The sequence below is a fragment of the Myxococcus eversor genome (assembly GCF_010894455.1).
Taxonomy (GTDB): domain Bacteria; phylum Myxococcota; class Myxococcia; order Myxococcales; family Myxococcaceae; genus Myxococcus; species Myxococcus eversor.
In genome coordinates this window covers 115343-171850 of the sequence record NZ_JAAIXY010000012.1, presented here as the reverse complement: position 1 = coordinate 171850, position 56508 = coordinate 115343, and the positions used below count along the sequence as shown (strand labels likewise).

Below are 56508 nucleotides of genomic sequence, written 5' to 3'. Positions count from 1 at the left end.
CAGAGGATGGGGTGTCGCAAGAGGACAACAGGGCGTCGACGCGTGAACGTCTGGAAGCCTCGCTGACGTGGGACCCGTATGCGGACGCGGTGGCGCCGGGCACCACGGCGACGGTGCTCAACGCGAGCGCGGCGCTGGGCGCTCCGGACGGGCACGCCGCGACACTGCTGGGCTTGCTCAACTCCGCGCTGGTGCTGGACCTGGGCCAGGGAGAGGAAGGCAACGGCGACCTGCGCGTCTACTACCAGGGCCTGTCATTGGCGCTGGTGGCCCAGGTGGACTTCCTGAAGGCGGATGGGACGCTCATTGCCTCCAGCCCGTTGCACCTGGTGGAGCTGGGCCTGGGGACACATGTGGCGGTGGCGACGTACCCGGGGAACAAGCCCTATCGCTACGTGCGCCTGAGGGGCGCGGTGCTCGCGCTCTACCTGGTGGACGCGGTGGAGACGTCGCTGCGGCCCATCTGTGGTGACGGGGTGCTGGGCGGATTCGAAATCTGTGACGATGGCAATCAGCTCTCTGGAGACGGCTGCAACAGCGTCTGCGAAGTGGAGCCGGGCTACACCTGCACGGGACAGCCGAGCGTCTGCGACAACAATTCAGCGCCCACGGTCGAGGACGTCCACGCGACCACCCCCGAGGACACCTCGGTGGGCATCACCATCCCCGTGACGGACCCGGATGGCGACGCGCTTGTCTTCTCCTACACCACGCCGAGCCACGGCACGCTCACGGGCACGGGGGCCTCGGTGACGTACACCCCGGATGCGAACTTCGCCGGAGCGGACTCCTTCCAAGTCACTGTCTCCGACGGAGAGAAGCAGGCAACGGCCACCATCTCCGTCACGGTGACACCCGTCAATGACGCGCCCGTCGCTGCCTCCGCCTCGGTGACGGTGAGCTACAACACGTCGACGCCGGTCACATTGACGGCCACCGACGTCGACGGGGACGCGCTCACGTACACCGTGACAGCGCCTCCCGCTCACGGAACCCTGTCCGGGACGGGCGCGCAGTTGCTCTACACGCCGGACGTGGACTTCCAGGGGGCGGACTCGTTCACCTTCACGGCCAGCGACGGCTCGCTGACCTCCAATACCGCCACCATCACCCTCACCGTCAGGGGGCCGCCTGTCTGTGGCGACGGCTCCGTCGACTCGGGTGAGGTGTGTGACGACGGCAACCGCGTCGCGGGGGACGGCTGCCGAGCGGACTGCCAGGGCGTGGAGGTGTGCGGCGACGGCCTGGTTGACAGCCTCACGGGAGAGCAGTGCGACGATGGCAACACGACGCCCGGAGATGGCTGCGATGCCACGTGCCAACTGGATGCCTTCTCGAATGTGCCCCCCACGCTCATCAGCGGGACGCTGAACTGCACCACGGCCAACACGAACACGGGGCGCAAGGCGGCGGTGGATGCACTGGGGCGCTTCTACGTCGTGATGAGGTGCGGTGGCGCGGTCCATGTCAGCGTGAGCGTGGACCGTGGCCTCACCTGGGTGGGGCCCACTCCCCTGGGCATCACCAACGCGGCGGAGGTCGCGATTGAAGGCGGCCCCACGGGGGTCGCCTACGTCGCGGCGACGGCGAGCCCGGGCGTGGTGCTGTTCACCCGGACCGTCGACGCGGGAGCGAGCTGGGAGGCGCCGCGAACCCTCGGCGCGGCGGCCAACGCCACCGTCAGTCTGGACTCCAGGGGCGACGCCCTCTACATCTCCGTCTCGCGAGGCAGCGTAGGGGTGCGCGTGCTCCGGAACTTCGCGCGAGGCGCGAACGACTTCATCGCGACAGACGTGGACCAGGCCAATGCCTTCTTCGACGTCCTCGTGGACAAGATCAGCGGAGATGTCTTCTCGGTGAGTGACTCCCCCGCCTTCCGCATCCGCCGCAGCAGCGACCAGGGGACCAGCTTCGGCCCGCTGAGCTCCCCACCGGGGCAGGCTTTCTTCTCGGACTGGACGGGCTCCAACGGCTTCATCTACGCCACGGGCACCAACGGGGACAACAACGTGGACGTCATCCCCATGTCCGCGCCGGGGACGAGCACCCAGGTGCCGGGCCTCCCCACGGACATCGGTGCCGGTTCCTTCCGGACGATTGACGCGGACGCGCTCGGCAACGGCTACATCGCCTCCCAGCGGGCGACGGGCGACATCCAGTTGGACCGGATGCTCGTGGGAGCCACCCTGATTCTGGCCACGGATGCCAGGACGGTGGGGGCGGGTGCCGCGCCAGCGGTCGCGGCGCTCCCGTCGAACGGCGGTGCCCTGGTGGCTCTCACGAACGGCACCAGTGTCTACGCCTCGGTGGTGGTGTACTGAATCCACGGAGTCCCTGATGCGCGCCTTCCAAGCCACACGGGAGGCGCGCATCCCCGTCGCCATGAGCGGTGCCCCCGTTCATTCTCGCCGTTCCCTTCCCTGTCCTCGCCTCACTTCAGCCCGTGTTGCTCAGCAACAGCAGCGCGAGGCCCGTGAGTGCGAGGGAATACAGCGCGCTGTCGAAGAGGTGTCTCAGGAGGCTCATCCAGCAGGACTTTCGCGAGAGGGACTCCCTACCCACTGCAAGGGGGGCACCACGCGGCCTCCCGTCAGATGATGCACAGGCGCGCCTCACGGCCGCGTGCGAGTGGGACGCGGCACGTGAGCGGGGGCGTTCCACCAGGACGCACAACCCCCGAGGTGGGGCCCTCACGCGAGATGAGGTCATTGCCCTGACTGCAGAAACTGGATGGCGCGAAGCAGCTCCGGGTCCCTCCCCGTGGCGAAGTCAGAGGCCTCCGGCGCCACTTCGATATCCGGGACGATGCCGACGCCATGGAATCGTCCGCGATCTTGAAAGAGCACCTCCATGCCGGTGAAGGTCAGATAGAGCATTCCGGGCACCCTCACTCGGGTGACGTTTCCATTGACGGCGGCGCTGCGCCGGCCGATGACCGTCACGCGGTCCGCTCCCGTCAACATCATGGAGAGGTGCTCCGCCGCCGAGGCCGTCTCCGGCCCCACCAGCAGCACCATGGGCCCCGAGAAAGAAGGCTCGAGCACCGGCTGCTCTTCATAGACGAGCTCCTCCCAGTCGAGGTGGTCGGGCCCCGACCATCGGGGGATGCGGAGGTACGGCGTGAGGTACGGATGTGGAATCAGGTGCTGCACCACGTCGTATGGGTTGACGCTGGGATACCCGCGCATGTCCAGGACGAGACCGCTGGCATGTCTGGCCTGATGAAGTGCCTCCACGTAGTCTCGGATGTCATACAACACCTCCTCCCCCAGGTTGATGTAGTGCAGCGACGGAGCTCCCAGGTCCACGAGGCTTCCCGCGGCACGGCGCGAGCGGGAGCCCAGGACCTCCGCGAGCGCCTCGTACGGCTGGGGTTGGACCTCCACCGAGCGGAGGTGCCCATCCACTCCTCGAAGGCCAAATACCGTGGGACCCTTCAAGTCCTGGAGCCGCCAGAAGGCGAAGTTGAGCTGACTCTCCGGAGTGGAGCCGGAGGTCCGCGGAAGCTCGTCCGCGAGCCAGTCCGTCATGGACCGCCCTCCCACGCTCACCAGCACGTCGCCCTTTTGAACCTCCGGGAGCGCCGAGCGATTGACCACGGGCTTGCCGTCCACCTGGTCCAGCATCACGGGGAAATACCCCGCGGGTGCCACGCCGACGAGTTGCACGAAGGCGTGACCGTCCCGAAGCACCTCGCTGAAGCGTTGCATCAGCCTCGACAACTCCATGCGTTGAGTCACGGGCCGCGCGTCCACCTGGGCCAGGGTCTCCATCAATCGCTCGTCGATGCCGTCTCCCACGACGGGGAAGTACGGGAAGAACCACCGGGTGGCTCCATGGGCGATGACGAGGGCCGCGCGTGCCACGCCGTTGGAGGCCACGCTGGGTGGCACCGGCTCCAGCGACGGCGTGCGGACCGTCAGTCCGGGCCGCGTCCCTGGCGTGTCCCGGCGCACGGGAGGCGGGACGCGCGTCGACACGAGCTGCTGGAGGACATGCTCCATGCCCGTGAGGCCCGATGTCCCCACGGGCCTCGGCAATGAGAGGGCCAGGTCAGCGGGAATGACGTCGGGCAGAATTCCCTCCGCATCCTCCAGCAACGCCGTGCGAACCACCACGCCCCGCGCGCCCACGGGCATCCACCGGCTCTCCGCCACCGCCGTGGTGAGCGGCGCTCCCACGAGCCATGCTCGCCGCGCCATCCGCAGCTCCACCGCGAAGCGTGCCGCGGCGGGCGCCAGTCGCGGCCCGGTGAGCAACACCACCGGCAGGTCCCTGTCTCCCAGTGGGCCATGGGGCGCCAGACTCCGCGGCTCGACGCTGTTCGTGTAGAGGCGGGAGGGGCGCGCCTCATCGGACAGCCCTTGATGGACACGCACGCGGTGCGACCCGCGCTCGACGGGAGCGCGGCTGGCCACCCCCAGGGCCCGCGCCAGGGCCTCTTCCAGGCCAGGAGCCGCGGGCAGCCCACGCAGGTCGATGACCACCGCCTGGGTACCCCTTGGAAGCGAGAGCCCACCGGTGCCCGGGCGGACATGGGCCAGGGGTCCGAAGGACAGCACATGCGCCCGGCCCAACCCATTCGCGGAGGCGTCCAGCGCGCATGCGGGTTCCTGCGCGGACGCATAGGTGACGATGGCTTCATCCCAATCCACCCGGGGACCTTCCAGCGCGACCACCAGCGCCTGGTCCGCTTCCGAGTAGCTGGGGCCCGTTCCAAAGAAGCGGACCTGGGCATGCGCCTCGGAGAAGGCCACGGGCGCAGGCTTCGTCCCGGCGGGGCCCGCGAGCACGTGCTCGCACCAGTCCTTGGCGGAAGGCGGTGACTGAGCCACGGCGCCGCTCGAAACGAGCGCCATGGCCAGCCCGGCCTTGCGGAGGAAAAAATCCAATCGAGGCATCGCGTGAGCTCTCCGGTCAGGGCCAGAAGGAGTTCCGGCGGGCCGCTCAACGTACGCGATTTTCTTGAATATCGGCTTTACGCCCTCGAGTCCTGTCGGGATGTCCTGAGCAAGACATTCGCGGCGCCGTGCCGGCCCTCGCGAGAACCAGTAACCCCGTTGACAGGTTACGAGACTTCGAGCATATGCTTCGCAAGTAACCATTCAGACAGGTTACTTGATTCCATCCGACGCGGAGGCGCACCCATGCAACTGGAAGGCAGGAAGGTGATTGTCGTTGGGGCAGGCTCGGGCATTGGCCGGGGTGTGGCCATCGCCGCGTCGGAGGCGGGCGCCCACGTGGTGCTGGCGGGGCGCAAGCAGGAGACGCTGGAGGCCACCTCGAAGCTGATGAAGGGCCACCGCGAGGTGCGCGTGCTGGACGCCTCGGTGGAAACGGAGGTGGCGGCCTTCTGTGAAGCAGTGGGCCCCTTCGACCACCTGGTGAGCACCGTGAGCCAGGGCGCCGTCGGGCCCCTCTCCGGGCTGGGCGCCGCGGCGATAGAGCGGGCCTTCGCCGCCAAGCTCTGGGCGCCCCTCTTCCTGGTGAAGCATGCCGCGCCGCGCATCTCCCCGGAGGGCTCCTTCACCTTCTTCTCCGGCTTCCGCGCCTGGAAGCCCGCCGTCGGCACCTCCATCACCAGCCTCGTCAACGGCGGGCTGGAGGCCTTCACCAAGGCCATGGCAGTGGAGCTGGCGCCGGTGCGGCTCAACGCCATCTCTCCGGGCGTGGTGGACTCCGGCTCCTTCTGGGACCGACTCGGCGCCGAGGCTCGCGAGCGACTCTTCGCGGACTACGCCAGCAAGGCCCCCGCCCGCCGCGTGGGGAGCACGGAGGACCTGGCCGCCGCCACCCTCTTCGCGATGACGAACCCCTTCCTCACCGGCACCGTCCTCTGCGTGGACGGCGGTGGGGTGCTGATGTGAGCGGGCGCCCTCCGATGAATCGACTCCCTCCGCGCGCGCTCGCGGCCGTGTCCCTGCTGCTCCTGGCCGTGCTCCTCCCCTCGCATGAGGCGAGCGCACGGGAGAAGTCACTCCAGCAACAACTCGTGGGGACGTGGTCGCTCGTCCTGGTGGACAACGTGCTCCCGGATGGAAGCCGGGTGCGGCTCTATGGTGCCGAGCCCCAGGGCCTGCTCATGTTCGATGGTCAGGGACACTACTCCCTCCAGATCCTCCGCGGGGGTCGCGCCCGGTTCACGTCCAGCGACAAGAACCTGGGAACGCCGGAGGAGAACCAGGCCACCGTGCGAGGAACCAACTCGCACTTCGGCCGGTACGCGGTGAGCGAGGCGGAGCGCACCCTCACCTTCCGCATCGACCATGCCTCGTTCCCGAACTGGGAGAGCACGGAGCAGCGGCGCGCCTTCGCGCTGACGGGCGACGAACTGACGTACAGCGTCCCCGCGCCGACGACGGGTGGGACGGGGGCCGTCGGCGAGGTGAAGTGGAGGCGCGTGAAATAGCGGCGACGGACGCGCCGACCCCGAGGCCAGCCCCCCCTGTCTCGACGTCGAGGTCAGCCGACCCGGAGGCGTGGCTGCTCGACGGTGAGCGCGGTGTTCGACTCGGTGGTGCCCCGCGCCCTGCTCGCGTTGGGGCGCCGGGCCACGACAGGGGCGCTCCCGCCGAGCCAGTCCCACTTCTCTCCGTCCCACAACTGCTCGCGCCAGCCGAGCTGCGTCGCCGCCTCGCGCGCCTTGTCGCCGTGCGCGATGAGCGACCAGCCCGCGCGGGACTGCTTGCACTCACCACTCTTGAACTTGAGGAGGCGGCGCGGCCCCTCGGCTTCCTCGCGGTCCGCGTCCCAGAGCGCCTGCTGCTTGCCGCCAGGCCCTTCGTAGTCCACGCCGTTCCACTCACACCAGGCGATGACGTCCTTGAGCCGAACCAACTTCGCGCTCCGCGACAGCGAGAGTTCCGTCACGGCCGCCACGAGGAGGCCCGGAGAGATGACACGCATGCAAGAAGCCCCGTTGCAGGTCAGCGAGTCCGGCCAACCTACTGCGGGGGTGTAGGCGAAAGGTCCATGACGACTCCATGCCTTTGTCATGGTTCTGTCATGCCGCACTGCCAGCTTGACTTATGGCGTCGTAAGCATCGCAAGGCGTCATCGCTCGCGACGCACAGCGCCAGGGCGAGCTCACCCCGGCGCTCTCGCCTCCCGGGTCGTCCTTCCAGGGCCCGCGCCTGGCGTCGAAGGCCCGCTGGCGGCTCGGACGAGCGGGGAATCGGGTGAACCGCGTGGCAACAGTGATGCGATGGCAAGAAACACCCGGACCGACGGACTTCTGGCGCGCCTGACAGCGAGACATCGGAACAGCCAAGGAACGACACGCCCGCGGGGTGGCTGAACGGCGCCCCTGACGTGAGAAGTCCAGGAAGGCGGGCTGTGACCTCGGACGTCACTCAGCCACCGGGTGCGTGACGCGGATGGCTACGGGCCTTCGCGTAGGCCTGAAGCTTTGCACATCCTCTCCTGCGCCATCTGGACTGGCACCTCCGCTGCATTCCCGAGGCACCTCCCCCGTAGTCACTCCTTGGAGTCGTGCTTGCGAAACCGTCTTTTGAGTGTGTTTGCCGTTGTTGCCACCGTGCTCTTCACGTCCGGGCCCGCCGCCTGGGCCGGAGCGCCTGAGTCCCAGCCGAGCGGAGATGAGCGCAAGGCGCTGATCGAGGCCGCGAACGCGGCCAAGGTGCCCATCAACGTCGAGGAGATTGTCTCGGCGACGTCCAAGAACGTCACCATCGTAGGCACCAGCATCGCGGGCTTCGAGCAGGTTCCCGCCACCGAGTTCCCCAACGGCACGGACGTGGCCTTCGCCTACGTGGACTTCCCGGCCGCTGGCATCCCCGCCGGCTACTACCGGCTGAAGACCCACGCCGCGAGCGACGATGTCACCGTCGGGACGTACCCGGGCACCACCGAGTTCATCTCGCTGGACGGAAAGGTCGTCGCCCGGCTGCCGTCGACCATCGACACCCACTCGCTGGAGGTCCCCAAGCCGCTGCCGTTCCCCCGGACGGTGGTCGAGACCTCCATCGACGAGGTGCAGGCGTGGAAGATCACCATCACCGTGACGGTCCGCGTTCGTTGCCCGAACGGGTCCACCATCACCGTCCGGGTGACCGTCACCATCGGCAACTGAAGTCCGTCTGAAGAGGTCAGCGGCGGGAGGCAGGCTCACACGTCCTCCCGCCGTGAAGCAGCAGCCCTCACTGGGCAGGTGCTGCGCCGAGGCGCGACGCACCCGGGCATCGCACGCGCGTGTTTCAGCGAGGCAAGTCCGACGCATGTGTCGCCAGCTTGCAAAGCGAACTGTCTCGCCCGCATGACTGACTTCACTGCGGGGTTGATGGGAATCACCCTCGAAGGCCATGTGGCGTTGAGTTCGTGATACATCCATGCCCTGACATAGCGGGTCCTGCACAGCATCCCTACAGTGCGAAGCGGGGGCGAAGTGGCCCTCTACGGTGTGATTCATCGGCACCGGACACTGGAGGATCATCATGCGAAACTTCGTGGCCCGCGTCCTTGTGTTGTGGAGCCTCGTGGTCATTTGCCTTCTGCCCACGCGATCTCATGCACAGCTTCTTGATCTTGAACTCTCACTCACGAATCTGACAGTCTTGAGCGCCCTGGGATTTCCTCAACTCAGCACTGTCGCTGAAATACATTGGAGTGGCCTCAATGCGCTCCCCAGCTTGCAACTGGAGACAACGTTTCCCACGGGCTGGGCTCCCGCGACCAGCACCCCAGGTTGCTCCGTGTCGGGAAACGCCGTGACCTGTGAAATGGGACCGATTGCAACGGGAGGAAGTGCAACCACCAGCATCACCACCAATATGCCCTTGCTCACGGTGGGCGTGAACCATCCCATCACGACGCGCTTGCTGAGCGGCAATAATCCTGCGAACACCGTGACGGTGACTCGCTACTGTACAGCCATCACCTCACTGATTATCATCTGCGATTGAGCCGCTGATTTGATTGCCGTGTGTTGCTCGTGGGCAGCGCACGGGCACTCAGCCACCACGCGGGAGCAGCTCGCGGAGGGCCGCGCCCACGAGCCCCGTCGCGCTTCGTGCCGCCGCCTCCAGTGTCTCCCGGATGCGACCGAGCGTGGCGGGCTCCACGCCCTCCAGCGCGCTGAGCGCGGCACCCACCTTCTCCGATTGCTCGGGCGCCGCCAGCTGAGCGGCCAGGAGCGAAGCGGCCTCCTGGGGCGGTGCCCCGACGCGCAGCAAGGCCACGGCGGCACAGGCGGCCACCGCGGGGCTCTCATCCTTGAGGCGCTGGCGCAGCGTGGCCACGGTGGACAGCGAGGACAGGCGCCCCAGCCCCAACAGGGACACCGCCTCCAGGCGAACAGGAGGCAGGGGGTCCTCGGCCGTCTTCAACAGAACGGGCTCCAGGGACGCCAGCTCCGGCGCGGGCTTTCCCTCGTGGCGCCCCTCTTCCAGCAGACTCCGGAGCGACATCAGCGCCAGGTACTGCCGCGTACCTTCCGCACGTCCCACCTGGTCGAACAACGCGGGCAGGGCCAGCTCCGGCGCGGCGGACGCCAATGAGCCCAGGGACTCCAGCGCCGCTCCCACCACGGGCTCCGCGTCGTCCAGCATCGTGAGCAGCCGGGGAAGCAGCGACACCGCCGCCTTGCCCACACGGCCCACGGCCCCGGCTGCGACTCGACGGACCGAGGCCTTCTCGTGGCCCAGGGCCTCCTCCAGCATGCCCAGCGGCAGCGGGTGCGCACGGTAGAGGTTCGAGACGAGCAGCGCCGCCTCGTCCACTTCGGGAGCCTCGGAGCTCATCCCCGCCACCGCCGTCAGCACCGCATCCAGCGCGGGCCGGGCGAGCCGCTCCTGCGGCGGCCACCAGGACGTCTGGAGCAGGCGGAGGATGGGGCCATGCCCGGCCGAATCCGCGCGCGCCAGCTCCTTCACCAGCAGCTCCGCCGCGTGCTCCCGGACCGCCACATCGTCCGCGCAGAGCGCGTCCCCCAGCACCTCGAGCGCGTGCGCCATGTCCTTCGGGGCAGCGGAGGAAAGACGGGACACCCACTCATCCAGGGCACGGACTCGGTTCACCAAGGCTCCTCGGGGAGAATCCTCGGAGTAGCAGACCCCAGCGCAACATTCCCAAAGTTTCGCGCCATGCCCTCCGAGTGGAGCAACGCGGATCCCCATCTGTCGCCGGACGGGCGAACCGTGTACTTCATCTCCAATCGTCCACTCCCCGATGAGTCCGGCGCCCGCGCGTCGTATGACATCTGGGCCGCCTCGCTGGGCGCGGACGGAGAATGGGGAGACGCGCGACGCCTCCCCTCTCCCGTCAATGACGCAAACCTCGACGAGTGGTCACCCGCGGTCGCCGCCAACGGCAACCTCTACTTCGGCGGCGAGCGCTCGGGCACCCTCGGCGGCAGTGACCTCTGGGTCTCCCGCTGGGTCGACGGCGCATACCAACCGCCGGAGAACCTGGGCGCGGCCATCAACACGACGGCCCATGAGCTGGAGCCCTGGATTGCCCCGGACGAGAGCTGCCTCCTCTTCAGCGCCCTGCGCCGCCCGGAAGGGCTGGGTGGCTACGACCTCTTCCTCAGTCGCAGGGTGAATGGCACCTGGGAGCCCGCTCGACGCCTCTGCGAAGGAGTGAACTCGCGTGCCAGCGACTACAACCACAGCGTGTCCCCCGACGGGAAGTGGCTCTACTTCAGCAGCACCCGCCCCTTCACTGGCGACGTCGGCGAGCGGTTCGACACGCCACGCGACCAGACGCTGGCCCTGGAGGGCTGGACGGTGAACGTCGACACCCGCCTGACGAGTGGAAACAGGGCCGCGACGGACAAGGCCATCACCCTGCTGACAGCGCAATTGAAAGACATCGTCCGGCTGGTGCCCGATCCTCGCCAGGTCGGCGCTCGTCTCAGGACAGCTCTGGAAGGCGACTCCCGTGGCCCCCTGTCCGTAGGGCCAGCCCTCCTCACCGCGCGAGGGGCGCGAGCGCGGCCCGGATGAGCACCAGGGCCCGCTCGCGAATCCGCGCCGACAGGAAGTCCTCCGCCGTGGCATCGAGCGAGCGACAGGCGAGCGGAAACGCCTGCTCCAGATCCACGCGCACGTCGAGGACCACTTCGTCGAGCAGGGTTTCGACCGGGTCTCGTCCGACCTTGGACATCGCGCTGGCGATTCGCGCGGGGTTGACCAGTCGCGCGGACCAGTCCGCGAGCGCCTCCACCGAGAGGGCCTGGTGGGGACTCCACGCCTCGCTCTCGTCGAAGCGGCCCTCGTTGAACTCGTCGATCTTCCGTTTGACGGAGGCACGCGAACTGGGAGGGGCGCGCAGCTCGCTCTTGATGACCAGCCCCTCCGCCACGTTGTCGGAGATGGGAGGCAACCCCAACAGGCCGGGGACCCGCGTCGGATACCTCGTGGGGACGCTGTCCATGTCTCCGCGAGTGCCTCGCCGAATCACGGGAGGCGTCATCAGCCCTGCCTCCCTTGCCACGGCCTCCAGCTCCGGGTGGGCCAGCAAGCTGCCCTCGTCTTCGTCATCACGCACGAGCAGGACGTCGAACGGAGACCAGCGCAGGTCCGGCGCATACCAGATACCCGTCTGCACCGCGGACAGGCCCGGCACGGGCGGCACCTCGGGATGCGGATAGTGCCCGCCGAAGAGCTCCCCATAGAAGTACACCGTGTGGGTTGTCGTCCCCAGCGCCTTGGCCATTCGCTCGGCCGCGTAGCCCAGTTGCGCTCGCACGAGCTGCCAGCCGAAGAAGGACTCCTCCTCGGTCAGCCACGCCTTGCGCTTGCCGAACCACGCCTGTCCCGCGCGCACGGCGATGACGAGCTGCGCGCCATGGACCTTCTCCAGTGCGATCCACGGGCCACCGGGACTCGGTACTGACTTCGGCTCGCCCGCCGCGGGCATCTTCGCGTACGTCCGAAATGGAGGAGGCTGTCCCATGCCCGGCAGAATGCCTGAAGTGGCCGTGCCGCGCTGCCCCGGGCCCCGCGACGTCACGCGGACGCGGCCAGGGAGGTGGGTGACTTCGCCTCGCCTCTTCGCACCGCTCCGGGTGACACGCCCATGAAGCGCTTGAACGCGCGACTGAAGGCCGCCTCGGATTGGTAGCCCATGCGCGCCGCCAGCTCGCCCAGCCCGGGACGCTCCTCCTTCAACGCGGTATGCGCGACGTACATCCTCCACCGCGCGAGGTAGTGCATCGGCGGCTCGCCCACCTGCCGGGTGAAGCGCGCGGAGAACGCGGAGCGGGACATCGCGACCCGCGCGGCGAGCGAGGCCACCGTCCACGGCTTCGTCGGCTCGCGGTGGATGAGTGCGAGCGCGCGCCCCAGCTCGGCGTCTTGAAGCGCTCCCAGCCAGCCCGTGTGCGCGCTGGAGTCCTGCGCCATCCACTCCCGGAGCGCCTGCACCACCAACACATCCGCCAGTCGGGTGATGACCGTTTCGCCTCCAGGCCGCAGCTCCTTCGCCTCGGCGGCCATGAAGCGCAGCGTGCTCTGGAGCCAGTCCATGCGCGGTGAGCCGGAGGGCTCCACGCGGATGAGGCTCGGCAACAGGGAGACCAGGTGCTGGGCCGCCGGATGGTCCAGCCGCACCGCGCCACAGATGAGCGTCGTGGGAGCCCCTCCGCCACCGTGACGGAGGACGGAGTAGCGCTCGCTCACGAGCTCCTCGGGAAGCTCCTCGAGCTTGCGCGTGGGGCCACCGCGCTCGCTCGACAAGCGATGCCCCTCACCATGCGGCACCAGCGCGAACGTGCCCGGTTGGAGCAACTGGTCCTCCGCGCCGTCGACCTCCAGCCAGCACTGCCCCGACGTCACCACATGGAACATCAGGCTGCCCTTCATCACCGGAAGCGCCAGCCCCCACGGCGCCGTCAGCTCCGAGCGGCAATAGAACGTGCCGCTCATCCGCAGGAAGTGCAGTGCCTCGCCGAGCGAGTCCACCGGAGGCATCAGGTCCGTCATGCCCCCAGTATCCGCGCCACCCTCCCCTTCGTCCAGCCACTCCTGGACGAACGAGCATGAACCAGCGACTCCTCATCATTGAGAGTCTCGCTCCAACTCTCGATATTGGATTTCAGGCAAGCCAATGCCGCCGGGGCCCAGGCCCCATGGAGAACACATGTTGACGGTGATGGGAGCGACGGGGAACACGGGCAAGAAGGTGGTGGAGCTGCTGCTGTCGGCCGGGCAGGAGGTCCGGGCGCTGGGCCGCTCCGAGGACAGACTCGCGGAGCTCCGCGCACGCGGCGCGGAGGTGTTCGTGGGAGACCCGAGCGACGCCGCGTTCCTGGCGAAGGCGTTTCGCGGCGCCGACGCCGTCTACACCCTGCTGCCCGCGGACCGCGAGTCGCCGGACTACCACGCGGACCAGCGGAGCAAGGGCGAGGCCATCATCCAGGCCCTCCAGGACAGCGGCGTGCGCCACGTCGTCGCGCTCAGCAGCCTGGGCGCGGAGCAACCGTCGGGCACGGGGCTGCTCGCCACGCTGCACGCCCAGGAGGAGCGGCTGAAGACGCTGAAGGACACGAATGTGCTGCTGCTGCGCCCGGTGTCCTTCTTCGAGAACTTCTTCGACGCGCTCCACGTCATCGCGCATCAAGGCGTCAACGCGGACGCCGTGGACGCGGACCTCGCGATTCCCATGATTGCGTCTCGCGACATCGCGGACGTCGCGGCGAAGGCGCTGCTGCGCCGGGACTGGAAGGGCCTCGCCATCCGCGAGCTGCTGGGCCCCAGGGACCTCAGCTATCGCGAGGCCACGCGCCTGCTCGGAGCCCGCCTGGGCAAGCCCGGACTCGAGTACGTCCAGCTCGCCCCGACGGAGATGACCCAGGCGATGATGCGGGCCGGAATGTCCGAGACCTTCGCCGGGCTCTATGTCGAGATGACGCGCGCCTTCAACGAAGGACGGGTCCTCCCTCGAGAGGGACGGACCGGGGCCAACACGACGCCGACGCGGTTCGAGGATTTCGTGGACGAACTCGCGCTCGCCGCCACGGAGCGGTGACTGGAAATGGGACGGACAATGGAGACGGTGCTGGGAGTCCTGACGTGGGGGGCCGTGCTGGGCTGCGGACTGATGGCGGGCGTGTTCTTCGCCTTCTCGACGTTCGTGATGAGCGGCCTGACGAAGCTGCCCGCCGCGCGAGGCATCGCCGCGATGCAGGCGATCAACGTCTCGGCGGTATCGGGCCTGTTCATCGCGGCGTTCATCGGCACCGCGCTGGCCTGCGCGGGGCTGGTGGTGCTGTCCGTCGGCACCTGGAGAGAGCCCGTCTCTTTCGCGCGAGTCCTGGGAGGGGCGGCCTTCCTCCTCGGGGGCTTCGCGGTGACGGCGGCGTTCAACGTGCCGCGCAATGACGCGCTGGCCACGCTGAACCCGGACAGCGCCGACGCCGCGGTCGCCTGGGCTCGCTACGCGTCAGGCTGGACGGCGTGGAATCACGTGCGGACGGTGGCGTGCCTCGCGGCGACGGTGCTCCTCACGCGCGCGCTCCGCTGAAGCCTCAGTCGACCTTCGCCACGCGGTTGCGGTCGCCGAGGAAGTCCTCGACACCCTGGGCAATCGCCTTCGCCACGTCCGTCTGGTAGGCGCTCGTGGCCAGGCGCTTCTCTTCATCCAGGTTCGACAGGAACGCGGTCTCCACGAGGATGGCCGGCATCTTCACGCCGAGCAGCACGTAGAACAGCGCCTCCTTGTGGCCCAGGCCCTTGATGTCCGAGTACTTGTTCGCCAGGGACGTCACCAGGCTGCGCTGCACCTGGTTGGCGAGCCGCGAGGACTCCTCGGTGTTCGCCTTCGTCGCCAGGTCCGCCAGGATGAACTGCAGGTCACTGATGCCCTTCTCGGACGACGCGTTCTCCCGCGCGGCCAGCCGGATGGAGTAGCGGTCCGCCGAGGTGTTGAGCGTGTACGTCTCGATGCCGCGCAGCTTCCGGCTCGCCGCGGCGTTGCAGTGGACGGAGATGAACAAGTCACCGCGCTCGGTGTTGGCGAACTTCGCGCGGTCCTCCAGGCGGATGAACCGGTCATCCTCACGCGTCAGGACGACCTCCAGCCCGCGCTCGCGCAGCTCGTCCGCCAGCTTGAGGGAGATGGAGAGCGCCACATCCTTCTCGCGCGTCCCCTCCTTGCCGATGGCGCCCGCGTCGTGCCCGCCATGTCCCGGGTCGATGACCACGCGCCGCACCTTGAGCCCCAGCTGCTCCGCCAGCGTCAGCTCCGCGCGGCGCGACTGCTTCGCCACCGCCTTGAGCCGCGCCTGCGCCACCTCGTCATCCACCGGACGCGTGATCGGCTTGGGCGGCTCCGACACCGTGGACATGGCGACTTCGACGCTCTTCGGCGCCTCCACGACCTTGGGCTTCTCGGTGACGACCTGCTGTGCGACGTGGACGGGCTCGGGCTCCGGGCGACGCTCCGGCGGGCGCGGCGTGGAGACCTTCGACGAGGCGACCTCGACCTTCGACATGGACGGGGCCTTCGCGTCGCGCTCCTTCGCGGCCAGCGCGGCGGCGAGCGCTTCGTCCAGCCCACTGCCCTCACCGGACGACTCACCGCTCACGGGCGCGCTGGGGTCCAGCCGGGGAATGATGGGAGACGGCTCACGAGCCAGCTTCTCGATGGCCCCCACCAGCGCGGAGGCAGGGCGCTCCGACGACGGCTCGACCTTGGCCACCACCGTGGTCTTCTCCTCCTGCATGGGCGCCTTGACGGGCGTGGTGGGCTTGGCGCGCGACGGAGCCGGCGCGGCGGGTGCCCCCTTGGGCGTCGGGAGCGTGGCCAGCAGCGCCTTCATCTCCTTCGCCTGGTCACCCTTGCTGTTGGAGGCGAGCATGTCCGTCAGGACGCGGCGAGCGTCCTCCGGCCGGTCCATCCGGTGGACGTGGATGCGAGCCAGGGCCAGCGCGGCGTCGTCCGCCAGCTTGTGCTTCGGGTAGTCGCGGCTCAGCTTGTCGTAGTCCGCGATGGCCGACTTCAGGTCCTCCTCGACGAAGGAGATGCGGCTCAGCTCCTGGAGCAGCTCTCCCGCGGTGAAGAGGGCGTCGGGCGCGCGCTCGGACTTGGGGTGGCTCTTGGCCACCGCCTCGAACTTGTGCACCACGTTGAGCCAGTGGTGGCGCAGCTTGCGTCGGGACGCGTCGTCCTTCAGCGCGTAGTAGGCGCGCCGGGCCCCCTGGTACGCCGCCTCGGCCTCATCCCGCTTCGCGGCCCCGACCGTGCCCGGGACGAGCAACAGCAGCATGGGCAGCACAAGCAACAGGCGTGGGCACATGAAGAACCTCCGGCGAACTGGGAGCTACAGGCGTGTGTCACACGGCCCCACGTCACCGGCAAATTTTCAGCCCCCGGCGCACCCGCTCAACGCAGCCAGCCCAGCACTCCCGCCAGGTCCTGGTCGATGACCCGGGCCCAGCCAGGCTCCCTGGGCACCACCGCCGCGAGCACCTTCGTCCCGTTGCGCACCGGCGCCCGGCCCGGACGCACCCGCGCGCGAACCTCCATCTTCACGTCCTGCCGGAAGTAGTGCGCGGGGAACACCACTTCCCCCCGAGCCTCCGGCAGCGGCGCATCCGGCGTCAGCCACACCAACGCACCCAGTCGCAGGGGCTCCACCTCCGAGCGCACCAGCCGCCGGGCCTCGCGGGTGAACATGGCCACCGCCCCGAGCGCGCCCAGCGCCAGTCCGAAGGGCAGCCACCCCATGCGTGACGCACGCGCCCGCGCGAAGGTCGCCTCACGGGGACGGCCCGGCGCGGCCGGGTCCACCAGCAGCTTCACCACCGCGCCGTGCCCCAGCCCCTCCGCGTACTCCGCGAAGGTGCGGACGTTCGACACGGAGTGCTCCACGTTCTCGAAGGTGTAGAGGACCTCGAGCGAGCCCTCGGCGCCGTCGCGCTGTTCCGTCGGCGGAAGCCGCGTGGCCACCAGCACCCCGTCCACTTCCTCGGCCCGCGCGTTGAAGCCGTGCTCCTCCACGAAGAAGCGACCCGCCCAGGTGGCCCCGGCGCCGAGCAATGCCATGAAGGCCAGCCCGAGCACGGCGTCTCTGGCGAGGCGCCCCATCGCGCCGGGGACCTGCGTCAGTCGAACCTTTCGAGGTGCATGCGGAATGGCGAGCTGCATCGGCCCGACAGCCTACACGCGATTGACGCGTCCGCCAGCCGGGCCACACGTCGGCCGCTACTCTCCACGGGCGCGCTTCTGGGCCTCCCCCAGCTTGTAGAAGATGCTGCTGTCACGGGCCTTGAAATCCTGGCCCGCCCTCGAGTTTCGCTTGAGCTGACGCAGCTCGTCCTCCTTGGCGGGCACCGTGGCGGGGGGATTCTTGTACTCCCCACACAGGCTGCCGAACACGCGCCGGAAGTTGCCGTCGGCGAGGAGGGTGATGCGCAGGCCCAGCGAGGCGCTTCCCTTCGACGGCCAGGTCACCTTGAAGACGTCCTTTTCGGGCGTCTGGATGGTGACCTCCGAGCCGTTCACCATCGCCTCGATTCCCACGTCCTCGCAGTCCAGCTTCGAGCCGTACTGGACCCCCTTGGCGTCGACGGAGATGAGGCAGTCCGACTTCAAATGCCAGAAGCCCACGGCTTCGAGCCGAGGCTCCTTCTCGCCCTCCGGCTGGGAGACGAACACCTGCACCTGGCTGCGCGAGCGCGAGAAGTAGTAGAGGCCCGGATCCTTCAGGTCGAAAGAGCCGCCGCCCAGCATGGTGAGGCGCAGCGCGGGTGTGAGCTCACACGTCGCCTCGGGTGTGGCGGGAGTGAGCTCCTTGCGTTGCGCGAGCGCGGCCGACGAGACACCCACGCAGAGCAACGCCAGCAGACCAGAGACACGATTCACGAAAGACTCCACGGCGGAAAAGCGGTGATTCTCGCGAGGCCACCGTGGACCCGTCAATGACGGCGGACACTCGTCAGCCCTGCTGTGGCAGGCGCACCCAGACGCCGCGGAAGCGCTTGCGCGAGGGGTCCTTGAGCTTCTTGCACGCCACCCCGTCGAGCGGCATCGAGCCGTCATCGCTGAGCAGCAGAATCTCCTCCGCGTCCTCGGGCGTGAAGAACGCCTCCGGGTTGAAGCCCTTCAGGTCCACGTCGCTCGCGAGGACGGGCGCATCGTCTCCGCCGGCCCAGGTGAACAGGTGCGAGGTGCCTCCGCCGTCCGTGCCGCCGCTGATGATGAGGTAGCGGCCGTGCCACCACGAGAGGGAGCGGATGCCCATGCCCCCCAGGTCCACCAGTCGGGGCTCGCCCACGCGCGCGGAGGCGCCCTCCAGCACCATCTCCTTCGGATTGAGGACCGGGACGAGCAGCGCCTTGCCCTGGGGCACGGGACTGCGGAAGCCGATGAGGATGGACGCGCCATCCGCCATCGCCGTCATGCCCTCGATGTTGAGTCCACCGGGCGCCTTGGGGGCCAGGCCCTCGGCATCCGCGAGGCGGAACGCGCCGAGCCGCGGCGCCGCGAGCAGGTCATCCAGCAGTCGCGTGTAGGGCCGTCCCACGAGCTGGGGCAGGCCTTGTGTCTCCTCGGTGGCGAAGAAGCGCAGCCGGCTGGGCGCCTTCTTCCCGGCGCTGTCGCGTCCATGCGACGTGAGCCAGAAGGAGTACGCGCCCAGGCCCGTGGCCGCCTCGATGTCCGCCTCCGGGGCCTTCTTCTTGTGGGCTGGCAGCTCCAGCTCCGGTGACAGGTCCACGCCGCGCACGGGAGGACCGCCGCGCCGGGCGTCGTAGACGCGGAGGATGTTGTCCTCGTCGTCACCCACCACGAACAACGAGCCCCCGAGCGCCACCGCGCCGGAGGCGTCACACATGCCCTCGAAAACGAGGACGTCTCGACCGGAGCCCCCTTCGGCCGGAACGCGCTCCGGCCCCGCCTGGACGCCCCGGGCCGCACAGCCCGCGATACCGATTCCCACGATGATGGAGGCCAGCCTCATAGACCCCCAGATCTCATCACTCACCCCGCCTCCGGGAAGTCCTCCCGCCCGAAATGTGGGTTGCCAGACGCCCGCGCCCCACAACGCACCTGGAAAATAATCACAGCAGCGCGCGGGAAAGCGCGCTGGCGATTGAGCAGACAGTGCCCCCTGTCTGCCCTTTTGGGCTCGACGGGTCCGCTCCGACACCCAGAAAACATTCCGTCGGACATGTTTTTGCTGGAATCGTTACTCCACCTGGGGTGAACTCCATGAGCTGTCGCACGGTTCCATCAGTTCACGCGTTGCACTGGTGATTCATTGACGCCTGGAGGCCCCCCGGAATGAAGCGTCGAAGCACGTCCGCATCCCCCGCGGAAGTCGTCATCCTGCGCCCGTCTTCGACACTCTTTTCGACCCCTCACCTGGGACGCCTCACGGGAATGTCCGAGGAGGGCCTTCCGCTGGTGGACTTCGAGGGGAACCCCTCCGGGCCGGTTCCCGCTCGAGTGCTCGCGGGCGCGAGCACGACCCACCTGGAGGAGGTGCCAGTCCAGACGGAGGTCCTCCTCTCCTTCGAGGGAGGGCAGCCAGACCGACCCATCCTGATGGGACTGCTCGAGCCGAGGAAGGGGCTCCTTCGCGCCGTGGAAGCCAAGGCCCCAGCGCTGCCCGTCACCGCCAGCGTGGATGGCCAGCGCATCGTCCTGGAAGGACAGGACGAAATCGTGCTGCTCTGCGGTGAAGCCAGCATCACCCTGCGCCGGAATGGACGTGTCGTCATTCGTGGCACCCACATCGAATCGCACTCCTCGGGCGTTCAACGAATCAAAGGCGCCGCGGTGAAGGTGAATTGATGGCGGCTCCGCGCCGGTGCCCCGTCATGTGGGACATCATGGAGGAGCACCTCGAGGAGGCGGCCTTCCTCGCCAATCAGTGGCAGAGGGCCTGCCGCTCCCCTGACTATTGCTTGCACGAGGTGGCGCAGGGACCCGAGACGCGTTTGAGGGCCCATCTGGACGGATTGGCCTGTGCGGGCCCGGAAGCCCCTGAGCGCATCCTGATGCCCTGGTTGGAGAGCGACAGGTCCGAGGAGGTCTTCGTCGCGGCCCTCGCACTGCTGGCAACGGGTGCGCCCCTGGACTGGGTCCTCCCGTTCTTCGAGGACGAGCCCGGTCCGCGCAGGGTCGCCATCTCCAGGGCACTGAGCCTGGCACGCCACGAAGGCATCCCTGGCCTCCTTCGAAGCCGCGAGTTCCACGCGCACCCCCGCCTTCAGGCAGAGGCCATCCGTGTCCTGTGCCTTCGTGGCGAAGCGCTCGGGTCCGAGACCCTGTTGCCGCTGCTGCGGAGCGAGTCTTCCGAACTCAAGACAGCGGCCCTGAAGGCGGTCCGCGATGACACGCCAACGGTGCGCACCCTGCTGGAGTCAGCCCTCGGTTCGCAAAGCCCCGACGTGCGCATCGCCGCCGGGCAGACGGCGTTGGTCCTGGGATATCCCGCCGCGCTCCAAGCCCTCCGGCGGCCCCTCGACAGCACGGCCCCCGAAGCCGCGCGGGCCCTGGCGGTGCTGGCGGCGGCGGGGCAGGCCGAAGACGTCGCGCGGATGGCCGCCGCGCTGGCCATCCCCGGTTTGGAATCAGCGGCCCTGTGGGCGCTGGGCCACTCCGGCTGGCGCCACGCCGCGGAGCTCTGTCTGGAGGCCATGAAGCACGAGAGGACCGCTCGCCTCGCGGGCGAAGCATTCGCGCGCGTGACAGGGCTGCGGCTGGAAGGCGACTTCGCACGCCCCTCCACGCTCGAGGAGCACGGCCTCCCCCCTTTCGAGGAGGACGACCTGGACGCGGACCTCGTTCCTTCTCCTGAAGCCACCCTGCCCCTCCCCGATGCCGCCGCGGTCGCCCGCTGGTGGATGAAGGAGAAGGACCGCTTCTCTCCGAAGACGCGCTACCTCCGTGGCCAGCCCATTTCACCAGAGGGTGTGTGGAAGGCCCTCGCCACGGAGCCCATGCGCGGGCGCGGACAGCTCGCGCTCGACCTGGCGGTCCAGACCCAAGGCGCCGTGCGCTTCGACACGTGCACCTGGACGAAACGGCAAGCCGAGGTCCTCGCTACCGGTATGGCCAGCGCCAGACAGGGCCGCCAGCGATTCACCGCGCGATGAGCATGCCCGCCAGGGGAGTACCGCCATGCTGCAAATCAAGAACGCCACTCCCTTCGTACCCGCGCTCTACCTGTTTCCGGACGAGAAGGGCGTGGACACCCTGTATGTGGTCCTCAAGGCGACCTTCGCGATGACTTCCAATGGGCTGCGGGTCGCGGAGGCCCAACAGGCCGTCGCGCACGTGGACGAGCACTGGGGCGCCCCCGGGGAATCCAGCCTCAAGTACGCAGGCGAATCACATCTCATGAAGCGCGGCACGGACGTGGTCCTCGTCGGCGACGCCCACGCGCCCAAGGGGCTCCCCACGACAGACTTTGGCGTCTCCCTCTCCGTGGGCACGCTCAAGAAGCTGGTGCAGGTCCACGGAGACAGGACCTGGAAGGCGGGCCTCCTGGGGGCATCTCCCACCGCGCCCATTCCGACGACGCGGGTGCCATTGACGTGGGAGCGGGCCTACGGAGGCCGACACCAGACGGGCCCCCAGAGATTCCTCGCCGAGATGCGAAACCCCGTGGGCGTGGGCTTCCGGGGCCAGCGCGAAGCCAGGGAGATGCACGGAACGCCCCTGCCCAACCTCCAGCATCCCGGCTTCCCCCTCACCAGCCTGTCCGACAAGTCACCGCCGCATGGCGTCGGCTTCGTCGCTCCGTCCTGGCAGCCGCGCATGGGCCTCGCCGGAACGTATGACGAAGCCTGGAAGAAGCACCGCGCGCCCTACTTCCCACGAGATTTCGACACGCGCTTCTTCCAGGCCGCTCCCGAGGGGCAGATCTACCCGACCTGGCTGAAGGGCGGCGAGCCCGTGGAGCTGATCAACGCCGCCCCTGAAGGCGTCCAACGCTTCCACCTGCCCGAGGTGGACCTGGAGACCTCGGTGCGCATCGCCGGCAAGGAAGAGAAGCCACGCCTGCACATTGAAACGATGCTCCTGGAGCCAGACAAGCACCGATTCTCGTTGACGTGGCGAGGCTTCGTGCCTTGCGACAAGCGCGCCTTGAAGATCGAAAAGGTGACGGTGGCGGTGAAGCGCATGACGGGGGTGCGGACGTGAGTGGATTCAACCCCTTCGTGGAGGTCGTGGGACTGGGAGCCACCACCCCGGTGGGGCTCGACGTGCCGACCACGGAGACCTCCGTCCGAGCGGGGCTCGTGCGATTCGTGGAGGCAGGCATCCTGAACCAGGTCCTGGAACGGCAGGTGGCGTCGTTCCTCGCAGAGCGCTACCTGCCGCCCCTGGAGGTCGATGGGACACGCCTCTCCAACACCTGGATTCGCATGTTGCGTTTGTCCACTTACGCGCTCGCCGAAGCATGCGTGGGGCTCACGGGCCCAGCGCCCCTGCTCCTGGCAATCTCCGAGGACCGGTGGGGAATCCAACTTCCCGCCTCACGGGTGATGCTTGAGCAGTTGGCACGACAGACAGGCGTGCGGCTCGATATCGCCAACAGTCGGGTCTATCGACACGGCGGCGCTGGCGGCATCTTGGCCCTGCGAGACGCGATGCGGCTGCTGTCCACGGGACACGCCTCCACCGTCATCGTCGGGGGACTGGACACCTTCAACCATCCCCGGAGACTGGCCGTGCTGGACTCGGAGGACAGACTGCGTCCCCGAGGCACGGACAGCTTCATTCCAGGAGAGGCCGCGAGCTTCCTGCTCCTGTCGACCCCTGCCGCCGCGCGCCGCTGCGGCCTCGAGCCCGTGGCGCGCATCACCCACGTGGGAGTCGGCGCGGAGCGAGGGCACCGCTACGCCGAGGAGCCCTACCTCGGAGACGGCCTGGCTCACGCCTTTCAGGCGCTCTTCGCGGGGATGCCGGGCAACGCCCCCAAGGTGCACTGCGTGTTCGCTGGCTTCAACGGAGAGAGCCTGCCGACCAAGGAGTGGGGCGTGGCCTACTTGCGAAACGCGGAGCGCTTCTCGGAGGCGCTTCGCATCGAACATCCCGCGGACTGCGTGGGCGACGCAGGCGCGGCGTTGGGGCCGTTGATGCTGGTGCTGGCCGCGGAGCGCCTGCGCGCCGGACACCTGAAGGGCCCCACCCTGGTCTGGAGCACCTCCGACCTCGAGGCGCGCGCGGCGGCGCTCATGCTGCCCACATAGAACGACGACAGTGGGAGTCCGGAAGGAGGAGGACCATGGAGATTGGTGAAGAGGTGGCCGTCTCGGAATTCGTCTCGGAAGAGTTACACAACGAGAAGACCTGCCCCTGGCACGAGCAGGGCGACGCGCACTCCCAGAAGATGTTGCTGCAGAACCCTGACGATGACGCCGTGGGAGGCATGGCGCCGACGGACGGTGGCGTGCTGGGCAGGAAATTGAAGGACGCCAAGAACCACCCGCCCGCGGCGAACAAGGTCTCCTTGATGTTCAAGAAGGGGGAGGTCGCGACCTATGGAAGCGTCAAGCGCCCGAAGCTGATTCAGACCTACGAGCGCCAGGACGAGGAGGAGGAGGAGTACGCGCTCCAGTACGCCCCCCATCACCTCATCCCAGGAAACGAGTCGCTCAAGGGCACCTCCGTCGTTCCGTTCATGGGAGACGAGAACTGCATCGCGGACTACAAGAAATCCATGTCGAGTTACATCAAAGCGGGATACTCCATTGGCTATGACATCAACGCAGCGGAGAATGGGGAGTGGTTGCCAAGCCCTTATGCCCTCTCCAATTGCAATGAATGGCCTGCGGACCTGGGACTCAAATACCTCAAGAAGCGCAAGGATGAGTTGATTGGCGAGGAAACAGAGGCCTTCAAACCCGCCTACGTCGCTGCCGCCATCGAAGCCTCCGGTGGAAGGCAGTTCCACATGCGTCACATGCGCTACTCGGAAAAGGTGACGGAGATACTCCAAGCCATCGGCGAGCGCCTGGCGGTGATGGCCGACGATTCATGCCCCCTGGCGAAGAAGAGCAAGGCCAAGGACGTGGATGAGTTCGATCCCCCCCTGGGACTCACCGCGCGCCTGCATTCGCTCTCCCAGAATCTCCGAGGACTGCTGACGAAATCCGTCTGGCGCCCCCCATTGTATACGGACTCCCTCACCCAGGAATACGCGGACGAAATGGTTCATCAGAAGAAATTCGCCAGGTCCAAAGCCAAAGGCAGCATCACCCAGATTCTCTGAGTCATCACGATGCAAGCGACCCCGAAATACTACATCCTCGAGTCGGGAAGCCACGACATGATGCTCATCTACCCCGTGCCGAACCCGGGGCTTCGAGATCGCTGGTGGGCTGGTAAACCCTTCCAGCGTCCGCCCGCACAACCCATCGTCGCCGAAATCAGGACGGGTACCGAGCAGGGCGAACTGCTGGATTACTTCAATGCGGCCTCACTCATGAGCAATGCGCTCCATGCGGCGTTGCTCGAGGCCGGTGTGGACAACCTCGACGTCTATGACGCCGTCATCCAGAGCGAGGATGGAACCGTCATCCACCGGGGATACAAGGCCTTCAACGTCATCGGGCTGGTGCGGGCCGCGAACCTCGCGGAGACCGTCTTCCATTCTCCCGACAGCTCCACCCTCATCGATGCGAGCATCGACCACCTGGCGATTGATGGCGACAAGCCCCGTGGACTCAAGCTCTTCCGGCTCGCGGAGAACGTCAGCGCGGTCCTCGTCAGCGAGGACGTCAAGCGCGTACTGGAGTCAAAGGCCTTCCCGCATCTTCGCTTCCTGGAGCCCCACGAGTTCGTGAGCGCCTGACGGCTCGCGCCCAGAAAGAAAGGACCTTCCCGTGCCCACCTTCGTCAATGGCCGAGGCGTCACCCATGGCGGAAGCAAGGGACAGAGCATCGTCCTGCCAGACGTCTGCAAGACACCGTCGCCCGCAGGCCCGGTCCCCATTCCCTACCCCAACGTGGGTCGCTCAGCGGACGCGGCGGATGGCCCCAAGACCGTCACCATCGAAGGACACATGCCCATGGTGAAGGGCGCCACCTACAGCGTCTCGTCGGGCGATGAGGCCGGCACCGCGGGAGGTGGCGTGGCCAGCAGCGCCACCAAGGGTCCTTGTGAGTTCATGATGTACTCCTTCGACGTGAAGTTCGAAGGCAAGAACGTGTGTCGCCTCGGCGACCCGCTCTTTCACAACAAGAAGAACACCCTGGGCTGACCGCCCCCAACATGCCGCCTGACGTCGGGGGCCCTACTCCAGCTCGCGCTGGAGCTTCGCCAAAAGGTTGAGCGCATCCAGCGGCGTCAGCGTATTGACGGACACCGCCTTGAGCGTCTCCAGCGCCTGCTGGTGCGAAGCCGGAAGCACGGGGGCGGCCGGGGCCACGGGCGCGGGTTCTCCGAACAGGCCGAGCTGCGCCGTGGACGTCGCGCGCTTGGGGTTCTGCCGCACCGCCACGCGGGGACGTCCCGCGTCGTCCAGCTCCCCTGACTCCAGGTTCTGGAGCAGCTCCCGCGCCCGCCCCACGACCTCCGAGGGCAGCCCCGCGAGCTTCGCGACCTCGATGCCGTAGGAGCGGCTGGCCCCGCCGGGAATCAGCTTGCGCAGGAAGATGACCTTGCCGCCCTGCTCCTTCACGGCGATGCACAGGTTCTTCACCCGCGTCCGCTCGCGCGCCAGGTCCACCAGCTCGTGGTAGTGCGTGGCGAACAGCGTGCGCGCGCTCACGTGGTCATGCAGGTGCTCCGCCACCGCCCACGCGATGGAGAGCCCGTCGAACGTCGACGTCCCGCGGCCAATCTCATCCAGGATGATGAGGCTCTTGCGCGTGGCGTGGTGGAGGATGTGGCTGGTCTCCGTCATCTCCACCATGAAGGTGGATTGGCCCCGCGCCAGGTTGTCCGCCGCGCCCACGCGCGTGAAGATGCGATCACACAGGCCGATGCGCGCCGCCTTCGCGGGAACGAACGAGCCCGCCTGCGCCATCAGCGCCGTCAACGCCACCTGCCGCATCACCGTGCTCTTGCCGGCCATGTTCGGACCGGTGATGACCAGCAGCTGCGCGTCCTCCGGGTCCATCCGCACGTCGTTGGGAACGAAGGACTCCCCCGCCCCCAGCATGCGCTCCACCACCGGATGCCGCCCGGCGGTGATGCTCAGCACCTCCGACGCGTCCACCTCCGGCCGCGTGTAGCCATACTCGGACGCGCACCGCGCGAAGGACAGCAGCGCGTCCGCCGCGGCCACCGCCTCCGCCGCCGAGCGGATGCGCGGGGCCGCCGAGGCGACCTTCGCCCGAAGCTCCTCGAACAACTGGAGCTCCAGCGCGCACCGCTTCTCCTCCGCGGTGAGCACCAGCTCCTCGTGCTCCTTCAACTCCGGCGTGACGAAGCGCTCCGCCCCCACCGTGGTCTGCTTGCGGATGTAGTCCGCCGGCACCAGGTGCAGGTTCGACTTCGTCACCTCCAGGTAGTACCCGAAGACCTTGTTGTAGCGGATCTTGAGCGAGCCGATGCCGGTCCGCTCCTTCTCCCGCTGCTCGATCTTCAGCAGGATGTCCTTGCCGGACGTGGACAGCTCCACCAGCGTGTCCAGCTCCGCGTGGTAGCCCTGGCGGATGAGGCCGCCTTCCTTCAGCACCACGGGAGGCTCGTCCACCACCGCGCGCGCCAGCAGGTCCGCCAGCTCCGGCAGCGCCGTCAGTGGCCCCGCGAGCGACTTGAGCAGCGCCGTCTGGCACCGCGCCAGCGCCACCCCCAGCCGGGGAAGCTGCGCCAGCGACAGGCCCAGCGCGCGCAGGTCCCGCGCGTTGCCCGCGCCCAACGAGAGCCGACCCGTCAATCGCTCCAGGTCCGCCACTTCCTTGAGGATGCCGGTCAGCTCCTCGCGCCACACGCTGCGCGCGGACAGCTCCTCCACCGCGTCCAGCCGCGCGTGGATCTCCGGCAGCGAGCCCAAAGGGGACGCCAGCCAGCGCGCCAGCTTGCGCGCGCCCAGGCTCGTCACCGTCCGGTCCAGCACGCCGAGCAGCGAGCCCTTGCGTCCCCCGTCGCGCTGCGAGCGCAGCACCTCCAGGTTGGCGCGCGAGGACTCGTCCATCAGCAGGCTGCCCGAGCGCTCCTGACGGCTGAGCCGGTCCACGTGGGCCGCGGGCGTCTTCTGCGTGTCCTTCAGGTAGCGCAGCGCCGCGCCCGCCGCGCTCGTGGCCATGGGCGCGTCATCCAGCCCGAAGGCGGACAGCGACTGCACCGCGAAGTGCGTGCGCAGGAACCCCGCCGCGCGCACGGGCTCGAAGGCCGCGGCCTCGCTCTCCGCGATGGAGGGCACGCGAGGCAGCCGCGCGCACACCCGAGCGACCTCCGCGGAATCGCGCTGCCCCGCGGGCACCAGCAGCTCCCGGGGCTCCACGCGCGACAGCGACTCCGCCAGCTCCTCCGCGGAAGCGGCCTCCATGGCGAGGAACTCTCCGGTGGACGCCTCCAGCAACGCCCCGCCCCACCCGCGCTCGCTCCAGCACACGGCGGCCAGGAAGTTGCTGTCGCGTGGCTCCAACACCTCCTCGTCCAGCACCATGCCGGGGGTGATGACGCGCGTCACCTCGCGGCGGACGATGCCGGGCCCGGTGCCGGCCTCCTCCACCTGCTCGCAGATGGCGACCTTGAGGCCCTCGCCGATGAGGCGAGCGATGTAGCGGCGCGACGAGTGATAGGGGATGCCGCACATGGGCACCTTGTCGGCGCCCTTGGCCCTGGCGGTCAGGGTGATTTGGAGGATCTCCGAGGCCCGCACGGCGTCCTCGAAGAACATCTCGTAGAAGTCCCCGAGCCGGAAGAAGAGCACCGAGTCCGGGTGAAGGGCCTTCACCTCCAGGTACTGGCGCATCATCGGCGTCAGGGACGCGATCTCCCTCGCGCCCGAGCCGTCGCTCGCCTTCTCCCCTTCCGGGCCGACGTCGGGCGTCGGGTCCACGGGGAGCTCCGCCACCGCTGCCTTGGCTGCCTTCATCTGCTGCGTCACGGCCATCCCCGCCCTTCTCTCATGCCCCCGCCCCGTGGATCAACGAACGGCTGACCCTACCCGCCGAGTTCCCTAACACGCACGGGTGACATTTCGGCGGACCCGGGTCCGAAAACGGGTGCGCCCACTGAAAGGCGCGGGCATCTTGGCCCCCGCCATGGAGACTCCTTCGACCTCGCCCTCTCCCCGGACCCGTTCACCGGCCCCCGTGCCCGCGCTCTTCCGGGTGGCCATCGCGCCACTCCAGGCCTTCTTCCGCCTCCAGGCCAGCAGCGGCATCCTGCTGGCCCTGTGCGCAGTGGTCGCCATGGCGTGGGCCAACTCACCGTGGGCCTCCTCCTACGTCGGCTTGTTCGGCGCCCGCCTGGAACTGGGGGTGGCGGGCACCCAGGCGTCCTTCACCTTCCAGGAGCTCATCAACGACGGCCTGATGACGCTGTTCTTCTTCCTGGTCGGCATGGAGGTGAAGCGGGAGCTGAGCGCCGGGGAGCTGCGCACGCTCTCGCGCGCGATGCTGCCGCTCATCGCCGCGCTGGGTGGCATGGTGGTGCCGGCCGCCGTCTACGCCGCCATCAACGCGGGCACTCCGGCCATGGCGGGCTGGGCCATCCCCATGGCCACGGACATCGCGTTCGCCATCGGATGCCTCACCCTGGTGAAGGCGCGCGTGGGCCACGGGCTCATCGTCTTCCTCACCGCGCTGGCCATCTTCGATGACATCGGCGGCATCCTCGTCATCGCCCTGTTCTACGGCACGGGGCTGCATGTCGAGTGGCTGCTCGCCGCCGCCGCGGTGGTCGCCCTGCTGGTGGCGCTCAATCGCTTCTATGTCCGCAACGGCATCGTCTGGCTGCTGGCCGGAGCGGCGCTCTGGTACACGATGCACCATGGTGGCATCCACGCCACCCTGGCTGGCGTGGTGGTGGGCCTGTGCATCCCCTCGCGCCCCACCCGGCCAGGACGGAACGTGTTGGAGGAGCTCTCCACGTACATCAACGATTGCACCCAGAACGCCGAGGACGAGTCGATGAGGAGCGCGCAGTTGCTCTACATCGAGGATCGAATCGAGGAGCTGGAGCCGCCGCTCAACCGCTTCGAGCACCTGTGGCACGGCTGGGTGGGCTACGGCATCGTCCCGCTGTTCGCGCTGGCCAACTCGGGCATCTCGTTGGAAGGCATGGGGTGGAAGGACCTGCTCGCCCCCCTGCCCCTGGGCATCATGGCGGGCCTCTTCGTGGGCAAGCAGGTGGGCATCTTCCTGTTCACCCTGGTGGCGGTGAAGCTGCGGGTCTCGACCCTGCCCGGAGGCGCGGGCCTCGCGCAGCTCCATGGCGTCTCGGTGGTGGCGGGCATCGGCTTCACGGTGGCCCTGTTCGTCGCGGGGCTGGCGTTCGCGGGGCAGCCCGGCCTCTTGAACGAGGCCAAGCTGGGCATCCTGGTGGGCTCGCTGCTGTCGGCGGTGGTGGGTTATGTGCTGCTCCGCTTCGTGGCGAAGCCGGTGGCGCGGGCGTAACGTCGGACCGTGGTGGCAAGGAGACAGACCCTCCCGTGATTCTCCAGGACCTCAACCGTGTGCGGCAGATCACCGTCATCGCGGCGCGACATGGCTTTGGCGAGGTGCTCGAGCGCGCGGGCCTGTGGCGCATCCTGGGTCGGCAGGAGAAGGTGGAAGTGTCACCGGAGGCCCAGCGCGCGTCCACGGCGCGCCGCTTCCGGATGTTGCTGAACGATTTGGGCCCCACCTTCGTGAAGCTGGGCCAGGTGTTGTCCACGCGCGCGGACCTGCTGCCCGCCGAGTTCGTCGAGGAGCTGGCGCTGCTCCAGGACAACGTGGACCCGATTCCGCTGGAGCAGGTGCTCTCCCAGATTCGCGAATCGCTGGGCAAGGAAGCCAGCGAGCTGTTCAAGCAGATCGACGAGGTGCCGCTGGCGGCGGCGTCGATTGCCCAGGTGCACCGGGCGGTGACGCTGGAGGGTGAGGAGGTCGTGGTGAAGGTGCAGCGGCCGGGCATCGCCGCGAGCATCGACTCCGACCTCGGAGTGCTGCGCAGCCTGGCGCGCCTCTTGGAGGCCGTGGTGGAGGAGACGGGCATCTACACGCCCACGGGAATCGTCGACGAGTTCGACCGGGCCATCCACGAGGAGCTGGACTTCATCAACGAGGCGACGAACGTCCGCGCGTTCCTGGAGAACCACCGGGAGCGGACGTACCTCAAGATTCCCCGGGTCTACGCGGCGCTGTCCAGCCGCACGGTGCTGACGCTGGAGTTCATCCGGGGCGTGAAGATCGCGCCGGAGACGCTGGCCGAGGAGGACCGGAAGGCGATTGCCCAGAACATCCTGGAGGCAAGCTTCCGGCAGCTCTTCGACGACGGGCTGTTCCATGGCGACCCGCACCCGGGGAACCTCCTCCTGATGGAGGGCAACCGGCTGGCGCTGCTGGACTTCGGCGTGGTGGGGCGGCTGACGCGGCCCATGCAGGAGACGCTGGTGATGTTGTGCCTGGCGGTGGCGCTGAAGGACAGCGACTCGGTGGCGCGCATCCTCTACCGCGTGGGCGTGCCGGATGCGCGGGCCAACCTGGTGGGGTTCCGCAACGACATCGAGAGCATCCTCGGCGCGCACCTGCCCACCACGCTGGGACAGGTGGACGCGCGCACGCTGCTGCGCGACTTGCTGGACCTGGCGGTGAAGTACCGCATCCGGATTCCCAAGGAGTACGCGCTGCTCAGCCGCGCCTCCATCTCCACCGAGGGAATGCTGCGCAGCCTCTACCCGGAGATGAACATCATCGAGGTGGCGCTGCCGTATGCGAAGGAGCTCCTGGCGGGGCGGTATGACCCGACGCAGTTGCAGGGCGGGCTGATGCGGACACTCTTGCGATTGCAGTCGATGGCGCAGGACCTGCCCACGCAGCTGTCGCAAATCCTGCTCGACATGGAGTCCGGCAAGTTCACCGTGACGGTGCGCGCGGACCAGTTCGAGAAGCTGAACGAGAACCTGCGCAGCGCGGCGGTGATTGCCTTCATGGGGCTGTGCGCGTGTGGCTTCATCGTGGGGGCGTTCATCTCCTTCGCGCCCAAGCCGTGGATGTATGGGAACATCCCGGTGCTCGGAGCGGTGGGAATCGCCCTGGCGGCGGGCCTCTTCGGCGCGGCCATCACCTGGTACCTGTTCGGCGGACGCGGACTGGGCAAGGTGCGGCTGAGCCGGTTCTTGAAGAAGCAGACGAAGAGGTAGGCCCGGCTTCAGCCGCCCAAGGCCTCGCGACAGCTCGTCACGAACGCGGAGAGCGCCCCCTCGAAGTCCGGACGCGCTTCGATGAACGGCAGGTGCCCCACGCCGGGAAGCGACACGCCCCGGGCCCCGGGCACGCGCGGCAGCACCAGTTCGGAGCTCATGGCGGGGAGGACCACCTGGTCGAGCTCACCGTGCAGCGTGGTCACCGGGCAGGTGCGGCGTTCGAGCTCCGCTGAATAGTCCTCCGTGCGGGCGAGGAGCGCGCGGCGGACATGCGGTGGAACGCGCAGCATGTCGCGAAGGCTCTCGTCGGCGAACGCTCCGGGGACTTGCCGCGCCGCGCAGGCCTGGAGGAAGTCGCGCGCCGCCGACGCGTAGGTCTCCTCCTGGTCCGACAGCAGGCCTCGGGCATTCGCGAGCATGCCCGGCCCGAACAAGGCGCGGGCGGGCTTCCCGGTCTTCAGCGACGCCGCGACGAAGAAGAGGCCGCCCAGCGCGGAATCCCCACGGTGGCGCAGGTAGTCGCCGACAAGGACACCGCCATAGGACCAGGCGACCACGACGGGCCGCTCCAGGCCCAGGCCCTGAATCACCGCATGGAGGTCGTCGGCGAAGTGGATGCCCTCGACATACGGCGCATCTCCTTCGGGCTTGTCCGAGTCACCGTGACCGCGAAGGTCGAGCGCCACGAGGCGGAAGCTCCGCGCGAGGCCTCCCTCGAGCACCGGGTCCCAGCAGTGACGGCTCTGTGCGAAGCCATGCACGAAGAGCACCGATGGCACGCCCGACACGGGGCCCGCGTCGCTCACCGCGAGCCGGACGCCGTCCGGCCCCTCCACGAATGGGGTTCTCATCAGGCCTTCCTGGAGGCGCTTCGTTGTTTTGTCGGCAAAGACTCGGAAACCGGCTCATTGACGCTCAGGCCGGGATGGGCGGCGAGGACGAGCTCCGTCGTCCTGGCGATGTGCTCGACCAGGAGCGCGCAGGCACGCTCCGCGTCCCGCGCCAGGGTGGCCCGGACGAGGGCGGTGTGTTCTTCCTCGATGTCGCGCGCATGCCGGCCATGCGACACCGCGAGGCGACGGTAGCGCTCGCTCTGGTCGAACAGGGTCGCGCAGAACTTGAGGAGCCAGGGGGAATCACAGGCCCCCAGCAGGGTCGCATGGAAGCGCCCGTGCTCGGCCTCCCAGTCATCATCGAGCGTCCCGTCGCTGGAGGCTGGCGTCCTCCGCAGGAGGCGGTGGAGGGCCGCCGTGACTTCGCCCTCCCAGGAGATGTCACCGCGAGCCATCGCCCCGCGGAGCGCGAGGGTGTCGAGCTGCTGGCGGGTCCTCGTCAGGTCCAGCAGGTCGGCCCGGGAGATGGGGACGACCCTGAAGCCGCGCTGGTCCTCGATGGTGACGAGCCCCTCGGACGCCAGGCGGCAACACGCCTCCCGCAAGGGCGTCCGCCCGACGGCGTAGCGAGGCGCCAGATGCTCGAGCCGCAGCTTCTCCCCGGGAGGCAGCACCCCGCGAAGGATGTCGTTGCGAATCCGGTCCACGACCGTCGAGGTGAGGGTCGGTTCGGATGCGAGACCAGCGATGCGGGATGGGGCGGCCATCGGCTTCCTCACAGGGGATATCTGGCTCTATAGGGCATCGCGGAGATTTGATGCAATATGTCAAACCAACGACAGTCCTCGTTTTGTCGACATTATTTGACTCAAGGCGCCTGACTCACCTAGGGTCCCCGTTGGAGGAGCGCGACGATGCGAATTGCTTCGATTCTTGTGGACGGGTCCCCTGCCCTCGGCGTGCGAACGCCAGACGGGCTGGTCAATGTCACGGCCCTCGTCCCGTCGGTCGGTAGCTCGCTCCGCGAGTTGCTTGAACGCAATCCCGGCGGACTCGCCGAGCTGGCCGCGCGGGCCGTCGACGCGCCCGCGCGATTCCGGGTGGAGCCGTCAGCCCTCCACTACCGGCCGCTCGTCCCGGACCCGAGCAAGGTTCTCTGTCTCGGGCTGAACTACGTCGCCCATGCGTCGGAGGCGGCCTTCGAGCCCCCTCGCTACCCGGTGGTGTTCACCCGCGTCGCCACGAGCCTCCTCGCACACGAGGCTCCGCTCGAAGTGCCCAGGTGCTCGGAGCAGCTCGACTACGAGGCCGAGCTCGCGGTGGTGGTGGGGCGCCCGGGGCGCGACATCCCTCGCGAGCGGGCCCTGGAGTGGGTGGCGGGCTACACGCTCTTCAACGACGGCTCGGTGCGGGACTACCAGAAGCGCACCCCGCAGTGGACGCTCGGGAAGAACTTCGACGGCACGGGCGCGCTCGGCCCCGAGCTCGTGACGCCAGACGAGCTGCCAGAGGGCGCCTTGGGATTGCGCATCCAGATGCGCGTCGGCGGCGAGCTCCGGCAGGACGCGAGCACGTCGGACATGATCTTCGACGTCCCCACCGTCCTCGCCGGGCTCTCCGAGGTCATGACGCTCCTTCCGGGCGACGTGATTGCCATGGGCACGCCGAGTGGCGTGGGTGCCGCGCGCAATCCGCCGAGCTTCCTGCGTGCGGGAGACGTGTGCGAGGTCTCGGTCGAGCGGATCGGGGTGCTGCGCAATCCGGTCATCGGCGCGCGCCGCACCTGAGCGGATGGAACCACGACAGCAGGAGGACGCATGGGAATCCAGGCAAGGCGACCCAGCAGGCTTCATCACACGGCGTATGTGACCAAGGACCTGGAGGCGACGCGGAGGTTCTACGAGGACTTGATTGGCCTGCCGCTCATCGCGACCTGGTGTGAATCAGACGAGCTCTTCGGCGCCCTCCGGACGTATTGCCATACATTCTTCGAACTGGGCGACGGGAGCGCACTCGCGTTCTTCCAGTTCGAGAAGTCCTCGGACCAGGAGCTCTTCGGGCCCTCCATGCCTCCGACGCCGTTCCACCACATCGCGCTGAACGTCGACGTGGAGACCCAGGGCGCCATCGAGCAGCGCCTGCGTGCGGCGGGATATACGGAGCCCGAGCTGTACGTGCTGGAGCACGGATACTGCCGCTCGCTCTACATCAAGGATCCGAACGGGATGATCGTCGAGTTCACGCACGACAGTCCGGATGCCGTGAAGCCCGACGTGATGCGGGCCCGCCAGGCCCGCGCGCGGGAGGAGCTGTCGCGCTGGCTCGCGGGTGACCACACCTCGAACAACGGGTTTCGATGAGCCTGCTGACGCTCTCGTTCGACAACGGGCCGGACCCCGAGGTGACGCCTCGGGTGCTCGACGTCCTGGCGTCGCATGGGATCACCGCGCACTTCTTCGTGCTGGGCAAACACCTGGGAACGGCGGAGGGGCGGCGCCTCGTCGAGCGGGCCCGGGACGAGGGGCACCTCGTGGGGAACCACTCGTTCACGCACGCCGTGCCGCTGGGCGAGGATGTCCGTCCGGACGCGGTGGAGGCGGAGATCGCCGCGACCGAGGCGCTCCTCGCTCCGCTGGGATTGGGGCCGAAGCGGTTCCGGCCCTTCGGAGGAGGAGGCCGGCTGGGGCCACACCTCTTGAGTCCACGCGCGGTCGAACACCTGAAGGAGCATGGATACTCGTGCATCCTCTGGAACAGCGTCCCTGGCGACTGGCTCGACCCCGAGGGCTGGCCGGAACGAGCGCTCGCGGACTGCATGAGCCGTCCCCACACCCTGATGGTCCTGCATGACATCCCGAAGGCGTGTCTTCAGGAACTGGATGGTTTCCTCCGGAGGGCCCGCGACCTGGGAATTCAATTCACGCCGCGGTGTCCTCCGGAGTGTGTCCCCATCGTCGATGGGCGCGTCACGGGTGATCTGAGCGGGCTCGTCACGGGCCCAGCGAGCTGATCGATCCGACGCGTACGCTGCCTCGCTCGGCATCGCGCGAGGAACCATCGTCGACGAAGCCGCGCACATCCGCGCACGCGCCTACTGCCGTGACTTGGAGTGCGAGACTCCCACGTCGCCGCCGAGCAACTTCGCGAGGAGCGCAGGCCGCGATTGGACCTCGAAGCACCGGTAGATGGCCTTCGTGTACTGATTCACTGTGAAGCGGCTGATACCAAGCCGGGCCGCGATGTCCTTGTCCGCCATCCCATGCAGGAGCAACTGGAGCGTCTGTCGCTCGCGCGGCGTGAGCCTGTCCACCAGCACCGCCTCCTTCGTGGGCACCGACTGTCCGAGCAGGCTCCATACCAGACCCGATCTTCGACGAGTTCCTGGCGCACCTCGGTGACGACGGCACCTGAAAATGGGGAGCGATCCATCAGCGCGCGGATGGCCGGATTGCAAGCACTGCCCAACGTCCGGAGCCCCTCGAGCGCGTGCCGCATGCTCCCGCTCCAGCCCTCCAGCGCTACGACCCTGAAGTCTCCGTGCCCACCCGGCCTGAAGTCGGGCTCCAGGACACACGCGCCCGCCTCCGCTCCCAGAATGCTACACAAGCCAGTGACAAGATGCCGGGGACGCTCCTCCCGCCCCACGGGCAGTTCGTGCGCTTCGTTGACCAGACGAACCAATGCACGGACCTGCGAACTCCGAAGATTGCCAGTGTTCATCGGACCTCCCGGGACGCCCCCCTGAACGCCATCCCTATTTTTAGTGAATTGCAAGAATAGCATCTTTAGATGAGGAATTGCGCTCGAAACATCCTCTCAAGGAGAGAAGCGCATGAAGAGGCAGCTCCAGCAGGGAATCCTCACGATGGTCATCATCCTCCCCCTCGCGGTGGTGGCCCGCTCCGTTCCAGGGAGTGGCGGCAGGCCCGTGGACTGGGTCGATGGTGGTTGTTTCCTGATGAACGGCAGCGCCATGACGAATGGCTGCGCGACGGGAAAGCGCTTCGAGTTTCCCCTGGTCATCGACAGCGCGGGAAACAAGACGGCGGTCATCGCCGCATCTGGCGCCTCATCTGCGAACAACGTGGGCTGCGCCGCGGCGGGAGTGAATCGCGAGGGCACCCTTGTCTGGGGTGGCACGCGCAAGTGGATGCCCTCCTTCGGCGTTCGAGCCTACATCACCTTGAACGATGCCTACGTGCCCCCAGCGGGATACATGTACATCAACTGTCACCTCGAACCCGGCGGTGCGGTCGTCACGGTTGACTACACGCCCTGATTCGAGCGGTGCCCAGCCACCTCAAACGGAGCGGAGTGCCCACGTCTTCGCGGGCACTCCGATTCACGTGACATGACCACGACTACGAATTGGTTTTGGATTGGCGCGGTCCTCCTCGCGGCAGCGCTGTCCTACGGCGTGTCACGGCTCGCGAACCCAGGCGAGGAGCTGGCACCATGGGATGCCGCCGAGCTGCATCGGATGAAGGTGAGGCTTCGCGAGTTGGAGGCCTCGACCGCCAGCTCGGCCCGGCTGGCTCATGAGGCCCAGGCGGCTGCCCTGGCAGCCCAGTCCGTGGGCCCGAGCGTGGACGCGCGCATCGCACCGGCGAAGCCCTTGGAGAGCCTCCGCGCGCCTGACGCGGGCGACTCCACTGAGGGCACGAGCGCCGCCCCGACGGAGGTGACCCCCGGTGATGTGGTCGCACGACTGGATGCCCGCTTCTTCAGCGAAGGGGTCGACCCGGCATGGAGCCGAGACGCCGCTCGGCGCGTGGAGAGGATAGGCACCCACTTGCCTCAAGGAGCGCGCATCGTGGCCCTCGAATGCCGCAGCTCCATGTGCCGGCTCGAGATGTCCCATCCGAGCCAGAACGCTTTCCAGCACTTCATCCACGCGGGTCTGGTGGATGACGCGTACGCATGGGATGGCCCCTTCATGGCGGCCATCACGGGCACCCCAGACCAGGCTGGGAACGTCGAGGCGGTGGCCTACCTCGCCAAGCCAGACACAATCCTGACCCCATCAGGGACGGATTGACACCCTTGCGATGGCGGGCCGGCCCATGTCCCCCGGGACCTCCCGGCCGAGGCCGAGAGGTCCCCTGGGATGCTCCGCGATGTCAGCTCAGCAGGTCTTCTTGATGAGTGCCTGACAATGCTTGATGGCCTGGGCAACCGTGCAGCCCGTGGCCGTGCAGTGCGGCCGGCCCGTTTGCGGGTGCCTGCAGTAGTTGAGCACCACCCAACAGGCGAGACTGTCCTCGTCCACGCTCACGTTGGCGGCTTCGACCTCCGGAGCCTCCTCGCCCGGCTCGGCCGACCGCTGCTCGATGACGAGCTCGCGGCCATCCTCGGTGGCCATCACCTGACCGGTCTCCGGCGGGAGCGCCTCCTCGGTGCCACAGCCGACGAGCGACATCGTTGCCAGGAACACTCCCAGGATCAGCTTCTTCATGGCCATGCCTTTCTTTGAATGTGAGGACGCCCGCGAGCGTCACGGGAGGCTCGATTCGCATCCCGCCTTGCTGGATTAAACAGCAACTCAATCAAACACAAACACACTCGACAGGATGCCGGCATTCAACATCCAAGCTGTCCGGTGGGTGCACCCGGCCGTCTCGCGGTGGAAGTGGTGGGTGGAAAGGGGCACGGCCCGCACCGGAAGCGCCGATGCGGGCCGACGGGCGATGGGAGACTCAGCCCTTCTGGGAGTTCGCGGGGGCGGAGGAGATGTCAGTCTCCTCGCCCTCGCCTCCCGCGGCGCCGTCCGCTCCGTAGGAGAGGACGACGGGCCTGCCTCCCTCGTTGAGGTAGACATAGTCGTGGCCCCACGGGTCCTTGGGGAGCTGCTCCAGCGCCCGGCTCTCCACCAGCGCGCCGAGGCCCGCTTGCGTGTCTGGGAAGTTGCCTGTCTTCGTGTAGTGGAGCTTGAGCGCGGTTTCGATGGCCTTGATGTCCAGCGAGGCCTTGTCCCTTCTTGCCTCCTTCAGTGAGTCCAGGACCGACACTCCGACGGCCGTCGCGATGAGGCCGAGGATGGTGATGACCACCATGATTTCAATGAGCGTCATTCCGCGCTTGCGACGGCGATGCTGCTTGGACTTGTTCGGGTTCATGACTTTTCTTCACCTCATGTGACGTTCTGGCAGGCCCCTGCCCCGCCTCGCGTGTCGCCGTGTCCCTCAGAGCCCTGGCTTCGCGCATGGCGCTGCCCATCCGGGCCCTCCGCCGACGACCGGCGACGGGCCCAGGGGGACTCAATTGCAGGCCACGTGCCGCCACGAAGTGCCTCAAAGCCTTGCTAGGATGCCGGCGACACCAAGGGGGTCTTCGTGCGCTTGAAAAGTCTTGGGGTGGCTGTCGTACTGGCAGGGGCAGGCCTGGCGAGCGCGGAGCCCCGGCCCGCCCAGCTCATCATCTGGGGAGGCGGCAAGAACATGGCCGAGGCCGAAGCGGCCCTGGCTCGGTGGCGGGAGCGCGCGAAGGCGAACGAATGGGATGGGCTGCTGAAGGTGGCCGAGGGCTACCCACGCATCGTCCCGAGCGACAGCGTGCCGGGCCTCAAGCCGGGCTTCGTGGTGGTGCTCGGAGCCTGCGAGCCCTCCGCGGCGCCGAAGGTGCTGGAGACCATCAAGGCCTTCGAGGCCGAGGCATACGCGCACAACGTGACGTGGGCGCAGCCGCTGGCCTGCCCCCAGCTCGGCCCCACGTGGCGAGTCCTCCAGTCGAAGTCGTGGAAGAAGAAGGAGGGCACCCTGACGGCCGTGGTGCTGGAGCGGCTCGAAAAGGAGGACCTCCCTGACTCCTCCTTCGAACAGAGCGTACGCGTGACGCTGAGAGCACCGGATGGGCGCCATCTGGGCTCGGACGAGCGCAGCGGACACCCCACCGGGGCTGTCTACACGGGCGAGACAGGGTTCCGCGCCTCCCTGGACGCAGCGGGGCCAACCGTCACCTACCTCATCTACGAATCCGGCTGCGGGACCCAACCGGACATCATCGAGAGCCGGGTGAACTACCGCGTCGAGAACGAAAAACTGGTCCCTGAGGTGTCCAGGAAGTTCATCCAGGACAGGTCCTCCCACTGCGACGAGTGACGCTCGGCGAGGGGCCCTCCCGAACACCAGGCGTTCAGGCTCGTTTCACGCGCCGCCCGGGTTCCGCTTGCATCCAGATGTTATGTAGTCCAAAGACTGAAGGATGGCATGGGATCCTCGAGTGTTGAACCCCGACCCTGGTGGTCGGGACCCCGGTGACGTCCTGCGTGAGCTGCGCGGGAGGCTGAATCGTGGCCTCGGTCGCAGGCTCCTCCTGGGCGGCCTGGGGCTCCTCGGAGTGGTGGGTTTGTTCACCAGCTACGCGCAGGTGGAGCCCGACGAGGTCGGCGTCATCCTCCGGCTCGGTCGCTTCGTGGGCACGGTGGAGCCGGGCCCCCATTTCCGGCTGCCGTTCTGGGTGGACCGCATCGTCAAGGTGCCCGTGCAGCGCCAGCTCAAGGCGGAGTTCGGCTTCCGCACCGAGTCGGTCAGCACGCGCAACACGTCCTACTCCGCGAGCACCTCCGACCTGAAGCGCGAGTCGCTGATGCTCACCGGTGACCTCAACGTCGCCGTCGTCGAGTGGATCGTCCAGTACAAGATCAAGGACCCGTACAAGTACCTCTTCAAGGTGAAGAACGTGGAGGGGATGCTCCGCGACATCTCCGAGGCGTCGATGCGCGCCGTGGTCGGCGACCACTCCGTCAACGAGGTCCTCACCACGGGCCGTCAGACGGTGGCCACCCAGTCCAAGCTGCTGCTCCAGGACCTGGCGGACCGCTACGAGACGGGCGTGGACATCCAGCAGGTCGTCCTCCAGGACGTGAACCCGCCCGACCCCGTCAAGCCGTCCTTCAACGAGGTCAACCAGGCCATCCAGGAGAAGGAGCGCGCCATCAACGAGGCCTACGCCGAGCGCAACCGCGCCATCCCCCGCGCCAAGGGCGAGGCCGAGGAGGCCCTGCGCTCCGCGGAGGGCTACGCGATTGAACGCATCAACCGCGCCAGGGGCGAGGCCGAGCGCTTCACCCGCGTCTATGACGAGTACCGCAAGGCGCCGGAAGTCACGCGCCGCCGCATGTACCTGGAGACCGTCAGCCAGGTGCTCACGGGCGCCGGACAGAAAGTCGTGATGGACGAGAACCTCAAGGGCTTCACGCCCCTCCTGCGGATGGATGGGGCGGACCCCGTCTCCGCGGGAGCAGCGCAGGTGAAGGAGGCCCAGCGATGAGCCGCGTCGCACTGATTCTCCTCACGCTCGCCGTGGTCGCCGTCGTGCTGGGCTTCTCCAGCACGTACACGCTGAGCGAGCACGAGCAGGCCGTCATCACCCGCTTCGGCCAACCCCGGGGCCAGTCCATCACCGAGCCCGGCCTCCACTTCAAGCAGCCCTTCGTCGACACGGTGAACCGCTTCGACAAGCGCTGGCTCGATTGGCGCGGAGACCCGAACCAGATTCCCACCAAGGACAAGAAGTACATCTGGGTGGACACCTTCGGCCGCTGGCGAATCGTGGACCCGCTGCGCTTCTTCCAGCGCCTGCGCGATGAGCGCAACGCCCAGTCCCGGTTGGATGACATCATCGACGGCGAGACGCGCAACACCATCGCCTCGTTCGCGCTGATTGAAGCGGTGCGCTCCACCAACCGGCCGTTCGAGGACGACGAGTACACGACCGAGGCCGAGCGCGGTGAGTCGCTGGAGCAGGTCTCCCAGGGCCGCGACAAGCTCACCCGGCAGATTCGCGACCGCGCGGCGGAGATCGTCAAGGAGTTCGGCGTGGAGCTGGTGGACGTGCAGATCCGCCGCATCAACTACGTCGACGAGGTCCAGGTGAAGGTCTTCGAGCGCATGATTTCCGAGCGGCGGCGCACCGCCGAGCGCTCGCGCTCCGAGGGCATGGGCCGCGCGGCCGAAGTGCGCGGACAGCGGGAGCGGGACTTGAAGGAGATCCGCTCGGAGGCCTACCGCAAGGCGCAGGAGATCACCGGCACCGCCGACGCCGAGGCGACGAAGATCTACGCCGAGGCCTTCGGGAGGGACCCGGAGTTCTACCAGTTCATGCGCACCCTGGAGGCCTACCCCCAGGTGGTGGACCGCTCCACGTCCCTCTTCCTGGGCAGCGACTCGGAGTTCTACCGGTACCTGCGCAGCAGCGCGAAGAAGTAGAGGGACGCGGCCGCGCCCCAGTTTCGATTCCCGCCGCCTCCACTGGAAATGGCTCGTAATCCTCAGGGGTTGCGGGCCTTTTTCTTTTTCACCCCACGGCCGTTGCCCCCTGTATTGCCCCACGCCAGCAACGGCGTGTCGAGGAGTTGGACCGCGTCCCGCTGGTCATTCCACTGAGGCCCGAGGCGGTGAGCGTCAAGGTAGATGTCGCGTGAGAGGGTTCAGCCGATGGGATTCATCTCCTGCGCGGCCGAGGTGCGGTGGAGATTCCTCGGGGGGAAGTTCTACGTGCTGGGCACGAGCGGCACCCTGTTGTTCCCGACAGCGGAAGGGACGTTGAGGCCGGGCGCCTTCGCCTCGATGGGGCTGGGGGTGGACAATGCGCGCCAACCGGCTCCGCAACGCGGGCGGGTTCGAGCCCTGAAAGGGAGGCTCCGAGGCATGTCGGAGTGACGTTGTAAGATTCCTCCGCGCTGTCGGTTGCCATCCGTTTGTCAGATAGGAATGACAGCATTCAACCCACTTGCCTCCCTTGGAGAGAGGCATGGGGGTGCTGAATGCGTGCTGTCCTCTGGGTGCTGTGCGCCATTCTCCTCGTGACGGGATGCGCTGGCGTTGAACCCTCGACGCGCAGGAGCACTTTCCAGCAGCGTTCCGCACTACTCGGGGAAGGGGGGCACTTCCGAGGACAGAGGAGCGATGCGTTCGATGCGCTGCTTCGTGACGCGGGGCTCGGGGACCAAGACGAGCGTCCCGTTGCAGGCAGTTCGCTCACGCCGACACACGCCGCGCGACTGCTGAAGGCGCTGACCGTCAAGGACGTGACGCTGGGGCAGTTCCCGGCACGCGTCGCGGTGGGCTTCATGCTGCGCGAGGTGCTGGACGCGAGCGAAGTGTCGCGCGCCGAGTTGGTGCGGCGGGTGGGTCGCTTCACACAACTGGCGGTCCTCCGTCCTGACGGCTGCCTCGCGTGGGTGCGCAGCGGGCAGACCCAGCAGCGCGTGGGCGCCGTGGAGTGGAAGGACGGCGCCTTTCGAGCGGGCCAGTTCGAGCTGGGCGTCTTCTACTCGGGCAAGGGCGGTGTCTTCCGGCAGTTGAACGCACGGCTGGAGGAGACCGGAGGAGGCGCCTTCGCGGACGTCCACGACGATGCCGACTACCTGAGCCGCACTCTGGACGGAGCCGAAGAGGCTTTCGTCGGGTTGGCCTTGGCGGTGGGGCAGTTCTTCTCGACATCGCCCGCTGACAACCTCGCGGCGCTCAGACAGATGCCTGCCGCCGTGGCGGCGCTTCTGGAGTCGTCCCCCGAGTATCTGGAGAGCTTCCAGTACCTGACACGCGGCGAGCAGGTGCGGGTTGTCTCCAAACTGGTGACGAACCTCATCGCCACCTGGGGCACGGTGTCATCCGCAACGCGCACGTTTCAAGGTGCGGCGCTCGCTACTGCGGAATTGCCGGTCCTGTCGCTGTCCGCCGAGGGCGCGCTTGTCATGGGACATGTCGCGGTGCCGGTGGGGCGCGCGGCGGTACTGAGCGGTGGGCCTGGGGCGGCCATCATCCTCCAGCGCGTAGGGGAGGGAGTGACGAGGTCTTCGGGACCTGTCGGCATGAAGTCCTACTCGTCGTTCAAGTCCTTCAAGCGAGCGATGGGGCCGGCAGGACCGGGGAAGGAGTGGCACCACATCGTCGAGCAGACGGACGGCAACGTGGGTCGGTTCGGGCCGAAGGCGATCCACAACACGGAGAACATCGTCGCGCTCGACAAGGAACTTCACTCCAAGGTCAGCGCGTTCTATTCCTCCAAGCGGTTCGACATCACGAGCACTACGAAGACGGTTCGAGAGTGGCTGAGCACCCAGCCCTTCGATGCGCAGAGGGACTTCGGAATGAGGGCTATCGAGAACGTGAGGAAGGGGGACTGGTGATGGACCTTGCCGAACTTGTGGAGCAGTTTGCCCAGAACATCGCTGCTCAGACCGATTGCATCCTTCGAGGAGATGCGAAGACCGGCAACAGGCATGCGGACAAGGCTCTTGCGGCCTTCTCGAAGCTGCGGAAGCACGGGGACGTAGGTCGCGATGCACTGGCCGCCCTGTTCTCGGCTCCTCGGATGGATGTCCGTGTAACTGCTGCGGCCTTCCTCCTGCGGTACAGGACGGGGGAGGCGAGAGCGGTACTTGAGGAAGCTGCCAAGGGAGAAGGCATGGCCGCCATGGGGGCTCAGCAGACCCTTAAGAACTGGGAGAACGGGGTCTGGGCTCTCGACCTGCCCGAGTAGGTGGGTACCCTCAGTGCGCCCTCTGGCGTTTCTGCCAGGTGCGGCGTGGAGCTGGCCGTTCCGGACAAACGCGGCACGTGTTCGCTAGTCAGCCCCGCGTGGCGCTGTTCCTACTGGCCAAGCTGTGGCGAGTGCGCCCGCTGAGCGTCGGAGTCAGCGAGCGCATGGTTCAGATCTTGTCGCCCGGCTCAGCGCCAGCTGACCTTGGCGGTGGACACGCTGGTGCCGGACCTCATGCCGTTGGTGACTTCAACGTGAACGTCCTTGTCGCTGGACGGACCGACCACCAGGGCGCTGGGCACCCACACGGCAGCCGCGTTGGCTCCGCCCGGCTTGTGCTGCGCGGAGACGACGATGGTCATCGGTATCGGACTGTCGTTGACGGGGCTTTCCCACTGGCGAGCGTGTTCTTGCTCGAAGTTGATGGTGTTGAAGAGGCGTTGACCACTCGTCTTCTCAATCACGATGATTTCGTTCTCGTCCTTGGAACTGGAGTCGAACGACACGTTGAGCGAGATCTTCTTGCGAGGCGGGACAATGAACTCGACGAATTGCATTGGCAGCTCCGATGCGAAATGGGTGCGGCACACCCGCAGCGGATAGTGCCGAGTTCCGCTGGCAGATTCCGTGCGACAGGGTTTTCGCGTGAGCAAGGTGTTGAAATGTCGTGGGTCGTCCGGGGCCAGAGGTCGGACACCAGACCCTGCGCGTTGTTGGGAGACATCTGAGCGAACGCTGTGCGATAGCTGCCCCCCGGTGCCATGGACAAAGAGCTTCGTGGCCAAGCAGACGCGAGTTCGACGGCCTGGGCCACGCCTTCACGCGGGAAACGACAGCGTGAAGCGTGCGCCCCCCAGCACCGAGCCCAGCGCGGAGACCCGCCCCCCGTGCACCTCCGCGATGCGGTGCACGATGGCGAGCCCCAGCCCGAAGCCGTGGCGCTCGTCGTCGAGTCGATGGAACGGCTCGAAGACGCGCTCCCGCTCCGCGAGCGGAATCCCAGGCCCGTCATCGTCGACATGAATGTGGATGGTATGCCCTTCCCGGCTCAGGCTGACCTGGACCTGGGAGTTCGCATACCGCAGGGCATTGAGAATCAGGTTCGACGTCGCGCGCTCGATGAGGCGTGCCTCGACACGAACGACGAGCGGCTCGTCTCCGGGCCCGGGTCCGGGCGCCGCCAGCACCGCCCTGTTCGGCAGTGAGGCGAGCGTCGCGCAGAGCGCGGCCAGGACGGGCCGCACGTCCGCTCGGGCCTCCTTGGGCGCGCGGTGTGCCTTGAGGCGCGCATAGGTCAGCAGCTCGTCGACGAGCTGGTCGAGCTCCGACAGGCTTCGCTCCACCCGATCAAACGCCTGCTCCCGCTCCGCGGGCTCGGACGCCTCTCTCGCGAGCGCGAGGCTGAAGTGCAGCCGCTGGCTCGGTGCCCGAAGCTCGTGGGAGGTGTTGTGGAGCAGTTCGTCTCGCAAGGTGATGGAGCGCTGAAGCTCCGCCCCCATGTGGTTCACCGCCGTGGAGAGCGCGCCGATGACGTCTCGTGAGCCGACCTCGGCCCGCGCGCCGAGCTCTCCCCTCCCGAGCGCCTCGGCCGTCCGCCGCAGGTCCAGGAGCTGACGGCGCACGGGGCGCAGGAGCATGAAGACGCCCAGCGAGAGCCCACCCACGAAGCAAAGGCCGAGCGCGAGGCCCCGCGCGCCCCCCAGGGGGAAGTTGAGCGGCAACGGGCCCACCTCGAGGACGTGTCCCGTCCCCTCCAGGCGCGCATAGAGCATCGACGCGAACACGGGCCCCACCCGGACGACCTGCCCGCCCTCCAACCGCGCGGCGCTTTCAGCGTCCAGCGGCATGCGCCCCTGGGGGATGAGCGCGACGGGAACACCAAAGCGCCTGGAGGCCTGCTCGGCGGGTCCTCCGAAGTCGCCGTGCTCCCGATAGCGCGCCTCGAACAGCTCGGCCATCAACCCGACGGGCACCGCGAAGGTGGCTTCGAGGTTCCGCGCGAGCTGCGCGTTGATCACCGGAATCACGAACACCCTGGCGGCGAGGCCCGCGATCAGCACGCCCGCGAAGATGTGGAGATAGACGCGAAGGAAGAGTCGGTCCACGGGTCAGCTCACGGTGAAGAGGTAGCCGACCCCGCGGACCGTCTTGATGACGTCCGTCTCGCCGGAGGCTTCGCGCAGCTTGTGACGAAGCCGCGAGACGCGCAGATCCACGGAGCGGTCGATGTCATCCTGCTCCACGCCCCGGAGTCGCTGGTACATGAGCTGCCGGCTCACGACCTGGCCCGCGTGCGTCGTGAGCAGCAGGAGCACGTCCAGCTCGCCCGAAGTCAAATCGAGCGGCGCCCCTCGCAGACGGGCCGTCCTGCGCGCCGGGTCGACCGTGAGCTCTCCGACTCGAATGAGGGATGTCTCGACCGTCGTCGGCGCCGTGCTCGTGGTGCGGCGCAGCAAGGCGCGCAGCCGCGCCAGGAGCACGCGCGGGCGGACCGGCTTCGGCAGGTAGTCGTCGGCGCCGCTCTCCAGCCCCACGACTTCGTCCGCCTCCGCCCCTCGCCCCGTCAGCATGAGGATGGGGCCCGGATAGGCGCCGCGCAGCTCCCTGCAGACGGTGAAGCCATCCTTGCCCGGAAGCATCACATCCAGCACCACCAGGTCGGGCCGCTCGGCGAGAATCCGTGGCACCGCCCGGTCTCCACTGGCCTCACACCCCGCGCTGAAGCCATGCAATCGCAAGTAGTCGGCAATCATCGCCGTGAGTTGCGGGTCGTCATCCACGATGAAGACACGCGGCGTCGACATCTGGTTTTTCAAGTCCATTGGGCGGCACCCGTGCCAGGAACACTGCCCCTGAAGCATACCCTATCCCTGGCATCCAGGGTGCGCGCGTCGCGCCGTCTCGCTTTGTATCGCTTCGTATCCCTGGGAGGTGTCCTCCGTTTCGCATGGCATCGTTTCAGCGCACCCAACAGGAGGATGCCTTGTCATCACAATCCAATCTCGAGTCCACGCAAGTCGGTCCAGCGAAGCCTTCCCCCGCTCCGGAGCTCATCCCCACCACCGAATCACTCATCTATGGAGAGACGCTCTATCTCCAGGTGGGCGGCACGAAGCTCCTGTGGCTCACCGGGGGCCGGAGTGAAGGCAACACCCAGGTCAACACCCTCGATGGCGAGGGAGGCGCCATGGAACCCAGCTACCGCTGGACGCTGATGAAGGCCCGCGACAGCGTGGGCAGCGGGCCCGTGCGCTACGGCGACAAGGTCTATCTCAAGGTGGGTGGCGAGAAGCTCCGGTGGCTGAAGGGGGGATTCGGAGAGGGCCAGCAAGGCGTCTCCTCGCTCGACGGTGAGGGCGGCAAGTACGAGGAGAACTACCAGTGGACGGTGATGGAGAGCCGTTCAACCGTGGGCAGCGGCGAAGTCAAACGGGGCCGGGCCCTCTACTTGAAGGTGGGCGGCGCGAAGGACCGGTGGCTCACCGGCGGACGAAGCGACGGCAACAAGCAGGTGCGCACCCTGGACGGCGAGGGAGGCAAGAACGAGGCGAGCTACCAGTGGACCTCGTCCCCGGTGAGCTACTCCCGCGTGTTCGCCGTCTTCGCCGAGGACTCGCCCGAGACGAAGAAGCTGAAGAAGGGAATGAACACGCGCGTGTTCACCCGCGTGGAGGCGTGTTCGCCCGAGCGCTCCATCCGGTTGGACCTGGGGACGGGCGTCATCACCGTTCCCCCCGGCACGTATGACATCTCCGGCTTCTCCAGCACCGTCTACCTCACCGGCCAGGAGGAGGAGGGCATGGTGACGAACAAGTCACCCACCGCGAACGGAGGCTACTGCCGGCTGCGGCACGCGGGAGGCGACTCGGAGACCATCAAGAACGACGACCCCCGCGTCCTGGTGGTGGGGAGCATCAGCACCTCCAACGCCCTGCCCAGCATGTTCCAGACCTGGCTCACCACCCCCGTGGAGGCCCGGCTCATCCTGGAGCACCAGAGCGGCGACCCGAAGGAGGAGACCATTGTCCTGCGACACAAGACGACACCGCCGCTGGGCGAGAGCTCCACCTGGCATCTCTTCGCGCGCCTCGCCATCACCCGGACGTAGGCGGCGATTGACGGGCGCGGGGCCAAAGTACGAGGCTCCGCGCCCATATGAGCCAGAACCTCTACGACATCCCCCTGAAGTCCATCGACGGCGCGGCACTGACGCTGGGGCAGTTCAAGGGCAAGGTGCTGCTGGTGGTGAACGTCGCCTCCAAGTGCGGCCTCACCCCGCAGTACGAGGGCCTGGAGAAGCTCTACGAGAGCAAGAACGCCCAGGGGCTGGAGGTGCTCGGCTTTCCCGCGAACAACTTCATGGGCCAGGAGCCGGGCACCGAGGCGGAGATCAAGGACTTCTGCGACCTGACGTACGCGGTGAAGTTCCCGCTGTTCTCGAAGATCTCCGTCGTGGGCGAGAACAAGCACCCGCTCTACAGCGAGCTGACGAGCGCCTTCCCCGACGCCACCGGCGAAGGGCCGATGCGCCAGAAGCTCAAGGGCTACGGCATCGAGGCGAATCCGATTCCTGAAGTGCAGTGGAACTTCGAGAAGTTCCTCATCGGCCGCGATGGCCGCGTCGCCGCCCGCTTCGCCCCGGACGTGACGGCGGAGGACCCGCGTCTGGTCCAGGCCATTGACGCCGCGCTGGCCAAGTCCGCCTGAGTGTCGTGAGCCGCTCCGGGCTTCCCGTGAATGGAAGCCCGGTGTCGGCACACCGCCTTCGCTACACCGGCCGGCGGAAGCTGTCCGCGAGGTCCGGCGGGAGCTGAGAGGCCACCGCGGACACCTCGTCCTCGGGGATGCGGTCCCTCACCGCGGTGAACACCACCTTCATCACCCGGTCCGCCTGGTCCACCGGAATCTTCAGGTGGTCCGCGATGTCGGAGATGAACTCCTCGCGGTGCATGCGCCGCGCATGGGACGGGCCTCGGAGGATGGTGCACTCTCCGACGATATCGCCGATGTCGCTGCCCAGGGCGTTCATCAGCTTCACGTCCTCACCATCGGACAGCCGCCGCGCCAGCGTGCACAACACCGCGTGCGCCGCGTCCCGCGCCTCCACCTTGTTGACGCTGACCTCGCGGCTGTTGCCGATTTCGTCGAGGAACGCCTGGAGGTCCAGCGACTCGTCGCGCTCCTTCACCGGGGTGATGGAGGGAGGAAGCTCGGTCTCTTGCGCCATGGGGTCATCTCCTTGCTCGCCGTGGACTCACCTGCCCGACCACGGACGTGCCTGTGACAGTGACCACGACGCGCACCCGCTTCAGCGGGAAGCCGCGCGGAGGGAAGGTCGCCAGCCCCCGCGCTTTCCCGGAAACGAACCTCCCCGAGCCCGACAAGGCCCACGGCGGGCATGCATCCCGCCGGGGCCCTCTCCTGCTCAGCCGTGCGCCGCCGGGCGAGGCTCCTCGCCACCGGGGTGCCCATGCGCCGCGGGGCCACCGGCTTCGTCATCCGGGCGCTTGCCCCTCCAGTTGGCCAGCCTCGTCTTCATGCGGTCGGCGACCACGTAGAAGGCCGGCACCACGAGGAGGCTGAGCACCGTGGAGACGGACAGGCCGCCCAGCACGGCGATGGACATGGGCGCGCGCGTCTCGCTGCCCGCGCCCAACGCCAGGGCCGCCGGCACCGCCGCCATCATCGTCGCCGTGGACGTCATCAGAATCGGCCGCAGGCGCACCGGGCCGGCGCGCTGCATCGACTCCACCGCGTCCAACCCGAGCTCCCGCTGCTGGAGCGCGTAGTCCACCAGGATGATGGAGTTCTTCTTCACGATGCCCATCAGCAGCAGCAGGCCAATCATGCTGAAGATGTTCAGCGTGCTGCCCGTGCCCAGGAGCGCGAAGGACGCGCCCGCCACCGACAGCGGCAGAATCGTGAGCACCGTGACGGGGTGCAGGAACGAGTTGAACTGCGCCCCCAGCACCATGTACGCGACGCCAATCCCCAGGAAGAGCGCGAAGAACAGGCTGCTCATCGAGTCGCGGAACGCCACGCTCGCGCCACCCGGCACCACGCGCACGCCACCGGGCAGGTCCTTCGCCAGTTGCTCCACCGTGGCCAGCGCCTCTTCCTGATTCGAGCCCGGCGCCACGTTGGCGAAGATGCTGATGGCGCGCTCGCGGTCCCTGCGAGTAATCGCCTGGAGCGCCGGCCGCTCTTCCTGCGTCACCAGCGACGACAGGGGCACCAGCGCGCCGCTCGCCGTGCGGACCTTGAGCATCGCCAGGTCCTCCGGGCGCGAGCGCTGGCCCGCGAGCAGGCGCATGCGCACGTCGATGCGCCGGCCTCCGGTGCTGTACTTGCCCACGCGCACGCCACCGACGAGCGCGTTGATGGTCGTCGCCACCGCCTGGATGGGCACCCCCAGGTCCGCCGCGCGCGCCCGGTCCGGGGTGATGCGCAGCTCCGGCATGCCGAGCTGGTAGTCGGTGTCCACGTCCACCACCTTGCCGCTCGCCTGGACCTTGTCGCGCATCTCCTGGCTCGCTTTCACGAGCTGGTCCCAGTCCGAGCCGCGCACGCTGAACTCCACCGGGAACCCGCGCTGCGCCGTGAAGCCCGCCTGCGACAGGTCCTGCACCACCGCGCGCAGGCCCGGGTAGCTGTTGAGCTCCTTGCGGAGGATCTGCTGGAACTCCGCCTGGGGCATGCGCTCGTCGGGTGGCTTCAGCGTGAGCATCAACATGCCCGCATTCACGCTGGAGTTGCCGCCGCCTCCGCCCACCACCGCGAAGACACCCAACACCTCCGGCCGGGACGCCGCGAATGCCTCCGCCCGCTGGAAGATCTTGTTCGTCTCCTCCAGGCTGCTGCCCACCGCCGTCTGGAGGCGGACCATCAACCGGCTCTGGTCCTGCGAGGGCACGAACTCGCCCGGCAGCGCGCGGAACGCGAACACGCTGGCGGCGAGAATCAACACCGCCACGCCCAGCACCCGCCAGGGCCGCTTCAGCCCCCAGCCCAGCACCCTGCCGTACGCGTGCTCCAGCTTGGAGAAGCCCTTGTCCACCCACACGCCCATCTTGCTGCGGCCCTCGCGGGACGTCTTCAAGAGCTGCGCGCACCGCGCCGGCGCCAGGGTGATGGCCTCCACGTACGACAGCAGCACCGCCACGCAGAGCGTGACGCCGAACTGGAGGAAGAACTTGCCGATGATGCCCTTCATGAACACGACGGGCAGGAAGATGGCGATGACCGCCATCGTCGCCGCCAGCGCGGCGAAGGTGATTTCCGCGGTGCCCTCGCGCGCGGCGCGCACCCGGTCCTTCCCCTCCTCCGCGTGCCGGAAGATGTTCTCCAGCACCATGATGGCGTCGTCCACCACGATGCCCACCGCCAGTGCCAGGCCCAGCAGCGTGAAGGTGTTGAGCGTGAAACCCAGGAAGTAGATGACGGCCACCGTCCCCAACAGCGACATGGGGATGGCCAGCACCACGTTCATCGTGCTCGACAGCGAGCCCAGGAACACCCAGCACACGAACGCGGTGAGGATGCAGGCCAGGAGCAGCTCGAACTCGATTTCATGGACGCTCTCCTCGATGAACTGCGTCGAGTCGAAGCGCACCGCCACGTCCATGCCCTCCGGAGCCTCCTTCTGGATGCGCACCAGCGCCGCGCGCACGCCCTGCGCCACGGACACCGCGTTGGCGCCGCGCTGCTTCTTGATGCCCAGGCCCTGTGCGGGCGTGCCGTTCACCCGCGCCATGCGGCGGATGTCCTCGAAGCCGTCCTCCACCAGCGCCACATCGTGCAGGTACACGGGCTGGCCGCCCTGCTCCCGGATGATGATGTTGCGCAGCGTCTCCAAATCCAACGCCTCGCCCAGCACGCGCACGTTGACTTCCCGGCCCGCTGTCTCGATGCGCCCCGCCGGCAGCTCCACGTGCTCGCGCTGGAGCGCGGCGGTGATGTCCGTCACGGTGAGGCCCAGCGAGTCCAGCTTGCTGGAGTCCACCCAGATGCGGACGTTGCGCTCCAGCGAGCCGCCAATCTGGACCTCGCCCACGCCCGGCACCGTCTGGAGCTTCTCCTTCACGCGGTAGCGCGCGAAGTCACTCACCACCTGCTGCGAGAAGGGCCCGGACACACCCACCTGGATGATGGGCTGGTCCTCCGGGTTCGTCTTGGTGACGATGGGCGGGTCGATGTCCTCGGGGAGCTGGCGCTGCGCCTGGCTCACCTTGGTCTGCACGTCGGCGAGCGCCGTGTCGACGTTGCGCGACAGGTCCAGCTCCACCGTGATGTTGGCGCCGCCCTGCCGGGCGTTCGAGGTGATGCTGGTGACGCCTTCCACCTGCGTCACCGCCTCTTCAATCGGCTCGATGACGTCGCTTTCAACTGCTTCCGGGTTGGCGCCCTCCCACGTCACGCTGATGTTGATGGTGGGGAAGTCGACGTCCGGGAACTGGCTGATGCCAATGCGCTGCGACGCCACGATGCCGAAGACGATGGTCGCCGCCATGATCATCCAGGCGAGGACCGGCTTCTTGATGCAGGCTTCCGTCAGGCTCATCGACCCGCTCCCTCACCGCCACCGCCGTCTTCGACGCGGGGCTCGGCCGTCAGCGCGGGCTTCTTCTCCTGGGCCACGCGCACCGCAACGCCCTCGCGAAGGGCCTCGCCGCCACGCACCACCAGGATCTCCCCCGCCTTGAGTCCCTCACGGACCTCCACCCGTCCATCCGCCGTGCGCATGCCCAATTCCAGGATGCGCTCGCGCGCCTTGTCACCCTCCACCACGAACGCCATGAAGCCGCGCTCGCTGGCGCGCACCGCCGTCTGCGGCACCACCGGGCTGCCACCGCGCGTCTCCACCGGCACCGCCACGGAGGCGAACACGCCCGGCCGCAGCCGGTGCGCGTCCTCACCGGAGACCTCGGCCGTCACCGGCACCATGCGGCTGGCATCGTCGGCGGCCTCCGCCACGTGGGTGATCTTCGCCGTGTACGTGCCGCTCTCGGAGCGCACCGAGAACCGCGCGGACAGGCCCGGCTTCAGCCGCCCCACGTCCGCCTCCGGCACCGTGAAGCGCAGGAGCAGCGGGTCCTTGCGCAGGAGCGTCGCCATGACGATGCCGGGCTGCACGTACTGCCCCGTCTGCACCGTGCGCGTCTGGAGCACGCCGTCCATGGGCGCGCGCACGTACGCGTCGCGCTGGTTGAGCTGGGCCTGATCCAACGCCGCGCGCGCGGAGGCGACATCCGCCTCGGCCGTGCGCGCTCGCGCCTGGAAGGTGTCGAGCTGCTCGGCGGGCAACAGGCCGGGGCTCGCCTGGTTGACGGCGGTGCGACGGTCGGCGCCGGACTGGGCCTCCGTCAGCGACGCCTTCGCCTTGGCGAACGAGGCCTCGGCCGCGCGCACGGCGATGGCGTAGCGCGCGGGCTCGATCTCCGCGAGCACGTCGCCCTTCTTCACCGTCTGCCCCTCCATGAAGAGCACGCGCTCCACGGCGCCCGGCACCCGGGCGGTGATCTGCACCCGCTCGAAGGCCTCCACGGAGCCCACCGCGTTCACGACGTACTCGACGTCGCGTGCCTCGACGGGAGCGACCTCGACGGGGAACTGGATGGGGCCTCGGCCCCCCGCGCCACCGCCGCCGCCGGGACGACCGCCCGCCTTGCCGGTCGCCGGAGCGTCCCCGCCCTTCGCCGCCTCCCCGTCCTTCTTGCATGCCCCCATGGCCAGCATGGCCACGGCCAGCGTCAGCGTTCCTGCGCGTCGCATCGCCTTCACGGTTCCTTCCCCAGGGGATCGAGTCCGACTGCCGCCCTCAGGCCCAGAAGGGCCACGCCCAGCGCATACCGGCTGCGCGCCAGGGCCACCTCCGCCTCGAACAACCGGAGGGAGGCATCCGCCAACGTCAGCGCCGTGGACAATCCCTGGCGGTAGAGAATGCCCTGCTCCTCCGCGTTCTGCCTTGCCGCGCGGGTCGCCAGCTCGCTCTGGGTGAGCGCCGCCTGCGCGTTCTCCAGGGCCACCCGGGCCCGCTGGATGTCCACGTCCACGCGCCGCGTGCCCGCCTCCTGCTCCAGTTGCGCCGCGCGCGCCAGGGCGACGCGCTCGTGGCGCTCCGCATAGCGCTCGCCGCCATCGAACAGGTTCCAGGTGAGGTCGGCGGACAGGAAGCCATCTCCCGTGCGGCCCGCAAGGCCCGCCTCGTTCGTGAGCCGGTACGTCGCGCCCACATTGAGCGCGGGCAACGTGCGCGCCAGGGGCTCCAGCGCGCTGGCCTCCAGCGACTCCACCCGCAGCCGCGACGCGAGGATGTCCGGGCGTCGCTCCACCGCGCCGGGGATGATGCCGTCGTGCGTTTGCAGCGGCCGGGCCGCGTCGTCGAGCAGCGTCCGCGGCATGACGAGCGCCCCGTCCACCGGCTCCACCAGCAGATAGCCGAGCTCCAGGCGGCTCGTCTGGGCGGCGTTGCGAGCGCTGATCAGATCCACCTCAGCGGTGGCCACCTCCACCTCCGCGCGCGTCACGTCGTTGGTGCTCGCGAGGCCCGCCTTGGCCCGCGCTGAAGCATCCGCGTGCGACTGCTTCGCGAAGGCGATGCGCTGCTCGGCGGCCTGGAAGACCTGCTGCTCCTGGAGCGTGATGAGGAAGGCGTTGGCGGCCTCGAAAGAAATCTGCCGCCGGGCCTCCACGGCCTCCAGGCCCGCAGCCTCGCCATCCAGGCGCGCCGCGCGGAAGAGGGGGAAGCCGCGCGCGTCGAAGAGCGTGACGCGAGCGACGATGTTGGCGCCGAAGGCGTTGTAGCGCTGGAGCACCACCTGCTGTCCGCCCACCTCGCGCGTCGACTGGTTGGAGCGGCGCGTATACGTGCCCGTCGCCGTCAGCTCCGGGAAGAAGAACGCGCGGGCGCGAGACACCCGCGCGTCAGCGGCCTTGGCGCGCTGCTGGGCCGCGAGCGCGGACTCGTTGCGCTCGGCCGCCATGGACACGGCGCGCTCCAACGTCAGCGGCGCGGTGTCACCGGGTGGACTCGATGCGGTGGCCTCGGTCGGCGGAGGGGGTGCGGAATCCGCAGCGGGCCGTGCGGAATCAGCAGCCCCGGGTGCGGAATCCGCAGCGCTGCGCGAGGGGGTGGGAGCCACGGGTGCGTCGCTCTGGGCCGCCCGGGACTCGGACGGGGACAAGACCATCCAGGCACACAGGGGCGCGACGAGGGCGGTTCGAACAAGGGACATGAGCGAGGAGGCGGGACTCGGGCCAGGGGAGACGAGGTGGTGCGCGCGCTGGGGCCCGACGAGCGAAAGGATGCACCCGGTGACGGGGGCTTCTGGACGATGGCCAGCGCGGCGGTCTATGGGGGAGTTCCAGAGGTCCTTGAGTTTTAAGGCGTTACGTCACGACAGCGCGCGCCTCGGCGCGCCGGGGAATGCACGGGCGATGCATTTATTCCAGGTGGGTGTGCTGCTGCTGACACTTCCGCTCTTCGGTTGCAAGACGGAGACCCCCGTCACCGAAGGCGCGCTCCGGGTCTTCATCACGTATGCGACCTTCCGGCCAAAGTGCCTGACGCTCACGGTGGTCGACGTGCACGACGCGTCGCACACCGTGTCGGGCGAGGTGAAGGTGGAGGCGGGGCGCCTGAGCGACACGCGCACCGGCGTCATCCTGGAGCAGGCGGGTTGGAGCCGGGACTTGCGGGTGACCGCCGAGGCGCACGAGGGCTCGTGTGCCGGTCCCATCATCGCGCGCCAGTCCGCGGAGGCCCGGTTCCCCACGGAGAACGTCACCGACCTCGGGTTGGATCTGCGCGCCGAGGACCTGGATGACGACGGCTACTTCGCCGCGAAGCAGCCCTACCCCGGCACGGACTGCGACGACGACAACGCGGCCATCCACCCCGGCGCCACGGAGCTGTGCGATGGCATCGACAACAACTGCGCCGCGGGCGAGACCGATGCCCCGGGCGAGACACCGTTCTGGGTGGATGCGGACGGAGACGGCCACGGCGCCGTGGGCGGACTCCAGGCCTTCGGCTGTGTCGCTCCCGCGGGCTATGCGCCGAGCGATGACGACTGCGACGATACGGACAACGACGTGCATCCCGGTCAGGCGGAGTTCCGCTGCGACGGACGGGACGACAATTGCGACGGCGTGACGGACAACGACCCGTTCCTCGTGGGCACGGCGTGCACGGCGCCGCTGGGTTGCGCGGGAGTGCTCACGTGTCAGAGCGCGTCCGCCTCCACCTGCATCAGCAGTGAGCAGCCCGTGGAGCACTTCGTCGACGACGACGGAGATGGCCAGGCCGGGTACTCCGTGGGGCTCGGCTGTACGCCGCCCGAGGCGGGCGCGACACGGATGAACACCGACTGTGACGAGGGCTCGCTGGTTGTGCGCCAGGGGCGCACCGAGGCATGTGACCGTCTGGACAACGACTGCAACGGCCAGACGGACGACGGGGTGGCGGGCTGTGCCGCGACGGCGTGGAACGAGCAGACGGAGCTGGGGGATGTGGATGCGCGGTTCGACGCGGTGGCGGTGTACTCGCGGGGCCATGGATGGCTCGCTGGCGCGGCCAGTCAGGTGCTCCACGTGGTGGATGGCAACGTCACCTCCGTGACGGGCTGCCCGGGCGAATGGAAGTCGGCCTGGGCCGCGAACAACGGCCGCGTGTTCCTGGGCTCCGGCGCGGGGCGGTTCGGGACGGTGAGGCCCGATGAGCTGCCCGCCCCCTGCGAGGATTTCGGCAGTGGCCATGCCGGAGCCATCAACGGCATGGTCGGCTTCGAGAACGAGGAGGACAACGTCGTCACCCTGTACGCCGTCACCAGCCAGGGCCGCATCCTGCGCTGGAGCCATGACGACGGCGGCTCGACGCAGCAGCAGCCCACGGTCCTCGCCCAGGTGCCCGCCAACCTGAGGGCCATCCATGGCCTGGACGTGACGACACTGCTCGCGGTGGGCTCGGA

At 68.1% G+C, this 56508-nt stretch carries 51 protein-coding genes and 1 pseudogene (2 of these 52 only partly in view); 30 read left to right on the top strand and 22 right to left on the bottom strand.

Translation table 11 applies throughout. From position 1 onward, the window contains the following. Positions 1-2321: the 3' portion of an Ig-like domain-containing protein gene (locus G4D83_RS24375; protein WP_163867211.1), read on the top strand. Its footprint begins 106 nt before the window's first position; the window shows 2321 of its 2427 coding nt (coding positions 107-2427); its start codon lies beyond the left edge, outside the window; its stop codon occupies positions 2319-2321. 384 nt (positions 2322-2705) lie between these two features. Here the strand turns inward: G4D83_RS24375 and G4D83_RS24370 are convergent, their stop codons facing one another. Continuing rightward, positions 2706-4901, bottom strand: a complete 2196-nt coding sequence (locus G4D83_RS24370) for a S41 family peptidase (RefSeq protein ID WP_240356540.1) — start codon at positions 4899-4901, stop codon at positions 2706-2708. A 246-nt stretch (positions 4902-5147) separates the two neighbouring features. On the opposite strand from G4D83_RS24370, the gene G4D83_RS24365 reads away from it, so the two are divergent. Both G4D83_RS24365 and G4D83_RS24360 read left to right on the top strand, forming a co-directional pair. Then, positions 5148-5867: an SDR family oxidoreductase gene (locus G4D83_RS24365; RefSeq protein ID WP_163867210.1), complete on the top strand. Its 720-nt coding sequence runs from the start codon at positions 5148-5150 to the stop codon at positions 5865-5867. Between the two features lie 14 nt (positions 5868-5881). After that, entirely contained in the window at positions 5882-6409 is a 528-nt protein-coding gene (locus tag G4D83_RS24360) for a lipocalin-like domain-containing protein (protein ID WP_163867209.1), read from the top strand. A gap of 53 nt (positions 6410-6462) precedes the next feature. On the opposite strand, the gene G4D83_RS24355 is transcribed toward G4D83_RS24360, so the two are convergent. Then, a complete protein-coding gene (locus tag G4D83_RS24355) occupies positions 6463-6906 on the bottom strand; it encodes a hypothetical protein (protein ID WP_240356538.1) in 444 nt (147 codons plus the stop codon). A gap of 589 nt (positions 6907-7495) precedes the next feature. On the opposite strand from G4D83_RS24355, the gene G4D83_RS24350 reads away from it, so the two are divergent. Continuing rightward, positions 7496-8092: a hypothetical protein gene (locus G4D83_RS24350; protein WP_163867208.1), complete on the top strand. Its 597-nt coding sequence runs from the start codon at positions 7496-7498 to the stop codon at positions 8090-8092. A gap of 361 nt (positions 8093-8453) precedes the next feature. Next, a complete protein-coding gene (locus G4D83_RS24345; protein ID WP_163867207.1) occupies positions 8454-8921 on the top strand; it encodes a hypothetical protein in 468 nt (155 codons plus the stop codon). 48 nt (positions 8922-8969) lie between these two features. Here G4D83_RS24345 and G4D83_RS24340 read toward each other — a convergent pair whose 3' ends face one another. Further along, the gene (locus G4D83_RS24340; protein ID WP_163867206.1) at positions 8970-10004 is read right to left on the bottom strand and encodes a HEAT repeat domain-containing protein; all 1035 of its coding nucleotides are present in this window, start codon (positions 10002-10004) and stop codon (positions 8970-8972) included. Between the two features lie 96 nt (positions 10005-10100). Between G4D83_RS24340 and G4D83_RS24335 the strand changes: the two genes are divergently transcribed. Continuing rightward, the gene (locus G4D83_RS24335) at positions 10101-10964 is read left to right on the top strand and encodes a TolB-like translocation protein (RefSeq protein ID WP_240356536.1); all 864 of its coding nucleotides are present in this window, start codon (positions 10101-10103) and stop codon (positions 10962-10964) included. Here the strand turns inward: G4D83_RS24335 and G4D83_RS24330 are convergent. Both G4D83_RS24330 and G4D83_RS24325 read right to left on the bottom strand, forming a co-directional pair. Next, positions 10930-11916 (bottom strand): RNA ligase family protein, encoded by a 987-nt coding sequence (locus G4D83_RS24330; protein ID WP_163867205.1) that lies wholly within the window; start codon positions 11914-11916, stop codon positions 10930-10932. The two genes, G4D83_RS24335 and G4D83_RS24330, sit on opposite strands and share 35 nt — an antisense overlap. Before the next feature lie 53 nt (positions 11917-11969). Further along, complete coding sequence (locus G4D83_RS24325) at positions 11970-12944, bottom strand: AraC family transcriptional regulator (protein WP_163867204.1); 975 nt, start codon at positions 12942-12944, stop codon at positions 11970-11972. Between the two features lie 157 nt (positions 12945-13101). On the opposite strand from G4D83_RS24325, the gene G4D83_RS24320 reads away from it, so the two are divergent. Next, the gene (locus tag G4D83_RS24320) at positions 13102-13989 is read left to right on the top strand and encodes an NAD(P)H-binding protein (RefSeq protein ID WP_163867203.1); all 888 of its coding nucleotides are present in this window, start codon (positions 13102-13104) and stop codon (positions 13987-13989) included. 18 nt (positions 13990-14007) lie between these two features. Next, positions 14008-14484, top strand: coding sequence for an anthrone oxygenase family protein (locus G4D83_RS24315; protein WP_163867202.1), 477 nt, complete (start codon positions 14008-14010; stop codon positions 14482-14484). Positions 14485-14488: 4 nt separating this feature from the next. On the opposite strand, the gene G4D83_RS24310 is transcribed toward G4D83_RS24315, so the two are convergent. The 4 genes from G4D83_RS24310 to G4D83_RS24295 form a co-directional block, all read right to left on the bottom strand. After that, entirely contained in the window at positions 14489-16258 is a 1770-nt protein-coding gene (locus tag G4D83_RS24310) for an N-acetylmuramoyl-L-alanine amidase (RefSeq protein ID WP_163867201.1), read from the bottom strand. A gap of 86 nt (positions 16259-16344) precedes the next feature. Continuing rightward, positions 16345-17109 (bottom strand): DUF3592 domain-containing protein, encoded by a 765-nt coding sequence (locus G4D83_RS24305; protein WP_163867200.1) that lies wholly within the window; start codon positions 17107-17109, stop codon positions 16345-16347. Between the two features lie 57 nt (positions 17110-17166). Next, positions 17167-17826, bottom strand: coding sequence for a hypothetical protein (locus G4D83_RS24300; RefSeq protein WP_163867199.1), 660 nt, complete (start codon positions 17824-17826; stop codon positions 17167-17169). 73 nt (positions 17827-17899) lie between these two features. Next, positions 17900-18922 (bottom strand): DUF3616 domain-containing protein, encoded by a 1023-nt coding sequence (locus tag G4D83_RS24295; RefSeq protein ID WP_163867198.1) that lies wholly within the window; start codon positions 18920-18922, stop codon positions 17900-17902. A 323-nt stretch (positions 18923-19245) separates the two neighbouring features. On the opposite strand from G4D83_RS24295, the gene G4D83_RS24290 reads away from it, so the two are divergent. The 7 genes from G4D83_RS24290 to G4D83_RS24260 are packed head-to-tail and all read left to right on the top strand — an operon-like array spanning position 19246 to position 25181. Beyond that, positions 19246-19758: a DUF6484 domain-containing protein gene (locus tag G4D83_RS24290; RefSeq protein WP_163867197.1), complete on the top strand. Its 513-nt coding sequence runs from the start codon at positions 19246-19248 to the stop codon at positions 19756-19758. Positions 19759-19796: 38 nt separating this feature from the next. Beyond that, positions 19797-21065 (top strand): TIGR02270 family protein, encoded by a 1269-nt coding sequence (locus tag G4D83_RS24285; RefSeq protein WP_163867196.1) that lies wholly within the window; start codon positions 19797-19799, stop codon positions 21063-21065. Positions 21066-21090: 25 nt separating this feature from the next. Beyond that, positions 21091-22116, top strand: coding sequence for a DUF2169 family type VI secretion system accessory protein (locus tag G4D83_RS24280; protein WP_163867195.1), 1026 nt, complete (start codon positions 21091-21093; stop codon positions 22114-22116). Beyond that, positions 22113-23168, top strand: a complete 1056-nt coding sequence (locus G4D83_RS24275; protein ID WP_163867194.1) for a hypothetical protein — start codon at positions 22113-22115, stop codon at positions 23166-23168. Before G4D83_RS24280 ends, G4D83_RS24275 begins: the two co-directional genes overlap by 4 nt. Positions 23169-23203: 35 nt before the next feature. Further along, positions 23204-24190 (top strand): AHH domain-containing protein, encoded by a 987-nt coding sequence (locus G4D83_RS24270; protein ID WP_163867193.1) that lies wholly within the window; start codon positions 23204-23206, stop codon positions 24188-24190. Positions 24191-24199: 9 nt separating this feature from the next. Beyond that, positions 24200-24772 carry a hypothetical protein gene (locus G4D83_RS24265; RefSeq protein WP_163867192.1) on the top strand — a complete coding sequence of 191 codons (573 nt, stop codon included), beginning with the start codon at positions 24200-24202 and terminating at the stop codon, positions 24770-24772. Positions 24773-24803: 31 nt separating this feature from the next. Next, positions 24804-25181, top strand: coding sequence for a DUF4150 domain-containing protein (locus G4D83_RS24260; RefSeq protein ID WP_163867191.1), 378 nt, complete (start codon positions 24804-24806; stop codon positions 25179-25181). 33 nt (positions 25182-25214) lie between these two features. Here the strand turns inward: G4D83_RS24260 and mutS are convergent, their stop codons facing one another. Beyond that, positions 25215-27986 carry a DNA mismatch repair protein MutS gene (gene mutS, locus G4D83_RS24255; RefSeq protein ID WP_163867190.1) on the bottom strand — a complete coding sequence of 924 codons (2772 nt, stop codon included), beginning with the start codon at positions 27984-27986 and terminating at the stop codon, positions 25215-25217. Between the two features lie 151 nt (positions 27987-28137). On the opposite strand from mutS, the gene nhaA reads away from it, so the two are divergent. Both nhaA and G4D83_RS24245 read left to right on the top strand, forming a co-directional pair. Beyond that, on the top strand, positions 28138-29493 hold the full coding sequence (gene nhaA, locus G4D83_RS24250; protein ID WP_163867189.1) for a Na+/H+ antiporter NhaA: 1356 nt from the start codon (positions 28138-28140) through the stop codon (positions 29491-29493). Positions 29494-29528: 35 nt separating this feature from the next. After that, the gene (locus tag G4D83_RS24245; protein ID WP_163867188.1) at positions 29529-31220 is read left to right on the top strand and encodes an ABC1 kinase family protein; all 1692 of its coding nucleotides are present in this window, start codon (positions 29529-29531) and stop codon (positions 31218-31220) included. A gap of 8 nt (positions 31221-31228) precedes the next feature. Here the strand turns inward: G4D83_RS24245 and G4D83_RS24240 are convergent, their stop codons facing one another. Beyond that, positions 31229-32074: an alpha/beta fold hydrolase gene (locus tag G4D83_RS24240; protein WP_163867187.1), complete on the bottom strand. Its 846-nt coding sequence runs from the start codon at positions 32072-32074 to the stop codon at positions 31229-31231. After that, positions 32074-32823 carry a GntR family transcriptional regulator gene (locus G4D83_RS24235; RefSeq protein WP_163867186.1) on the bottom strand — a complete coding sequence of 250 codons (750 nt, stop codon included), beginning with the start codon at positions 32821-32823 and terminating at the stop codon, positions 32074-32076. The genes G4D83_RS24240 and G4D83_RS24235 overlap by 1 nt, the downstream gene beginning before the upstream one ends. Before the next feature lie 192 nt (positions 32824-33015). Between G4D83_RS24235 and G4D83_RS24230 the strand changes: the two genes are divergently transcribed. The 3 genes from G4D83_RS24230 to G4D83_RS24220 are packed head-to-tail and all read left to right on the top strand — an operon-like array spanning position 33016 to position 35066. Next, on the top strand, positions 33016-33843 hold the full coding sequence (locus tag G4D83_RS24230) for a fumarylacetoacetate hydrolase family protein (protein ID WP_240356535.1): 828 nt from the start codon (positions 33016-33018) through the stop codon (positions 33841-33843). A 30-nt stretch (positions 33844-33873) separates the two neighbouring features. Further along, positions 33874-34416, top strand: coding sequence for a VOC family protein (locus G4D83_RS24225; protein ID WP_163867184.1), 543 nt, complete (start codon positions 33874-33876; stop codon positions 34414-34416). After that, complete coding sequence (locus G4D83_RS24220; RefSeq protein ID WP_163867183.1) at positions 34413-35066, top strand: polysaccharide deacetylase family protein; 654 nt, start codon at positions 34413-34415, stop codon at positions 35064-35066. The genes G4D83_RS24225 and G4D83_RS24220 overlap by 4 nt, the downstream gene beginning before the upstream one ends. A gap of 81 nt (positions 35067-35147) precedes the next feature. Here the strand turns inward: G4D83_RS24220 and G4D83_RS46375 are convergent, their stop codons facing one another. Next, positions 35148-35390 carry a helix-turn-helix domain-containing protein gene (locus tag G4D83_RS46375; RefSeq protein WP_240356534.1) on the bottom strand — a complete coding sequence of 81 codons (243 nt, stop codon included), beginning with the start codon at positions 35388-35390 and terminating at the stop codon, positions 35148-35150. A gap of 498 nt (positions 35391-35888) precedes the next feature. On the opposite strand from G4D83_RS46375, the gene G4D83_RS24210 reads away from it, so the two are divergent. Further along, positions 35889-36335 carry a hypothetical protein gene (locus G4D83_RS24210; protein ID WP_163867182.1) on the top strand — a complete coding sequence of 149 codons (447 nt, stop codon included), beginning with the start codon at positions 35889-35891 and terminating at the stop codon, positions 36333-36335. Positions 36336-36407: 72 nt separating this feature from the next. Then, a complete protein-coding gene (locus G4D83_RS24205; RefSeq protein ID WP_163867181.1) occupies positions 36408-37094 on the top strand; it encodes a hypothetical protein in 687 nt (228 codons plus the stop codon). A gap of 87 nt (positions 37095-37181) precedes the next feature. Here the strand turns inward: G4D83_RS24205 and G4D83_RS24200 are convergent, their stop codons facing one another. After that, positions 37182-37511 (bottom strand): YgdI/YgdR family lipoprotein, encoded by a 330-nt coding sequence (locus G4D83_RS24200; RefSeq protein ID WP_163867180.1) that lies wholly within the window; start codon positions 37509-37511, stop codon positions 37182-37184. Between the two features lie 241 nt (positions 37512-37752). After that, the gene (gspG, locus tag G4D83_RS24195) at positions 37753-38172 is read right to left on the bottom strand and encodes a type II secretion system major pseudopilin GspG (protein ID WP_163867179.1); all 420 of its coding nucleotides are present in this window, start codon (positions 38170-38172) and stop codon (positions 37753-37755) included. 237 nt (positions 38173-38409) lie between these two features. Here gspG and G4D83_RS24190 point away from each other — a divergent pair, with 237 nt between their 5' ends. The 5 genes and pseudogenes from G4D83_RS24190 to G4D83_RS24170 all read left to right on the top strand — a co-directional run bounded on the left by G4D83_RS24190 (position 38410) and on the right by G4D83_RS24170 (position 43540). Beyond that, entirely contained in the window at positions 38410-39153 is a 744-nt protein-coding gene (locus G4D83_RS24190) for a hypothetical protein (RefSeq protein ID WP_163867178.1), read from the top strand. A gap of 121 nt (positions 39154-39274) precedes the next feature. Next, entirely contained in the window at positions 39275-40324 is a 1050-nt protein-coding gene (gene hflK, locus G4D83_RS24185; protein ID WP_240356533.1) for an FtsH protease activity modulator HflK, read from the top strand. Continuing rightward, positions 40321-41262 (top strand): protease modulator HflC, encoded by a 942-nt coding sequence (gene hflC, locus G4D83_RS24180; protein ID WP_163867176.1) that lies wholly within the window; start codon positions 40321-40323, stop codon positions 41260-41262. Before hflK ends, hflC begins: the two co-directional genes overlap by 4 nt. 1622 nt (positions 41263-42884) lie before the next feature. Then, a pseudogene (locus G4D83_RS47410) lies at positions 42885-43187 on the top strand (hypothetical protein); the annotation flags it as partial. Further along, complete coding sequence (locus tag G4D83_RS24170; RefSeq protein ID WP_163867175.1) at positions 43187-43540, top strand: DUF2019 domain-containing protein; 354 nt, start codon at positions 43187-43189, stop codon at positions 43538-43540. The pseudogene G4D83_RS47410 and the gene G4D83_RS24170, both read left to right, overlap by 1 nt. Before the next feature lie 188 nt (positions 43541-43728). Here the strand turns inward: G4D83_RS24170 and G4D83_RS24165 are convergent, their stop codons facing one another. The 3 genes from G4D83_RS24165 to G4D83_RS24155 all read right to left on the bottom strand — a co-directional run bounded on the left by G4D83_RS24165 (position 43729) and on the right by G4D83_RS24155 (position 46344). Beyond that, positions 43729-44097 carry a hypothetical protein gene (locus G4D83_RS24165; RefSeq protein WP_163867174.1) on the bottom strand — a complete coding sequence of 123 codons (369 nt, stop codon included), beginning with the start codon at positions 44095-44097 and terminating at the stop codon, positions 43729-43731. A 261-nt stretch (positions 44098-44358) separates the two neighbouring features. Then, the gene (locus tag G4D83_RS24160; RefSeq protein WP_163867173.1) at positions 44359-45645 is read right to left on the bottom strand and encodes an ATP-binding protein; all 1287 of its coding nucleotides are present in this window, start codon (positions 45643-45645) and stop codon (positions 44359-44361) included. Between the two features lie 3 nt (positions 45646-45648). Continuing rightward, positions 45649-46344: a response regulator gene (locus tag G4D83_RS24155; RefSeq protein WP_163867172.1), complete on the bottom strand. Its 696-nt coding sequence runs from the start codon at positions 46342-46344 to the stop codon at positions 45649-45651. 179 nt (positions 46345-46523) lie between these two features. Here G4D83_RS24155 and G4D83_RS24150 point away from each other — a divergent pair, with 179 nt between their 5' ends. Further along, positions 46524-47648, top strand: coding sequence for a hypothetical protein (locus G4D83_RS24150; protein ID WP_163867171.1), 1125 nt, complete (start codon positions 46524-46526; stop codon positions 47646-47648). A 47-nt stretch (positions 47649-47695) separates the two neighbouring features. Further along, the gene (locus G4D83_RS24145) at positions 47696-48247 is read left to right on the top strand and encodes a glutathione peroxidase (protein WP_163867170.1); all 552 of its coding nucleotides are present in this window, start codon (positions 47696-47698) and stop codon (positions 48245-48247) included. A gap of 61 nt (positions 48248-48308) precedes the next feature. Here G4D83_RS24145 and G4D83_RS24140 read toward each other — a convergent pair whose 3' ends face one another. The 4 genes from G4D83_RS24140 to G4D83_RS24125 form a co-directional block, all read right to left on the bottom strand. Continuing rightward, complete coding sequence (locus tag G4D83_RS24140; protein WP_163867169.1) at positions 48309-48767, bottom strand: DUF2267 domain-containing protein; 459 nt, start codon at positions 48765-48767, stop codon at positions 48309-48311. Between the two features lie 198 nt (positions 48768-48965). Continuing rightward, positions 48966-52100 carry an efflux RND transporter permease subunit gene (locus G4D83_RS24135; RefSeq protein ID WP_163867168.1) on the bottom strand — a complete coding sequence of 1045 codons (3135 nt, stop codon included), beginning with the start codon at positions 52098-52100 and terminating at the stop codon, positions 48966-48968. After that, positions 52097-53311 carry an efflux RND transporter periplasmic adaptor subunit gene (locus G4D83_RS24130; RefSeq protein WP_163867167.1) on the bottom strand — a complete coding sequence of 405 codons (1215 nt, stop codon included), beginning with the start codon at positions 53309-53311 and terminating at the stop codon, positions 52097-52099. Before G4D83_RS24130 ends, G4D83_RS24135 begins: the two co-directional genes overlap by 4 nt. Before the next feature lie 5 nt (positions 53312-53316). Further along, on the bottom strand, positions 53317-54774 hold the full coding sequence (locus G4D83_RS24125; RefSeq protein WP_163867166.1) for a TolC family protein: 1458 nt from the start codon (positions 54772-54774) through the stop codon (positions 53317-53319). 202 nt (positions 54775-54976) lie between these two features. Between G4D83_RS24125 and G4D83_RS24120 the strand changes: the two genes are divergently transcribed. Next, a protein-coding gene (locus tag G4D83_RS24120) for a putative metal-binding motif-containing protein (protein ID WP_163867165.1) crosses the window boundary here: on the top strand, positions 54977-56508 show its 5' portion. The gene runs 430 nt beyond the window's last position; only the first 1532 of its 1962 coding nucleotides appear in the window; the start codon lies at positions 54977-54979; its stop codon lies off the right edge, out of view.

Bases quoted from the DNA above. Each gene is read 5' to 3' on its own strand.
- G4D83_RS24370 (WP_240356540.1), bottom strand. From the start codon at position 4,901: ATGCCTCGATTGGATTTTTTCCTCCGCAAGGCCGGGCTGGCCATGGCG.
- G4D83_RS24365 (WP_163867210.1), top strand. From the start codon at position 5,148: ATGCAACTGGAAGGCAGGAAGGTGATTGTCGTTGGGGCAGGCTCGGGC.
- G4D83_RS24360 (WP_163867209.1), top strand. From the start codon at position 5,882: ATGAATCGACTCCCTCCGCGCGCGCTCGCGGCCGTGTCCCTGCTGCTC.
- G4D83_RS24355 (WP_240356538.1), bottom strand. From the start codon at position 6,906: ATGCGTGTCATCTCTCCGGGCCTCCTCGTGGCGGCCGTGACGGAACTC.
- G4D83_RS24345 (WP_163867207.1), top strand. From the start codon at position 8,454: ATGCGAAACTTCGTGGCCCGCGTCCTTGTGTTGTGGAGCCTCGTGGTC.
- G4D83_RS24335 (WP_240356536.1), top strand. From the start codon at position 10,101: ATGCCCTCCGAGTGGAGCAACGCGGATCCCCATCTGTCGCCGGACGGG.
- G4D83_RS24330 (WP_163867205.1), bottom strand. From the start codon at position 11,916: ATGGGACAGCCTCCTCCATTTCGGACGTACGCGAAGATGCCCGCGGCG.
- G4D83_RS24325 (WP_163867204.1), bottom strand. From the start codon at position 12,944: ATGACGGACCTGATGCCTCCGGTGGACTCGCTCGGCGAGGCACTGCAC.
- G4D83_RS24320 (WP_163867203.1), top strand. From the start codon at position 13,102: ATGTTGACGGTGATGGGAGCGACGGGGAACACGGGCAAGAAGGTGGTG.
- G4D83_RS24315 (WP_163867202.1), top strand. From the start codon at position 14,008: ATGGAGACGGTGCTGGGAGTCCTGACGTGGGGGGCCGTGCTGGGCTGC.
- G4D83_RS24310 (WP_163867201.1), bottom strand. From the start codon at position 16,258: ATGTGCCCACGCCTGTTGCTTGTGCTGCCCATGCTGCTGTTGCTCGTC.
- G4D83_RS24305 (WP_163867200.1), bottom strand. From the start codon at position 17,109: ATGCAGCTCGCCATTCCGCATGCACCTCGAAAGGTTCGACTGACGCAG.
- G4D83_RS24295 (WP_163867198.1), bottom strand. From the start codon at position 18,922: ATGAGGCTGGCCTCCATCATCGTGGGAATCGGTATCGCGGGCTGTGCG.
- G4D83_RS24290 (WP_163867197.1), top strand. From the start codon at position 19,246: ATGAAGCGTCGAAGCACGTCCGCATCCCCCGCGGAAGTCGTCATCCTG.
- G4D83_RS24285 (WP_163867196.1), top strand. From the start codon at position 19,797: ATGGAGGAGCACCTCGAGGAGGCGGCCTTCCTCGCCAATCAGTGGCAG.
- G4D83_RS24280 (WP_163867195.1), top strand. From the start codon at position 21,091: ATGCTGCAAATCAAGAACGCCACTCCCTTCGTACCCGCGCTCTACCTG.
- G4D83_RS24270 (WP_163867193.1), top strand. From the start codon at position 23,204: ATGGAGATTGGTGAAGAGGTGGCCGTCTCGGAATTCGTCTCGGAAGAG.
- G4D83_RS24265 (WP_163867192.1), top strand. From the start codon at position 24,200: ATGCAAGCGACCCCGAAATACTACATCCTCGAGTCGGGAAGCCACGAC.
- mutS (WP_163867190.1), bottom strand. From the start codon at position 27,986: ATGGCCGTGACGCAGCAGATGAAGGCAGCCAAGGCAGCGGTGGCGGAG.
- nhaA (WP_163867189.1), top strand. From the start codon at position 28,138: ATGGAGACTCCTTCGACCTCGCCCTCTCCCCGGACCCGTTCACCGGCC.
- G4D83_RS24240 (WP_163867187.1), bottom strand. From the start codon at position 32,074: ATGAGAACCCCATTCGTGGAGGGGCCGGACGGCGTCCGGCTCGCGGTG.
- G4D83_RS24235 (WP_163867186.1), bottom strand. From the start codon at position 32,823: ATGGCCGCCCCATCCCGCATCGCTGGTCTCGCATCCGAACCGACCCTC.
- G4D83_RS24225 (WP_163867184.1), top strand. From the start codon at position 33,874: ATGGGAATCCAGGCAAGGCGACCCAGCAGGCTTCATCACACGGCGTAT.
- G4D83_RS24220 (WP_163867183.1), top strand. From the start codon at position 34,413: ATGAGCCTGCTGACGCTCTCGTTCGACAACGGGCCGGACCCCGAGGTG.
- G4D83_RS24210 (WP_163867182.1), top strand. From the start codon at position 35,889: ATGAAGAGGCAGCTCCAGCAGGGAATCCTCACGATGGTCATCATCCTC.
- G4D83_RS24205 (WP_163867181.1), top strand. From the start codon at position 36,408: ATGACCACGACTACGAATTGGTTTTGGATTGGCGCGGTCCTCCTCGCG.
- G4D83_RS24200 (WP_163867180.1), bottom strand. From the start codon at position 37,511: ATGAAGAAGCTGATCCTGGGAGTGTTCCTGGCAACGATGTCGCTCGTC.
- gspG (WP_163867179.1), bottom strand. From the start codon at position 38,172: ATGAACCCGAACAAGTCCAAGCAGCATCGCCGTCGCAAGCGCGGAATG.
- hflC (WP_163867176.1), top strand. From the start codon at position 40,321: ATGAGCCGCGTCGCACTGATTCTCCTCACGCTCGCCGTGGTCGCCGTC.
- G4D83_RS24170 (WP_163867175.1), top strand. From the start codon at position 43,187: ATGGACCTTGCCGAACTTGTGGAGCAGTTTGCCCAGAACATCGCTGCT.
- G4D83_RS24165 (WP_163867174.1), bottom strand. From the start codon at position 44,097: ATGCAATTCGTCGAGTTCATTGTCCCGCCTCGCAAGAAGATCTCGCTC.
- G4D83_RS24155 (WP_163867172.1), bottom strand. From the start codon at position 46,344: ATGTCGACGCCGCGTGTCTTCATCGTGGATGACGACCCGCAACTCACG.
- G4D83_RS24145 (WP_163867170.1), top strand. From the start codon at position 47,696: ATGAGCCAGAACCTCTACGACATCCCCCTGAAGTCCATCGACGGCGCG.
- G4D83_RS24140 (WP_163867169.1), bottom strand. From the start codon at position 48,767: ATGGCGCAAGAGACCGAGCTTCCTCCCTCCATCACCCCGGTGAAGGAG.
- G4D83_RS24135 (WP_163867168.1), bottom strand. From the start codon at position 52,100: ATGAGCCTGACGGAAGCCTGCATCAAGAAGCCGGTCCTCGCCTGGATG.
- G4D83_RS24130 (WP_163867167.1), bottom strand. From the start codon at position 53,311: ATGCGACGCGCAGGAACGCTGACGCTGGCCGTGGCCATGCTGGCCATG.
- G4D83_RS24125 (WP_163867166.1), bottom strand. From the start codon at position 54,774: ATGTCCCTTGTTCGAACCGCCCTCGTCGCGCCCCTGTGTGCCTGGATG.